This window comes from Burkholderia puraquae (assembly GCF_002099195.1).
GTDB lineage: Bacteria > Pseudomonadota > Gammaproteobacteria > Burkholderiales > Burkholderiaceae > Burkholderia > Burkholderia puraquae.
The window spans coordinates 512,399-555,023 of record NZ_NBYX01000002.1; the positions used below are offsets into that span (position 1 = coordinate 512,399).

Consider the following 42,625-nt stretch of genomic DNA (forward strand, 5'->3'; position numbering starts at 1 on the left):
GGTTGCGCTGGTGGCCGCGCGGCGCGCGCTGCTCGCGCGCAAGGGCTGGGACGTCGACGAGGACGGCCTGATCGGTGCGCCCGAAGTGAAGGTCGTGATCTCCGAGCTTGCGCACATCACGGTGAAGAAGGCGCTGCGCGTGCTCGGTTTCGGGATGAAGCGCCTCGTCGTCGCGCCGGTCGACGCGCATGGCCGCATCGATCCGGCCCAGCTGCCGCCGCTCGACGACATGACGATCCTCTGCGTGCAGGCCGGCGAAGTGAACACCGGCGAGTTCGATCCGTTCGCGGCGCTGATTCCGCCCGCGAAGGCGGCCGGCGCGTGGGTGCATGTCGACGGCGCGTTCGGCCTGTGGGCCCGCGCATCGTCGAAGCGCGCGCTGACGGACGGCATCGACGGCGCGGACAGCTGGACGACCGACGGCCACAAGTGGCTCAACACGCCGTACGACGGCGCGATGGTGATCTGCCGCGACGCGGCCGCGCTCGCGACCGCGATGAACAGCGACGCCGTCTACCTGAGCGGCGCGCAGGACGCGCAGAAGAACCTGAACCTCGAATTCTCGCGGCGCGCACGCGGCATTCCCGTATGGGCCGCGCTGCGCTCGCTCGGCCGCGCCGGCGTGGCCACGATGGTCGAGCGGCACTGCGTACAGGCGGCGCGGGTCGCGGACGGCCTGCGTGCCGCCGGTTACGATGTGCTGAACCGCGTCGTGCTGAACCAGGTGCTCGTGCGCGCCGGCACCGACGATGAAACGGCTGCGATCCGCGAGGCCGCGCAGGCGTCGGGCGAAGTGTGGTTCGGCGCGACGGTGTGGCAAGGGCGGCCGGCGTTCCGGATCAGCGTGTCGTCGTGGCGCACCGAAGACACGCACATCGATCGTCTCGTGGCATTGCTGACGGAGCTGCGCGGCGTGCACGTGCGCTGAGCGGAGGCAGCGCGGCGGCGCGCGGAGGTTCGCTCACTCACGTGCGCCGCGTGCCGCGTATGCGCCGCTAACGCTGCATCGTCAGCGCGCCGAGTCGGGAAATGCGTGCATCGAGAACTCGAACGCGGCTTCCGCCAGTGCCTCGATATCCGCCACGCCGCCTTCCAGATGACCGTCGATCCACAGCACGGCGAAGCCATGCACGAAGCTGCGCACGCCGACGCTGAACGCGCGGATCTGCTGCTCGTCGATGGTGGTTCCGACCATTCTCCGGATCGCCTGCGTCGTCACCTCGCTGTTTTCGCGCCGGGCCTGGACGAGTTCGGCATCGTCCCGGTGCTGGACCGCAAAGCCGCCGTACATGAGCCGGAACAACTCGGCGTGTGCGTGCGCAAACTTCACATGGGCCAGCCCGCCGGCCCGAAAGGCGTCGCGAGCCGACGCGCCGCGTGAAATTTCCGCAGCAAACGCGTCGACCTGCGCCTGTGTCAGGCGCCGGAAGCCTTCGACCACCAGCGCGACCAGCAGCGCCTCCTTGTTGACGAAGTGGCGATAGACGGCCGAGTCCGACACGCCCAGCTGCGTCGCCAGATGGCGCACGCTCAAGTCCCGCCCGTTCGCGTGCTCGAGCGCGGCAAAGGACAGATCCAGCACGGCCTGCCGCAGATTGCCGTGGTGGTAGCCCGCCTTCTGATTCCCGGGGTTTCTACTCATTTGACAGTGTTCAATGTCACGGTCGACAATGTTTGCAACTCAAACATTGTCGGTTCTGGCGATGCCCGCCCTTGATTCGTTGACGAAGGATATCTGGACTGCATCGGTCCCTCATTCTTTCATGGGGCTGCATGTCGGTGCGCGCATGACCGTCGTCCGGCTGTCGTCGGGCCGGCTGCTGCTGCATTCGCCGGTGCCGCTGGAAGGCGGGTTGCGCGCGGAAATCGATGCGCTCGGCGAGGTGGGCCACATCGTCTGCCCGAACCTGTTTCACCACCTCCATGCGGCCGGCGCCGTCGCGGCGTATCCGCGCGCATTGCTGCACGGCCCGGCCGCGCTGCAGCGCAAGCGCAAGGATCTGCACTTCGACGCGGTGCTGACGGCGGTGCCGCATCCGGAGTGGCGGGGCGACTTCGAACTGCTGACGATCGAGGGCTGCCTGCTGCGCGAGACGGTGTTCTATCACCCGGCCAGCCGCACGCTGATCGCCTGCGATCTCGTCGAGAACTTTCACGCGTCGCCGCACTGGCTGACGCGGCATTACCTGCGCCTGGGCGGCGTGCTCGGGCAGGTCGGCTGGCATCCGTTGCTGCGCGTGGTCTACCGGGACCGGCGCGTGGCCCGCGCATGCATCGACAGGCTGCTGGAATGGCCGTTCGAACGCGTGGCGCTCGCGCACGGCGACCCGCTGACCGAGCACGCGCACGACGCGGTGCGGCAGGGCATGGCGTGGCTTTGAGTCCATCGATAACGACGCATGATCAGGGAGAGACGTGATGGCAGGATCGAATGACATCGGGCATCCGGCGGTGAAGGCCTCCGCCCTCGCGGCGCGTGCCGGCGACGTGCCGGGCGGCCGCCTGCGGACGTGGGCGATCGTGGTGTTCGTGGCGTTTGCCATCGTCACCGTCCTCTACGGCCTGACGGCCATCGCGACCGGGCACGCGAATTTCGGCGCGGTATCGGGCGACGCGCTCCTGCATGCGCGCGAACAGCTCCGCGCGATGTCGATCGCCGGCGGCGATCCCGGCTGGGGGCAGGTGATCGGCACCGACGATCCGTTCATCTGGATCGCGGCCAGGCTGACGTCGGCGCGGCTCATGTTCGGCGAGAACGGCGTCTACGACACCCTGCTCTACTACGCGCGGATGCCGAAGGCGAACATCGTCATCCTGTCGCTGCACAACATCATGGGCGGCACGTGCATGCTGCTGGGCGCGCTGCAGTTCTGGCCGGCGCTGCGCCGCAACCATCCGCGCTGGCATCGCACGGCGGGCGTGGTCTACATGGTTTCGTCGCAGATCGCGATGATCGGCGCGATGACTTACATGGTGCGCACGCCCGTCGCGATGATGTACGACACGCTCACGTTCGCGACCGGCCTCTGGTTTCTCGCGCTGGGCGTCACGGCATCGCTGTGGATGTCGATCCACCACCTGATCCGCCGCGAGATCGCCCAGCATCAGGCCTACATGGCGATCAACTACGGCTTCCTGCTCACGGCGCCGTTTACGCGCATCGACTGGATCTGGGCCGCGATGGTCTATCCGGACGTCAACCAGAACACGTCCAATTTCTCGGCGGTCGCGGTGCTGATCGCGCAATGCATGCTGTTCGGCTACCTGCTGCTGTGCATGAATCGCTGGTTCCAGAAGTCGCGCCCGGCCACGGGCCGCGCCGGCCCGGTGTTTTCGGCCGCGTTCACGGAGGCCGTTGCCAAGGCGGGTGTCGCCGTGCTGTCGATGCTGAGCATCGTCGCGCTGGCCGCCGTCGTCGATCACGACCTGGTGACGCCCGGCCTCGACCGGTTCCAGGCCGGCAAGGACTGGATTCCGGCCGGACTCGCCGCGTTCCAGGGCAACGTGCTGCGGGCGGCGCCCGGTTCTCGCTGGCTCTATGCCGCCAGTGCGATGGGTGTGTGCGCGCTCGCGCCGTTCCTGCTGCGCGCCGCGTTCATCGGGAAGCCGCGGCCGGCACGGATGATGCGGCTCGCGGCCGCGACCGGCGTGCTGACCGCGGCAAACGGCGCCGTGTTGCTGTACTGGGGGCAACTGCTGGGCGGCCCGACCGCGATCACGTCGTCCGGCGGGACGCCGTTCCAGATGAACGGTGCATTCGAATTGTTCTTCGCGGTGCTGCTGCTCTGGGGCGTGATGCGTGAGCGCCATGCGCTCGTCAAGGAGTGGAGCCTGTTCGCCGTGCTCTGCGTGCTGGCGCTGCCGAGTCTCTATGCGTTCGTGCCGCTGGTCGGGTGGATCTATCTTCAGATCGGCGTGCCGGACCTGCCGCATTACGTCGAGATCACCAGTGTCTATCGCGTTGCGATCAGCATCGGCCTGATCCTCGCGATGCTGGTGGGCTTGCTTTACGCCGTGTACGGTAGCGCGACGCAGGAGAAATTCGCGCGCTAGCCGCGTTTGCGCGAAGCCGGCCGCAGCGGCGAGGAGTGTGTGCGCAAACGGCGCATATCGTTCGCGCCGTCGCGTCGCCGAGGTCCGTCACCGGCCGCCGGCGTTGCCCGCGAGCGCCGCGGCCGCCACCTTCGGGCACTCGATGAATTGCAGTGCGGCCGGCGTACGTCGCGCCTTCTGCAATGGTGTTCATGCCATGCAAGGCCGGCTTGAGCCATAACGAAGCCGAAGATGCCGATCCGGTGCACCTCGCGCAAGGTGTGTCGGTGCTGGCGAACCTGCTGGCCGATTGCACGCTAGCCGCGCGCAATGGCGGGGCTTGCAACACGTCCGCAAGCGTGAAAATGTCGGACAATGGCCGCTGCGCGCGCCACGCCGGCGCAGCGTTCAACCAAAGCATTCACGCTTGCGAGATCCCCATGTCGACTCCCTTTCCCCGGGAACTGCTGAAGGCCGCCGATATCGCGAAGATGGAACCGACGCGCGCGGTGCATTCGCTGAATCCCAATGCCGTTCGTCTCAAGCGACAACTCAGCGACCTGACCGGCCTGACGCAATTCGGTGTTCACCTGCTCACGCTGATGCCCGGTCACGAATCGGCCGAGTATCACCGTCACCTGTACGAAGAAGAGTTCGTGTACGTGCTGTCCGGTACGGGCGCGGTCACGATCGGCGAGCGCACCAGTGAAATCGGGGCTGGCGATTTTCTGGGCTTTCCGCGCGGCGGCGAAGCGCATACGGTGCAGAACACCGGCGATACGCCGCTCGAGCTGCTCGTCGGCGGGCAGCGGCTCGAACACGACGTCTGCGAATACCCGCGAATCGGCAAGCGGCTTTATATCGCGGGCGAGCTCGAAGACTATGTCGATCTGCCGAAGCAGCCTTGATGGTCAATCGTGCATCCAATCCCCTATTCCGCATAAAAACTGAATCAATAACCTCTTGTTTAGATAAACGAAATAAAAATTCGTAAAAACACGGGGTAGAGAAAACACGTTTATTTGGGCACGCTTGTGCGCATTGTTCGTTCCTGGGCGCCGGTATTGCTACATGCCGGCGTGTCTTTTTCCGGGTGCCGGAATACGGAAATAAATACACGCGCCCGGGATTTTCGACCGATCGGCCGGGCAAGTGGAATGCATCAAAAATCATCCTGATTTTAAGTTCAGTAGTTCGAATCAATATCCTGATTCAAGAACGATACGGAGACAGGCGATGTCGAGGAACTGGGGGGTGGGGGCGGCGCTGCTGGCGCTGTGCGTTGTCCTGGCTTCATGCGGCGGCGATGGAGATTCGCCGTCGGCGGTCGCTGCAAACATGTCGGCATCCGCGCAGTCGCCGGGCAACGAAAACGGCAACGGCGGCAACGACAACAGCAACGAAAGCGACAACAGCAACAGCAACGAAGCGGCTAGGAAAAACGCCGACATCCGCGTCGCGCAGTACGTCAATCCGCTGGTCGGCACCGACTACGCGACCGACCAGCCGGCCGACCCGGTCGGCTCGGGGCTGGGCGGCGGCACGTTCCCGGGGCCGACGGTGCCGTTCGGGATGATGCAATGGAGCCCGATGACGCCGACCGCCCAATACGACAGCAGCAAGGGCGACGGCTCCGGCTTCTCCGGCGGCTACTGGTACGGCGACACGTCGATCAACGCATTCAGCATCCTGCACCTGAGCGGCACCGGCTGCTGGGCGAACGGCGGCTACCTGAACGTGATGCCGCAGCTCGCGCCAGGCGATGCCGGCAAGCCGGCCAGCTTCAGCCACGCGAACGAAACTGCTCAGGCCGGCTACTACGGCGTCACGCTCGGCAACGGCATCAAGGCCGAGCTGACGACGACGGTGCGCACCGGCTTCGCGCGCTTCACGTATCCCGCACTCGCACAGGGCCAGCAGGCGACGATCGCGGTCGACCCGACCGTGCTGAACAATCGCGCGCAAGGCACGACGCGCGACACGATCAACCAGGTCGGCGATCGCGCGTTGTCGGGCACGATTGCGGGCGGCGGATTCTGCTGGGCCGGGCATGCAGTGCCCGTGTACTACTACGCGGAATTCAGCCAGCCGTTCGCGGCGAAGCCGGCGCTGTCGAACAACAGCCCGGTGACGTTGACGTTCAATGTCGACCGCAAGCACCCGGACGTGATGATGAAGCTCGGCATCTCGTTCGTCAGCGAAGCGAATGCGAAGGCGAACCTGCGCGCCGAGAATCCGGACACCGACGCGCAAGGCAACCGCAACTGGCGGTTCGACAAGGTGCGCAGCGCGGCGAGCGCCGCGTGGAACGCGCGCCTGAACGCGATCCAGGTCACGGGCGGCAGCGACGCCGACAAGACGAAGTTCTACACCGCGCTGTATCACGCGTCGCTGCACCCGAACGTGTTCAACGACGTGAACGGCCAGTATCCGGATTTCTATGCGTCGAACGGCGCACCGTCCGCGCCGACGCGTCAGGTCGAGAAAGGCCGCACGATGTACGCGAACTTCTCCGGCTGGGACATCGACCGCTCGTTCATCCAGTTGCAGGCGCTGCTCGACCCGGTGCGGACCAGCGACATCGTGCAGTCGCTCGTGCTCGATGCGAAGGCGTGCGGCGCGTTCCCGCGCTGGGCGTACTTCAATACCGAGACGGCCGTGATGCCCGGTGACGCGGGCTCGATCATCGTCGCGAACGCGCATGCGTTCGGCGCGACGAACTTCGACACGCAGGCCGCGCTGTCGATCATGAAGCGCAGCACGGCGCCGGGCGCCGCGTGCGCCGGCACGCCGGTGATGGGTAGCCGCGCGGACTACGACCGGCTCGGCTACGTGCCGTCGTCGGGCTCGGGCGACAACCAGACCGCCTCGAACACGCTCGAATACGCGGTGCGCGATTTCGCGGTATCGCGCTTCGCGGCGGCGCTTGGCGATACGACGACGGCCGGCGCGCTGCTGAAGTCGAGCGGCAACTGGCGAAACCTGTTCGACCAGGGCGCGATCCAGCCGAAGACGTCGGCGGGCGCGTGGGTCACCGACGGCACGGGTTTCATGGAAGGCAATTCCGAGCAGTACACGTGGTACGTGCCGCACGATCTCGCCGGCGTGGTCGCGCAGGCGGGCGGCGCCGCGCCGGTCGTCAAGCGGCTCGACACGTTCTTCACGCACCTGAACATCGGCACCGTGCAGCCGCATTTCTACGTCGGCAACGAAGTGACGATGGCCGTGCCGTGGGTCTATGCATGGGCCGGTGCGCCGTCGCATACGCAGCGCGTGCTGCATGCGTCGCTCGCGAACGAGTTCGGCACCGGCGCGGCCGGGCTGCCGGGCAACGACGATCTCGGCGCGATCTCGGGCTGGTACGTGTGGGCCGCGCTCGGTCTCTATCCGGTCGTGCCGGGCGTGAGCGGCGTCGCGCTGTCGAGCCCGCAGTTCGAGAAGATCACGGTGCGCGTCGGGCAGAAGGACGGCAGCTACCGTCTGCTGCACATCGTCGCGCCGGGTGCCGGCTCGGGCGACAGCGCGTCGTTCTACGTGAAGTCGTTGAAGCTGAACGGTGCGCCTTACCCGACCGCGTGGCTGCCGTTCGAGCAGATCGCACAGGGCGGGAAGCTGTCGTACGCGATGACGGCCGACGCGAGCGCCGCGACGTGGGGCACCGACGCATCCGCGATGCCGTCGTTCCCGCAGGCTGCCAGCGCGCCGTAACGGTCGGGGAGATCAACGAGCGGTTCTTGCCAACAGGATCGACGCAGAGAGAGGGAGGGACGAACGGATGAAACTACGTCATGTGGTGGGTATCGGGTGCCTTGCCGTGTTGTCGGGGTGCGGGGGCGATCAGGCTTCGACGGATGCGAGCGTGCTCGCGCAGATGTCGAACGCGCAGGGCAGCCAGAACGATCAAGGCAACCAGAACGATCAAGGCAACCAGAACGACCAGGGCGATCAGAACGATCAAGGCGAACACGGCGGCGCAGCCAAACGGTCGGTGCTGCACAGCGTCGATCCGATGATCGGCACCGCGAATCTCGACATCAACGCGGACTGGAGCAGCGGCGTGCGCGGTCACGGCCATGTGTACCCGGGCGCGACCGTGCCGTTCGGGATGGTGCAGCTCGGGCCGGACACCACCGGCGGCGCGCACACGCTGCCGTGGAACTGGGATCGCACGTCGGGCTACCAGTACGACGATCCGTTCATCACCGGCTTCACGCATACGCACCTGTCGGGCACCGGCATCGGCTCGGGCGGCGAAGTGCGGTTCCTGCCGACGCTCGCGCCGGTCGACACCGCGACGCTGGCGAAGGTCGCCGCCGATGCGTCGATCACCTACAACGCGTCGTTCAGCCACGATGACGAAACCGCGAGCCCCGGCTATTACCGCGTGAAGATGGCGCCGGTCGGCAGCGGCAACACGCCGTGGAACGTGCAGGGCGCGAAGATCCTCGCGGAGATGACGGCCACCGCGCATGCCGGTGTGCATCGCTACACGTATTTCCCGAGCGCGGCCGCGCAGAAGCGCAGCATGATCGTCAGCATCGACAACCCGATCGGCGGCTCGACCGCGAGCGGCAAGATCCAGGTCGTCGATGCACAGACGATCGCCGGCTGGCAGTTCACGAACAACTGGGCGAACAACAAGCCGACGTATTTCGTCGCGCGTTTCTCGAAGCCGTTCGATACGAAGCACGTCGCGTTCAGCGCGGACGGCTTCAAGGCGTACCTGACGTTCGCCGACGGCAATGACGGCGGCGCGGTCACGGTGAAGGTCGGCATCTCGCCGTCGAGCATCGCGGATGCGCAGGCCAATCTCGCATCGGAAGTCGGTGCGAAGTCTTTCGACCAGGTGCGTGGTGCGGCGGAGCGCGTGTGGAGCGCCGCGCTCGACCGGATCCGGATCAAGGGCGGCAGCGCCGACCAGCGGACGATGTTCTACACGTCGCTATACCGCACGATGCTCGCCCCGACCGTCTACAACAATGCGGACGGCAGCTACGTCGGCACCGATTCGGCCAACGACGGCACGACGTCGCCGCCGACGACGAGCAAGCATCCGAATCCGGGCTTCGACTATTCGTCGACGTTCTCGCTGTGGGACACCTTCCGTGCCGAGTCGCCGTTGATGACGCTGGTGCAACCCGAGCGCGTCGACGGCTGGGTGAAGTCGCTGCTCACGCAGTTCAAGCAGAACGGCAAGGGCGAGCTGCCGGTATGGCCGCTGGCGCAAACGGAAACCTTCACGATGGCCGGCCACCCGTCGATCCCGCTGATCGCCGATGCATACCTGAAGCACCTGACGAGCGCGGGCATCGACGACATCTGGACCGCGTTGACCACCACGCAGAGCGCGAGCGCGCACGGCTTCGATCAGTATCGCCAGAGCGGCTACGTGTACGCGGGCGACAACGCATCGGTGTCGACGACGCAGGACTACGCGTTCGACGACTGGGCGACGGCCGCGGTCGGCAAGGCGGCGGGCAAGAGCACGGCCGACTACCGGCCCTACCTGCAACGCAGCCAGAACTACCGGAACGTGTTCAACCCGGCGCTGAACAACGGCTGGAGGTTCTCGCAGCCGAAGGATTCGCAGGGCAACTGGGTGGCGGGCTTCGACCCGACGGCGGCGGAGAAGACGGACTTCTCCGAATCGAATTCATGGGTCGATACGTGGAACATCTTCCACGACTTCCCCGGCCTCGTTGCATTGCTCGGCGGGAAAAGCCAGTTCATCGCGCAGCTCGATCGCACGTTCGATCCGGCCAACCCGCTGACCTTCCTCCACAACCAGGGCTTTCCGGACCTGACCGGCCGCAGCGGCCAGTTCTTCGCGGGGAACGAGCCGGCGAACCACCTGCCGTACCTGTACGACGTCGCGGGCATGCCGTCGAAGACGCAGGACCGTGTGCGCGCGGTGATGGACGACATGTACGCGCTGACGCTGACGGCCGGCGATCGCGCACTCCTGAGCGGCGACAGCCTGAAGGCGGCGCTGGCCGACCCGCGCCGCGTGCGCGATTCGGCGATTCCCGGCAACGACGATTGCGGGCAGCTGTCCGCGTGGTACGTGTTGTCCGCGCTCGGCATCTATTCGCTGAATCCGGTGGGCGGGGTGTTCTACCTCGGCGCGCCGCTGTTCGAGGAAGCGACGATCGACATCCCGGTCACGTCGGGAGGCGGGGACGGCAAAGCACTGAAGTTTGGCGCGACGCGGCGCTTCAAGGTGACCGCGCATACGGCCGGCGGCGGCGCGCCGTCATCGGTCAATCGCTACGTCCAGTCGGTCAGCCTGAACGGCACGCCGCTGCATCGGCCGTACGTCACGTACGACGAGATGAAGGCCGGCGGCACGCTCGACTTCGTGATGGGGTCGACGCCGAACGACGCATGGGTCAGCACGTGGAACGGGCAGGATCCCAACAGTGCGCTCGCGCCGTCGCTGGCGATGGCCGGCAAGTAGCGGCAGGCCCCAGCAGGCAACGGCAAGCGGCCCGCATCGACGCGGGCCGCGTTGGTTCATCCGGCGGCGCCGGTCTCGACCGCGAGGCCGGCCGCTTTCCACTCCGGAAATCCGTCTTCCAGCCGCGCGGCCTTGAAGCCGTGCGCGCGCAATGCGGCGACCGCCTCGACCGCAAACACGCAGTACGGGCCGCGGCAGTAGGCGACGATCTCTGTTCCGGCCGGCAACTCGCTCATGCGTGCGTCGAGCTCGGGCAGCGGAATGCTCAACGCGCCCGGCAGGTGGCCTTGCGCGAATTCGTCGTGCGGACGCACGTCCAGCAGCGTGACGAGGCCGTCCGCGAGCCGTGCGGTCAGCTCGTCGCGCGACACGGGCTCCAGTGCATCGCGCGCATGGAAGTAGTCGCCCATCACCTTGTTGACCTCGGCGACGTTGCGCTCGCCCACGCGGCCGAGCGCCTTCATCAGCACGACGACCTCGCTGTCGCCGGCGAGGCGATACACGATGTGCTTGCCGCGCCGCTCGGTATCGACGAGGCGCGCGCGCCGCAGGATCTGCAGGTGCCGCGACGTGTTCGCGAACGTCATCCCCGACAGTGCCGTCAGTTCCTCGACCGACCGTTCGCGCTGCGCGAGATGCTCCAGCAGTTCGAGCCGGTTCGGATGGCCGATCGCCTGCGCGACTTCGGCGAGGCTCGCATAAATCGCTTGCTTGGGTCCCGTGCTTGACACGTGGCCTCTCCTCGATCAATCATTCATCAAATTGATTGAATGTTACCGCATCGGCGGGACAGGGGCAAATCCGATGATCCTCAGGCCATTCCGGCCTCCCGATACGGGAGGCATTTCATACCTGTTCGGCTGTGGCGGCAAGGCGACCGGCGCGGTGGTCGATCCGGTCGCCGATCGGGCGGCTTGTCGGCGCGTCGCGGGAGGCTGACGCGATGGCAAACGTAGCGATGGCGCCCGGCGGGCGCGCAGTGGCGCTCGGCCTGCGCGAGAACTGGCGGCAATTCGCGCTGCTCGTGCTGGTCAACGCGTTCGTCGGCGGGATGGTCGGCATCGAGCGCACGGTCGTGCCATTGATCGGTTCGGAGCAGTTCCATCTCGAATCGACCGTGCTGATCACGTCGTTCATCGTCAGCTTCGGGCTGGTCAAGGCGTTCGCGAACCTCGTGTCGGGCCAGCTCGCCGACACGTGGGGGCGCAAGCGCGTGCTCATCGCCGGCTGGCTGCTCGGCCTGCCCGTGCCGTTCATGATCATCGCGGCGCCGAACTGGGAATGGGTGATCGCCGCGAACGTGCTGCTCGGCCTCAGCCAGGGGTTCGCGTGGTCGATGACGGTGATCATGAAGGTCGATCTCGTCGGCCCGAAAAGCCGCGGGCTCGCGGTCGGCCTGAATGAATTCGCCGGCTATTTCGCGGTGGGCGCGACCGCGTTCCTGACCGGCTATCTCGCGAGCCGCTACGGGCTGCGGCCGGCGCCGATCTGTCTCGGCGTGTTCTACGCGATCGCGGGCCTGCTGCTGTCGATCCTCGTCGTGCGCGACACGCGCGAGCATGTGCGGCTGGAAAGCGGCCAGCCGGCCGGCGCGTCCGCGCTGTCGTTCCGCGAAGTCTTCATGCTCACGTCGTTCCGTGACCGCAACCTGTTCGCGGCGTCGCAGGCCGGGATGATCAACAACCTCAACGACGGGATGAGCTGGGGCATCTTCCCGCTGTTCTTCACGACGCTCGGGCTCGGCATCGAGCGGATCGGCATCCTGAAGGCCGTCTATCCGATCGTGTGGGGAGGCTGCCAGGTCGTCACCGGCCCGCTGAGCGATCGGTGGGGGCGCAAGGGGCTGATCGTTGCCGGGATGTGGGTGCAGGCGGCCGGGCTCGTGCTGACCGCGCTCACCGGGCAGTTCCGCTGGTGGCTCGTCGCGAGCGTGCTGCTCGGCCTCGGCACGGCGATGGTCTATCCGAGCCTGATCGCGGCTGTGTCCGATGCGTCCGAGCCCGGCTGGCGGGCGCGCTCGCTCAGCGTGTACCGGTTCTGGCGCGATCTCGGCTATGCGATCGGCGCGTTGTCGGCAGGCCTGATGGCCGACCGCTTCGGCTTCGCCGCTGCGATCCTCGTGGTGGCCGCCGTGACGTTCGCGTCAGGGGGCGTCGTCGCGATTATGATGCGGGAACGCCACTGACAGGGTTCCCCGATATGGACGCGCCGCTTCCGCCGATCTCTGCCCCGATTCCCGAAACGGAACCTGAAACCGAAGCCGTTGCCGAGCCGCGCGCGTCGCGGCTGCATCGGCCCGTCGCGCTCGTCACCGGATCGACGTCGGGGATCGGTGCGGCCGTCGCGCGCCGCCTGGCGGCGGACGGCTACGCGGTGATCCTGCATTCGCGCAGCTCGGCCGGCGTGGGGCGCGCGATGGCGCGCGAACTCGGCGCGGCCTACGTGCAGGCCGATCTCGCCGACGATGCCGAACGCGTGCGGTTGATCCGCGATGCACTGGCCGTGCATGGGCGGCTCGACGTGCTCGTCAACAATGCGGGTGTCAGCCGCGTGATTCCGCACGACGACCTTGCCGCGGCGACGCCCGACGTGTGGCGTGAGATGCACGAGATCAACGTGATCGCGCCGTTCCGGCTCGTCGCCGAGGCGGAGGCCGCGCTGCGCGAGGCGGCGTCGCACGGGCGGGCGGGTTGCGTCGTGAATGTCAGCTCGCATGCAGGCGTGCGGCCGAAGGGCGCGTCGATTCCCTATGCGGCGGCGAAGGCTGCGCTCAATCACACGACGCGGCTGCTCGCGCGTACGCTCGCGCCGGCGATTCGCGTCAATGCGGTCGCGCCGGGGCTCGTCGATACGCCGCTCACGGCCGACTGGACGGATGCGCAGCAGCTCTGGCGCGAGCGCGCGCCGATGCGCCGCGCGGCGACACCGGACGATATCGCGCAGACGGTCGCGATGCTCGTCGCGTCCGACTACGTGACGGGCGAGATCGTGATGCTCGACGGGGGATTGAACCTGACGTGAAGCGTTGAAACGCCGAAGCGCCGAAGCGCCGAAACGCCGAAGCGCCGAAACGCCGAAACGCCGAAACGCCGAAACGCCGAAACGCCGAAACGCCGAAACGCCGAAACGCCGAAACGCCGAAACGCCGAAACGGCCGCGCAACCGCGCGCAGGTGCCACGCGCGCGATCGCCGCGACCGCTTGCTTGCCGGCGTGCGCGATCAGCCGAGGCTCGACCGCAACCGCGCGAGCGCCTGATCGTGCGTGCGCTCGAACTTCAGCGGCGTGACGGCGACATACCCTTCGCCGAGCGCAACGGTTTCCGAATCGGCATCGTCGTCGCGCGGCGCGCGGGCGAGCTTCAGCCAGTGATACTCGATGTCGCGCGGGTCGCGCCCCGACACGATCTCGACGCCCTGCAGCGTGCCGGCGCCCTGGTTCGTCACCTTCAGCCCGCGCACATCCTGCGCGGGCCGCGGCGGGAAATTCACGTTCAGGCACGCGTCGCTGTCCCAGCCGGCGGCAACGAGCCGGCGAATGACGTCCGGCGCATGCGCGAGCGCCGTGTCCCACGGCACCGCGTTGCGATCGGTGAAGGCCTGGCTCAGCGCGATGGCCGGCACGCCGACCAGCATGCTCGTCATCGCGGCACCTACCGTGCCGGAAAACACCGTTTCGGTGCCGAGGTTCCCGCCGCGATTCACGCCGGACAGCACGATGTCGGGCCGTGCGTCCTTCATCAGGTGGCTGATCGCGATCGCGACGCAATCGCCGGGCGTGCCGCGCACCGCGAAGCGGCGCTCGCCCTTGCGATGCACGCGCAGCGGTTCGTGCAGGCTCAGCGAATGCGACGTGCCGCTCTGGTCTTCCGCCGGCGCGACGATCCACACTTCGCGCGCCAGCTGCGTGGCGACCTGTTCGAGCACGTCAAGGCCGGGGGCGTCGATTCCGTCATCGTTGGTGAGCAGGACACGATCGAACAGCGGGCGGGTTTCTTGCATCGGGACGATCCTCGCGGAGATGGGTAATGAGAGGGGAGTGCAGCGTGGCGCAAGCCACAAGGCTAGCATTGCTGCGTGAGGATCGTCGTGTCGCGCGGTTGGCGCGGATGTGAAAACGGGCGCATCGCGCGCCCGTTGGCCGGTGGCCGTGCCGCGGCGTGCGCGGCGGGTCGGAACCGCTCAGCCGAGCAGGTACCGCAGCAGGCCGGCCGACACGACGCCGACGATGACGGTCGGCAGGATCGACAGGCGTGTCGCCGCGATCAGCGTAACGGCCAGCGCGAGCAGGTCGGCTGGGCGCGTCGACACGAAGGCCGGCGCGATCACCGAGATCAGCACGCAGCCGGGCACGTTCTCCATCACCGAGGCCATCCGCGGGCTCAGCGTGCGGTTGCGCAGCAGCACGTAGCCGAGGATGCGCGACAGATACGTCGTCGACGCCATCAGCACGATCGTCGCGACCGTGCTGAAATCCGGGAAATCAGGCATCGCGCGGCTCCCACAGCAGCGCGGCGATCAGCCCCGCGCAGGCGCCGGCCGCGACGTACCACGCGCCGGGCACGGCCAGGTGCGTGGCCGCTGCGACGACGAGGCTCACGAACCACGGGCGGCTCGCGCGCATCCCTTTCCACATCCCGCGCAGCAGCACCAGAAACACGGCCGTGAACGCCATGTCGAAGCCGTATTGCTCGACGTTGCCGATCGTCGGGCCGACCGCCGCGCCGAGCGTGGTCATCGAGATCCACGTCAGGTAGAGCCCCATGCAGATGCCCGCGTAATAGGGCACGCTGATGTGCGTGGCCGAGCGCGCGCGGGCGTCGGCGAGCGACATCGCCCAGCTTTCGTCGCACATGAAAAACAGCGCAAGGAATGCGCGGCGGCGCGGCAGGCGGCGGATATACGGCTCGAATGCGGCGCCCATCAGGATGTGGCGCGAATTCACGAGGAACGACATCGCGACGATCAGCGCGATGTGCGGCGGCGACGTCCACAGATGGATCGCCGCGAATTCGGAGCCGCCGCCGAAGTTCATGCCGGTCATCATCGGCACTTCGAACAGGCTCAGCCCTTTCTGCGCGGCCTGCGCGCCCAGCACGAGCGCGAACGGCACGAAACCCAGCATGACGGGCAGCGCCGCGCGCAAACCGCGACCCATCTCGGCGACATAGGCGGGCTTGTCGCGAAGCCCTGACGACGTTGAAACGCTACTGCTCATTACTCCTCCTTCGGGGGAGGAATTGTCTGCTTTTTTGACTCGAATCGGGTTGCGTTGTGGCCAGATTTTTCTCAGAATTTGGCATTGAATGCGTGATACGCGATTTTTTTGGAATTGAATGCCAATGAAACTTGACGCCATCGACCGCCGGATCCTGAGCGCGCTCCAGCGCGACGGCCGCATGCAGAACGTGGAGCTCGCGCACGAGGTCGGGCTGTCGCCGTCGCCGTGCCTGCGGCGCGTGCGGCTCCTCGAGGAGGCCGGCGTGATCGAGAAATACGTGGCCGTGCTGAATCCCGCGAAAGTCGGCAAGGGGCTGACGATCTTCACGCGGGTGTGGCTGAAGGGGCAGGACGCGGAATCGGTGAACCGCTTCGCCGAGGCCGTCCAGCAGATGCCGGAAGTCGTCGAATGCCACCTGATGGCGGGCGACTGCGATTTCCTGCTGCGCGTCGTCGCGGCCGACATCGACGACTACCGGCGCTTCCAGATGGAATACCTCACGCGCATTCCGGGCGTGCTGAGCGTGAAGACCGACATTCCGATGCAGAAGGTCAAGCTCACGTCGGCGCTGCCGACCTAGCGCGAGCGGAGTGCGTGGCCATGCGACGACGGGTCGACGAACGGTCACGGCTCGGTGACAATCACCCGATAGACTGACGAATCACGCCGCTTCGAACCCGTCGCCCGAGTGGTTGCTTGTTGCGCGACGTTCGATGCGCAAGCAACTAACGGTCAATGCCGACGCAATCGGGCAAGCGGCGCTGCGCGCCGGGTCATGCGCCGGCGCGGATGCGTTTCTTCTTGTCGGGCCATTCATGCAGCCAATCAACAATCCGTGGAATTCGCTGGAAATCGTCAAGCTCGTGCTGGGCGTGCTGACGCCGTTGTCGGTCGCGTGTCTCGGCTGGCTCGTCGCGCGCCGGCTGAAGCGGCTCGAACTCGTGCAGTGGACCAACCAGCGATTGATCGAGAAGCGGCTCGCGCTGTACGACGCGGTCGCGCCGCAGCTCAATGCGCTGCTGTGCTTCTACACGTGGATCGGCTACTGGAAGGACATCTCGCCGGACGACGTGATCCGCGCGAAGCGCGAACTCGACCGCACGTTCCACATCTACCGTTACCTGTTCGACGACGACGTGTACGACGCGTATCACACGTACATCCACGCGCTGTTCGACATGCATACGGGCCCGGGCCGCGATGCGCGGATCCGCTCGCTGATCCAGGCGCCCGACGGCGACCGCAGCGTGCACGGCTCGTATGAATGGAAACCGGCGTGGTCCGACCGTTTCGCGACCGCGAATGTCGTGCCGAAAGGCGACGTGCTACGACACTACACGCAGTTGATGGAGCGGCTGCGCGTGGCGCTGGGCGCGACGCGCTGAAGGCAGCGCAGCGGCACGCGCACCGGTATCGAAATCCGCCACCCGGCGGCGCGAATACCCGCCCTCGCGCAAGAAGCGCGTGCGGCGCGTGGCTGCTGCTGACATGCTCGCGCCAGATCCACTCGCGCGAGGCCCGTATGGTTGTCGATACCCCCTGCCAGCCGCTCATGAACCGCTCGCCCGAAGCGGGCTGGCGGCGTCTCTTCTCCGCCGGTTCTCGCGATGCACATGGCATGCCGTTGCCGATCGAGCCGGAGATCGGCGACATCGTCTTCATCCGCGTGACCGTGCGGCCGTTTCTCGAAGTGGCGAGTGCGACGCGCTCGTGGACGAATCACGTCGGGATCGTCGTCGGTGAGCGCGGCGGTGAGCCGCTGATAGCGGAGAGTACGTTTCCGCTATCGCGAGTCACGACGATGTCGCGGTTTCTCGCACGCTCCGATCGTGGCGCATGCGTGATCGCGCGGCTGAAGCAGCCGCTCGATGCCGCGCAGCGGCGCCGGCTCGTGGCGGCTGCGATGCGCCGGATCGGCGTGGTCTACGACACGGGGTTCAATCTCGCGTCGCGCCGGCAGTTCTGCTCGCGGTTCGTGCGCGAGGTCGTGCGCGATGCGACGCGGATCGTGCTCGGCGACGTCGAGACCTTCGACATGCTGCTGCGCCGGAACCCTGATCATCCGCTCGGCTTCTGGAAGATCTGGTACTTCGGCCGGATTCCGTGGCACCGCCGCACGGTGACACCGGCGAGTTTGCTCGATAGCGGGGCGTTGCGGGTTGTGGCGGATACGCGCACTTGTGACCGTGGCCAGCCGCGACTGCGGATGAGGGCGGCTGGTCAGGCGCGCAGGAGGGTTGGAGACGCCGTTACTTAGGCTGGCGGGCTTCGGCGAGGATGTGCGAGCCCGACTGTTCTCAGGCAATCCGGAGTCGGCAAGGTGCGCAATTCGTTGCCGGCGCGCGCGACGCGCGATGGACGAGTGGTGGTGTTAGCTCCGCCCCGCCACCGCGAGCCGCGCCGCCAGCCCCACGAACACCGACCCGAGCAGATACTGCGGCAGCTTCGACGGGCGGCGGCGCGCGCCGATCCGCTGGCTCAGCCGGCTTGCGGACAGAATGACCGCGCCGTTCACGACGATGCCGATCAGGTTCAGCACCGTCGCGAGCACGAGAATCTGCACGGCGATCGAACCGTGCTCGGGCCGTACGAACTGCGGAAACAGCGCGAGCACGAACAGCGCCATCTTCGGGTTCAGCAGGTTCGTCGTCAGCCCCTGGCGGAAGATCGTCGCGGTCGAGTGGCGACGCTGCGACGCAACGGGCGACAGTGCGGTTGCATCCGAACGGAGCGTCTTCCACGCGAGATACAGCAGATAGGCGGCGCCCGCGAAGCGCACGGCGTCGTAGGCGAGCGGCACCGCGACGAAGAGCTGCGACAGCCCGAGCGCGGCCGCCAGCGCGTGGCAGTAGGTGCCGGCCTGGATGCCGGCGAGTGTCGCGAAGCCTGCGCGCCGGCCCTGGCTCACGCTGCGGGACGCGATCAGCAGCATGTCGGGGCCCGGCGTGGCGGTCAGTGCAAGACACGCGCCGGAGAACAGCGCGAGCGTGGAGAGATCGATCATGGGCGTCCCTTTTGCGGATGCAGCGTAAAGGGAGGTCAGTTTAGGAGGGCGCGCGAGGCCGGTCAATCGAGCGAATGGACGATGATCCGGTGCGCCACCGAGGCCGATCGTCAATGCACGTGCACTGCCTTTGGCGCGCCGATACTGCCCGGCGCCGCATCAACGGCACACGCCGGTGCCGCGCCTTGCGTGGGCGATCGCTGCACGGCTCAAGGCTTGCGGCAGGCCACCTGATAATCGATCACGGTGTTTGCCGACGGCTTGTCCGGTTCGCCGCCGACCGTCGTCACGCCGAGCACGCCGGCCGCATTCCGGTAGCGCAGCGCGCAATACCCCATCCCGGTGCCCGAACACGCTTCGGCTTCGATGATGCCGTGCTTCGCGAGCGTCGCCGCGCCGTCCATCGCGTCCGGTTTTTCGCGCGGGCGCAGCGGTTGCCAGCCATGCGCGATCAGGATCCTGCGTGCCGCGTCGAGCGGCTTGCCGTACACGTTCGGCACGACCGCGCGGCCGTTGCAGTGCGTGCTTTCGGCGGCGACGCGGGTCAGCCGCAGGCCGCTGTTGTCTTCGTGCAGTTCGCCGACCGGCGGCGCCGGGCCATCGCCGCCCCAGATCAGCAGCGCGCCGCTGTCCAGCCGGTCGGCCGAGCCGAGCTGCCAGCCGGCCTTGCGCGCGGTATAGCCGAGTGCGACGAGCGTCGTGCCGTCGAACACGCCGATGTTGCCGTTGCGCGCGAAGCAGATCGCGCTCGTGCCGGCGCTGAAGCCGCTCGAGAACGTGACGACCGTGTAGCGCCCGAGCGGCGCCTCGGACGTCACGATCCAGTCGCGCTTCGCGACTTCGCGGCCGGCTGCGGTGGTCGTCTTCGCGCGATATTGCGTGCAAAACGGATCGAGCGACCCGTTCTCCGGCGAATGCGGCAGCACGCCGAGCGGCACCAGCGATGCGCCGGCGATCTCGGAGGCCGTTCGCAGCGGACCGGCCGATGCCGTGCCGCCGAATGCGGTACAGGCAACGGCCGCGATCGCGGCGGCAGCAGCGAAACGGCGGACCAACGGCAGGGCAATGAAACGCGGCACGCGGGCAGTCTCCGGACGAGGAATACGAATGCGACGATCGCGGCTTTCCGCGCGCGTGCCGCCGGCGACTCAGCCTTTCGCGACGACGTCGATCCGCAGCGCTTCGCCGCCGGCGACGATCGCCAGCAGACGATCGACGTTCGGATGCGCGCCCGGACGGTTGCGCGCGTCGGCCGTATGCTCGGCGAATATCGCGAGGCCGTGCTCGGCGGCGTTCGCGTCGAGCGTGCCGAACGCCTGCTTCAGGTAGTTGTACACCGCGAGCGAGCCCTGCTTGCCCGGCTGGTTCTCGATGGTTGCGACCACGTCGCCATTCGCGCCGACGAGATCGATGCGCGCGACGCCGTCGATGGCCGGCAGTTGCGCGAGGTTGTCCTTGAATACTTGGGTCGGTTGAATCACTGAAAACACTCCGTCGGTTTGATCATGGGAAGGCGGCCGGCCGTATGTTATCCGATCGGCCAGGCTGCACTTTTCGACGTAACCGAGCGACTTGCACTGGGTCCGACCATCCGATCCGCTCGGGTTTCCTTGCTGCTAGCCCGGCCCATCGCTGGCGGCGGCGAGAAGCGGAACGACCAGATCGCTGATCGGCGTCGGAATGCCGTGAGATCGTCCGTATCGCTGCACGACGCCGTTCCGGCAGTCCCATTCGAGGGGTTGGTTGCCTTGCCGATCGGCAAGAATGGACGTACTCAAATCGGGCGGAAAGCCGTGGAATCCGTCGATGATCTCCTGCGGCACTTCATTGCCCAGCTTCGCGCCCTCCGCCCGCGCGACCTCGAGACATTCCCGCAGGTAGGCGAGCGACAGTTCGGTAATGTCGCTTCGCGAGTACATGCCGGCGCGGCGACCGGTCAGCACCATGAGTCCCGCCACCGCGTTCTGCAGAAGCTTTCGCCAGGCGAGCGAGATGAAATCCTCCGCAACCTCCGGTGCGCAGCGCGTGCCGTGCAAAGCCGAGACCACCACATTGCTCGCCGGCGTATCGGGCAGGGTGAGCCGAGGCTTGCCCCGCAGCCACACCGAAGCGCCCGATTCGCGCTGCGCCGGAAACCAGACGACCGATGGCACGACCGTGGCGCCGGCCGCATACGGCGCGAACGCGGCTTGTTGCTCGACGCCGTTTTGCAGCACGCAGACGACGGTATTCGCATCGCACAGCGCGGAGACCCAGGGTGCCGCGCTCGCCACCTGCGTCGACTTGACTGCAACGAATACGAGATCGACCTTTTCCTTGACTGCTTGCGGGTCGGTCAGTACGGGCCCGGGCACGACGATCTCGCCGCCATCGAAGCGCAACTTCAACTGCTCGTGCGCCGAGCGGCCGCAAATCACCGGCGTGCGGCCGGCTTCATGAAGGGCCGCGGCGACGGTCGTTCCGATTGCGCCCGGGCCGACAAGGCCGACGGTCGGGTAGTCAGACTTCGTCATGATGTTCATCCTGTCGAGTCATCCGCCAGATGCGGGCGCAGCGCGAGGGCGAGCGGAAAAATCGCGAGGGCGGTCAACGCGGTCGCATACGTGGCGCCATGCACACCGATCCTGTCGCCCAGGAAACCGTAGAGAACAGGCGATAGCGCGCCCGATGCGATCGTCCCCGTGTAGAAAATCGCGAATGCCCGCTCGGTGCGCTCGGGTGCGGACATCTCCGGAACGGTTCCGTACAGCACCGACGACGTGCCGTTGAGCATCATACCCAGAATCGGCAGCAGCGCCATGGTCAGTGCCAACGGGAGATACATCACGGCGACGATGCACGCGGCCGTACCGCCCTCGGTGAGCAGCACCGTACTGACCATACCCATGCGGGCGCCCAGCCAGCCACACATGAATTTGCCGGCCGCGCCGCCTATGAAAACGAGCGCAAGGGCCGTTCCCAGCAGTTGAGGCGAGACGCCTTTTGCCTTGAGCAGGAAAGGCAGAAAGGTAAGCAGTCCCATGCGTACCGCCGTATCGAGCACGCCGATGGAAAACAGCGTGGAGAATCCGCTTCCGCCGGCGCCACTGCGTCGGGCGGACGCGTGCTCCTTGGCCGCCGTCTTTGCGGCGCTACGCGGCACGGCGGGAAACCAGAGCGCGATGACGGCGGCCACGACGCAGCCCAATCCGGCGACGATCCATAGCGCGTGACGCCACGGCATCATGGTCACGAGCAGCGAAATGGCAGCCGGCAGCGCGGATTTCCCCAGGTCGCCGGAAAAGTTGTAGATGCTCAGCGGGCCTCTCGCGTCGCGTCCGTAGAGGCGGGAGACGGCGCCCGACGCGATCGGATGCTGCGTGCTGGATCCGCCGCCCGAAATCGCCAGCGCCACGCCCAGACCGAGCAGGCCGCCCGACATGCCCGCGATCGCATAGCCGAGCGCGGCGAGCAGCGTGCCGATTGCGAGGGTCGTGCGGCTGCCCAGGTGTTGCGCGAGACGCCCCGCGGACAACTGCAGCGTCGCCATCGTGCCGGCATAGATGCCGCGCAGGATCGCCAGGGCCGCAAAGTCGAGCCCGAATTCCGACTGCCACACCGGTAGCAATGCGTAGATCATGTCCGTATAGCCGTCGTGCATGGCGTGCGCAACGCAGGATAGCCATAGCACGCGCCGTCGGGGTGGCGCAGTCTCCTGCATCGCGGGAGGGGAAAAAACCGGCGGGTGCATCGTCGTTCGCTCCGTGCGAGCGGTCAGCGGAAGCCGCTGGTGGTATCGCTTTCGCGCTCGATAGGGCAATTTTATGGTCGAGGCGACAGCATTTTCAATTGAGCTAAAATCGCGTCAATGGAGAGAAAAAGTCACGTCATGAGTGGAAACCGGGACGCTGCGAAGCACTGGGGCGCGTTGCCCCCGCTCAACGCGCTGCGCGCTTTCGATGCGGTCGCGCGGCACGGCAGCTTCGCAAGGGCCGCGGTGGAACTGCATGTCACCCATTGGGCCGTAGGCAAGCAGATCAGGTTGCTGGAGGACTGGTTCGGCCTGCCATTGTTCGACCGTCGTCCGCGCGGTGTCGTGCTGACCGACGAAGGGGCCGCGTTGCTGAATGACGTCAGCCACGCGTTCGAGCGCCTCGGTACCGCGGTGGTGCGGTTGCGCCACGACACGTTCACGCACCGGATATCGGGCGTCGTGCGGGTGAATGTGCCGATGAGCTTTGCGCTTTGCTGGCTGCTGCCGCGGCTCGCCGATTTCCATTCGCGGTACCCCGAAATCGACGTCAGGGTGTCGACGACATCGCGCAAGTTGCGCTATGTCGCCGACGCCTTCGATATCGGTGTGCGTTCCGGTCCCGAGCAAGGTGCGGGCGTCGTGTCGCGCACGTTGATGCCCGACCTGCGCGTGCCGGCCTGCAATCCCGCATTGCTGCGCCAGCATCCGATACAGAGCGTGGCCGACCTGCGTCATCACGTCCTGCTGCATTCGGCCACGACGCGCTCTGCCTGGTCGCACTGGTTGCGGGAAGCCGGAGCATCCGATCTGCGGGCCGCGCGCCATGTCGAATTCGATCATGTGAATCTGCAGCTCGGCGCGGCCATCGAGGGGCTCGGCGTGGCCCTGGCATCCCTGCCGCTGATCGGGCGCGATCTCGCCGAGGGGCGCCTCGTGTGCCCGATCGCATCGCCTGTATGGCGCGCCGACGACTACATGCTGGTGACGAACGCCGATCGTGCCGACGATGCCGCGGTGTCCGCGTTCGAGGAATGGATGGAAGGCATGGCGAGCCGAGAGGCTGGATAGGCTCGCAGATCGGGCCACGCGGCACAACTTCCAGGCTCACCCGTGAGCGACAGCACCGCATGCGCGAGGCTGTACGCATCGATGACCCATGGCAGCGCACCGACACGCGCGCCGAACGCGGTGCCGATCGGTTCGGTCGAGCGATCGACGATCGCGGTGTCGATCCGCGCGATCGGCACGGCGATGCACAGGGCCGGCAGCACGAGGCGGTGCCGGGACGGCCCAGCTGCATCGACACCGCCGGCGGAGGCGCGACGAAGCGCCGGGTTCCCCGGCATCCCCCTCGGCGCTTCGTTACCGGCCGGTGCCGGTCAACACGCCCGCTTCACGCGCACGCTCGATGTCGGGGCTGCGATACGCGCGCTCCGGAATCTCGGCGAGCCGCGACGCATGCACCTGCCCCGGCGCCAGCCCGTAGAACTTCTGGAAGCTCATGATCAGCGGCGACCACTTGTCCGGATCGATGCGGTCCGCGTGGCCGTCCATCAGCAGGTCGGGATGCACGTGCACGCGCCGGATGCGCAATTCGAACACGCGGATGTTGCCGCGCACGTCGGGCGCCTCCTCGCCGATCCCGTGCGCGGCCGCGACGACCGCCTCCATGTGCACCGGGCATTCGAGCGCGCGCGGCGGCGCGACGGTTTGCGACGCGGCTTCGGTGAGCCCGGCCGTGCCGAACTTGTCGGGTTCGTACACGTAGCCCTTCGCGCGCTTGCCGTCTGGCACCGGGTAGGTGCCCGTCGTGCGCGCGATCCGGTCGACCGCATCCGCTTGCGCCGACGACGGCAGGTTCAGCACGCATTCGCCGGTGCGCAGCAGGTTGCGAGTGGTCTGCGAACTGGCGGCGATGCCGATCACGCCGCGCCAGCCGAGCCAGAACGCGGACGAGATCGGCGCGAGATTGGCCGTGCCATCCTCGTTCAGCGTGCTGACCAGCACGACGGGCGTGCCGAAATAGAGGATGTTCGGTTCGGTGACGCAATGCGGGGCATTCATGGTCGGCGCCTTCGGTGAGGGATCAGTCCGCATGCTGATCCTGTCGCGGCGGCGCGGCGCTCCGAATCTTGTCGTGTCATTCCGGAAGGGGCGCGGAGGCGGCGTGTGCGTCGGCCGAACCCGCCGGCACCGCGCGCGCTTTTCCGCTACAGTAAGAGATCGCAGGCCGCATCCGCTGCATCACACAGGCGCGTGCTGCCATGTTCCGCCAACGCACACGAGGGCCTGATGGATACCGAGCAACGCTACACCGCCAACGCGCCGACGCGCGCGGAAGTCGACGCACTGGGCGGCGCAACCGTCATCGAATTCGGCGCGAACTGGTGCGGGATCTGCGCGGGCGCGCAGCCGGCGATCGTGGCGTCGTTTTCCGCGCATCCTGCCGTGCGGCACCTGAAGATCGAGGATGGCCCGGGCCGCCCGCTCGGGCGCTCGTTCGGCGTGAAGCTGTGGCCCACGCTGGTGTTCATGCGCGACGGCGTCGAAGTCGCACGCGTCGTGCGCCCTGCCGATGCGAAGCAGATCGAAACGGACGGCTTCGCCGCGCTGGCCTGAGGTGACGACGATGCAACAGGCGATCACGCACATCGGCATCGACACGCGCGGCAGCGGCCTCGTCGAATTCACGATGCAGGTGCGCGCATTCGTCGACCAGCAAGCGATCCGCACCGGCCTGCTCACCGTGTTCTGCCGCCATACGTCGGCGTCGCTGCTGATCCAGGAGAATGCGGATTCTTCCGTGCAGCGCGATCTCGAACGCTACTTCGCGACGCTCGCACCCGAGGACGCCACGCGCTACGAGCACGACACCGAAGGGGCCGACGACATGCCGGCGCATCTGCGCACGGCGCTCACGCAGGTGCAATTGTCGATCCCGGTCGAGCACGGGCGCATGGTGCTCGGCACGTGGCAGGGAATCTACCTGTTCGAGCATCGCCGCGCGGCACACCGGCGCGATATCGTGCTGCATCTGATCGGCGAGTAAGCGGGCGCACGCGGCAGCAAGCGGCACATCGCCGGCGCGCCGGCTCAGGCGAGCAGCTTCTCGACGAGTGCGCCGAGTTCGCGCAGGTGGACGGGCTTCGGCAGGAATGCGTCGAATACCTGCTGGTTCTCGCGCAGCGCGGCCGATTCATACGCGCTGACACCGAGGATCGCCGGATGCCGGCCGTCGTCGTCGGGTACTGCAACCGCGCGAATGCTCCGCGCGACCTCGAAGCCGCTCAAGTCCGGCAACTCGAGATCGAGCACGACGATGTCGTAATGGCTTGCACCGAAGCGTGCGACGCCTTGCTGCCCGGTGCCGCACAGATCGGCGTCGATGCCGAGCGCCGACAGCATCGCGCCGAGCGTTTCGCGTGCGTTGTCGTCGTCGTCGACCACCAGCGCGCGCCGGTCGCGATGCGCGACCGCGTGCGGCAGCGCGGGCGCATCGGCGGCTGCGTTGCCGGCGGTGTCGATGCCGGGCACTTCGGCCGGCAGCGTCACGACGAACTCGCTGCCTTCGCCCACCGTGCTGCGCACGTCCACATGCCCACGCAGCGTCGTGACGATTTCGCGCACGACGGCGAGCCCCATGCCGATTCCGTCCACGTGCAGCCCGACCGCGTCGTTCGCGCGATAGAACGGCTCGAAGATCTTCGACAGGTGCGGCTTCGCGATACCGGCGCCCGTGTCGCGCACGGCGATCTTCAATTGCTGGCCGGCAGGCGCGTCGGCGAGCGTGATGGATACGTCGATCGATCCGCCGAGCGTGTACTTGACCGAGTTCTCGATCAGGTTCGACAGCACCTGGCGCAGCAGCTTGCGATCGGAACGGATCTCGAGGCCGTGTGGCTCGACCTGCTGTGCAACCGCGATCCGCTTGGCCGCGATCTTCTCGCGCAGCGGGTCGAGCACTTCGGCAAGCAGCGACGCCATGCCGACGGTTTCCCGTTCGGCGAGGCGCTTCGTCGAGCGCAGCTTGATGTAGTCGGTCAGGTCCTTGACGAGCGCTTCGAGCGACAACGCGGAATTCTGCAGCCGCCGGATCGTCTTCAGGTTCGCGTCGGACTGCGGGCGTGCGAGCAGGATTTCGACCGATCCGCAGATCGCCTGCAGCGGCGTGCGCAACTCGTGGCTGACCATCCCGAGGAACGCGTTTTTCGCCTCGATCATTTCGAACGCGCGGTCGGACGCCTTGCGTTCGGCGTCGAGCGCCGCGTCCTGCCGTTCGAGCAGGTCGTCACGCGTGCGCATCGTATAGAACAGCAGCAGGAACAGTGCGCACAGGATCACGCCGAGCACGATGCCGAGGATCAGGATCGCGCGCTGCTTTTCCTTCAGCTGATGGAACGTGAAGTCGCGCTGCGCCATCTCGATCGCGCGGAAATAGTTCGCGAGGCCGTTGACCTTCGGCCAGTACGCATTGACTTCGTCGATTACCTGCCGCGCGTTCCTCGGCGAGTCGCGCAGCAACGGCACTTCGCGCTTCAGGCGCGTCATGAATTCGCCGAGCGCGTCGATCTCGTTGCGCGCGCGCGGGATGCGCAGCCAGTATTCGGACACTTCCGATGGCCGCTGCAGAAAGCCGAACGACACCGACAGGCTGTCGAGCTGCATCTGTACGTGATTGAAATCGTCGTCCTCGCGCGTCGCGTAGAGGATCAGTTGCCGGTCGAACCGCGTATAGACGTTCCGGTATTGCGCGGCAGTCCAGAACACGCCTTCGCGCGGCCCTTCGAGCACGCCCTCGTTGACCGAGGTGGCGAGGAGGTCCCACAGCAGGAACGCCCATGCGGCGAACCCCATGATCCACAGCGAGCCGAGGACCAGGATGATTTTTCTATTTTTCCATCGCCGGCGCTTCATTTCACCGTCAGGCCGATGATCTGCCACGCGAACTTGGCTTCGCCGAGCGGCGTCTTCAGTTCGTCGGGATACTGGTCGCGGGGGTACATGATCCACAGCGGGCCGTAGTTGTCGTTGCCGAGCACCTTGCCGTTCATCGTTCGCGCGAGGATCACGCCGTAACGATCGGCGTCGGACACGGGAATCGTGAACGTGTACTCGTCGATGCAGCGGAACTCGATCTGCGTACCGTGCGCGCCGACGGTCTTCAGGATATCGGACAGGCGCGGGCCGGTGAAGGTCGCCTTCGGCGTCCAGCTCGTCGACGTGACGATCGTGTGCTGCGGCAGCGCCATCAGCGCCTGCTCGGAAAACACGTACGCCGTCTTGCCCTGCTGGTTGTGCTTGTCGATTTTGCCGTCGACGGTGAATGTAAACGACGAAGCGGCCCACGTCGCGGCGGCCATGCCGAGCAGGCAGGCCGTCAGCAGGCCCTTGGTCCAGATGGTCGAAATTCGCATGTCTTGCCCTCGGTCGTGTTGTGGTTGATCGTCGCTCTGGTCTCAGTTCGCGGCGGCCGCGGCCGGCAGCGTGATCTTCAGTTCGCGCGCCACTTCGGCGAACAGGATCGGCAGGCGCACCGGCTTTTCCTCGCAGCGCGCGTTGTAGTGCGACACGATGTGCGCGATTTCGTCCTCGCTGGCTTCGCCGGTCGAGATCTTGCCGGTCAGCAGGAAGATCGGCGCGCCACTGTTCTCGCTCGAGCGGATGCCGCGCACGAGTTCGGCGGCCGTCTGGTCGCCGAGCATCCAGTCGAGGATGTAGCCGTCGAAATCCTCGACCTCCAGGGCCTTGCGGAACGTCGCGCCGTCGAAGTACGGGATCGCGTTCACGCCTTTTTCGATGAAATATTCACATACCGTCTCGGCGACATCCTGCGAATCGTCGACCACGGCGATCCGCGCGGCATACACGTTCGGCTGCGTCGAGCGCAACTCGATGACGTCGACCGGATAGGTGCGGCCCTCGCGCGCGTGCTGGCGCTCGGTGATGAGCCATTCGCCTTGCCACTGCAGCGCGACGAAGTCCGTTTCGATCTGGCTGCTGGCCTTGGTCGAGATCGCGGCGCGGCAGCGGAAGCGCCGCGACTCGATCACGAGCGTCGCGTCGATCATCTCGGCGGCGGCCGGCTGCGTGCCCTTGTCGTCGAGCAGGATCGCGGGCGGCACGCCGAAGTGCGTCGCGATGTCCTGCAACTGCGACAGGTTCCACGGGATCAGGCCTTTCATCTTGCGCGTGACGACCGAGAAGCTCAGGCCGAGCACATTCGCGATCGTCGTGTTGTGACTTCGCGGCGGAATACCGTTCCGGTTCAGTAGGTCGCGCACCTTGTTGGCGGTGATGAGATCGACGTTGGCCTGCTCGCTGTTGGACATCTCGATGGGGTCTCCAGGGGTTTTGGCGACGGAAAGCATATCAAAACTGACGCGTCATGCAAACTTTGAAAAAGCGAATGACCTTGACATGCCTTTTTTCTTCATTATTATTGCTCACCACGTCACTATTGTTTGTCGCGTCATGTTTGGAGATCGATGCCGACCCCAGTCGGTACAGCGAAAAGCGACGACACAGAATTAGTGACAGAACGATTCGAAGAGAGAGCCTGAGAGAGCCTTGGAAAGCGTGTCGGCGTTGGCGGATTGTATCCGTTGCGCCGCACGCCGCCGGGTGCGAGCTCGCGGGGGTGGGATAGCTCGAAGAATTGCGGCGCCAATAAAACTTGAGGAAAGTACCAATGTTCCGCCGTTTACTCGCACCGGGGCTGCTGTTGCTTTTGGCCGCGTGCGCGCAGGATCCGTCCATCACCAGCAACACGGTGCGGATCTGCGACGACACAGGGTGTTCCGATCGCCCAAAAGATCAGGTGTCCTATCAAAAAAGGGACGATTCGGCCGACCAGGAGAGCCCGCGCATCGCTGCGCTGAAGCAGACCGCGAAGACCCAGCCGAAGGCCGCCTACGACCTCGGCCTGCGCTATTTCCGCGGCGACGGCGTGCGCCAGGACAGCTACCAGGCACTCAAGTGGATGCGCGAGGCCGCCGAGCGCGGCGACCTGCAGGCGCAGAAGGCGCTCGGCAGTTTCTACCTGTTCGGCCTCGAGGAAATGGGCTCCGATGCGCGCGAAGCGGAGAAGTGGCTGTCGATCGCGGCCGGCCGCGGCGACAAGGAGTCGAAGAAGCTGCTCGACCTTGCACGCAAGGCGAAGAAGGAAGACGAAGAAGACTGGAAGTGGCGCACGCAATGGCGTGACGTCTATTACGGCTACTGGTACTCGGGCTATCCGTACTACGGCGTCTGGCAGCAGACGTACTGGTACTACTGACCGGGCCTGAAGCAACGGGGGCAGCAGCGGGGAGACCACCATCGCGCGCCACGCCGGGGGGCTTATCGAAGTTCGCACGAACACATAAGCCGAACAACGACTCTAATCGATCGACAACGACATGAAGACCAACCTTTCCCATCGTCTCACTCAAGGTGCGCTGGTTGCAGCGCTTTGCGCGTCCGTCGCCGGTTGCGGCGGCATGGTGACGCCCGGCGGCCAGAACGCGGGCGTGACGGGTGCCGCCGCGGGCGGCGCGAGCGCCGGCGCCGATTCGGGGCTGCAGCGCTGCGCGTCGCCGCTCGGCACGATCGCCGTCGACGACGGCCGCAACGCCGACTGGTGGGGCCCGTTCGGCAGCGCGACCAAGATGACGACGATCGACCCGCTGCTGCGCCTGGCCGTCCAGCAGTCGAACTGCTTCGTGATCACGTCGATCGGCAACCAGAAGAGCGACGCGCGCCTGTCGCGCATCACGCAGCTGCAGCGCAACTCGGGCGAATACCGCGCGGGCTCGAAGCAGCAGAAGGGCCAGCGTGTCGCGGCGGACTACTACATGGAACCGCAGATCGTCATCAACGATTCGCCGATCGGCGGCATCGGCAGCATGATCGGCGGGCTGATCGGCAACGGCGCGGTCGCGGCGGTGGCCGGCCACCTGCAGACGAAGGCATCGGTCGTCACGCTGACGCTGTTCGACGTGCGCTCGGCCGTACAGATCGCGGCGTCGGAAGGCAGCTCGACGGCGACCAACTACGGTGCGGCGCTGGGCGGCTTCGGCGGCGGCGTGGGCGGCGCGTTGGCCGGCTTCTCGTCGACGCCGGAAGGCAAGGCGACGGTCGTCGCGTTCATCGACGCATACAACAAGATGGTCGTTGCACTGCGCAGCTACAAGGCGCAGGACGTGAAGGGCGGCCTCGGCCGCGGTGGCCAGCTCCAGGTCAACTGACGTTGCAGGGCCGGCGCGATGCCGCCGGCCGATTTCCGCTTCCTGATTCGTGATTGTCCGTGCGCGCGGCGTGATCCGCGCGTACCGGCTTCGTTCGTCCTTTTTGCATTGAGGTGATCCCGATGAAAGCCGTTGCACTGATCGCATTGACCTGCCTGGCGCTGACCGCTTGCGGCGGCGACGATTCCTCGCCCGCGGCGTCCGGCGGCGGATCCGGCACGACCAACAACGGCGGCACCGGGGGGACGGGTTCCGGCGGCACGGGTTCCGGCGGGACGGGGACGGGCGGCAACGGCGGTTCCGGCGGCTCGGGCGGCAGCACGCTGACGTGGCGCTACGAGGCACAGCCTGTTGCGGCGGACCGGGCGAGCTTCCTGACGCTGGTCAACAACGAAGGCGCGAAAGGCTATCGCTATCTGGGCGACTACTTCTACAACGCCTCCAGCGGCGGTACGCAATCGATCTTCGTGAACGACGGCACCGCGCAAACCTATACGTACCAGTTGCAGGCGGCGCCGGCGGACATGACGTCCTTCGTCAACGCGGCCAACGCGCAAGGGGCGAGCGGCTACCGCTACGAAGGGCCGCTCACGTACGGCGACCTCTACCGCAAGGATGGCGGCTCGTCGGCCACTTACACGTACACGACGACGGGCCTGCCGGCCGATACCAACGCGTTCCTCACGCAGGCGAACGGCCAGGGCCAGTCGGGCTACTGGTTCCTCGGCCCGATGGCCGTGGGGGCGGTGCAGGCGAACGTGTACATGAAGAACACGGCATCGAGCGCGACCTATACGTACGATGCATTGGCGCCGACGTCGACCGTCAGCGACTTCATCGCGCAGGCGAACAGCGAAGGCGCGAAGGGCTATCGCGCGAAGGGGGCGATGGCGTTCGGCACGGCGATTTCGTGGATCTACGTGAAGGACCAGACGCAGTCGCCGACCTTCACGTACCAGTCGGCCGCGATCCAGTCGACCGGCGCGAGCTTCGTCCAGCAGGCGAACACGTTCGGCGCGCAGGGCTCCGCCTATCTGAGCGATATCGCGCTGGGTACCACGCCGCCGATCGCGATGGCGTCGTTCTATTTCAAGCCGACGAACTGCACGGGCTTCCTGTGCACGACGCTCAATCCGCTCACGCAGAACTGAGCGCGCGGCTCCGGGTGCCTCCGGTGCGTCACCGCGTTCGTGATGCATCTCTGCCGCCGGCTTGGCTTGCCGGCGGCATTTCGTTTCAGGCGTGCCCGTGAACCGGCGAAGCGACTTGTTCGACCGGACAGGCGCACGATACGCGATTCCGCCATCAAGTTTCGTTCGAGTTCAAAACAATAATTCAAACAGATAAGACGTGTACTAAAAGTACGGTCCTTGCCTGATTTTCGCAGTGTCGTTTGGCATGATCGGGACATCACTATCCCGAATGTTTCCATCGTGACGGCCGGTCCGGCAGGAAATCTGCCGCATGTTCGTGCTCCGGGCGCCGTCACGCCGAGCCATGCCATACAGCACGCTTCAGTCCATTCGCCGCTACCAGAGCATCTCGATGTTCGGGGGCGGCATCGTCGTCACGATCCTGATCCTGATCGCCTGCGGGCTCGGGATCACGTCGATCGTCTACGGCTATCTGGACGGTGAGCGGCGCAATTTCCTGAACGGTGTCGAGGAAGCGGTCGACGAGGTGCAGGTGGCCGAGACATCGTTCAGGAATGGCGTCACGAATACGCAATTGATCTGGCGCGAGATCGACCCGGCACCGGCCGACGTCGTGAATACGTTCTTCGCCAACGGCCAGCAGCTCGCGATCACGCCGTATCCGTCGCTCGTGGTCGGTGTGCCGGGGCAAACCGCACGGCGCGACGAGGTCGCGCGCTATCTCGCGCTGTCGTTCATGCTGTCGCGCATCGGCGCGGCGAGTTCGATCAATCGCGGGCGTACGCTCGAGGGCTATCACTACAGCACGCGCACGGGGATGTTCGGCTTCGTGCCGCACCTGTCGCGCGACAATCCGGCGCTTGCGTCGGCCGACGCGCGCGCGCATGTGCTTGACGCGCTGCGCGTCGATTTCGACGGCCCGCCGCCGGCCGCGACCAACGGGCGGCCGAACGTCCGCTGGCTGCCGCCCTACGCGAATCCCGTCACCGGACAGGCGCGCATCCGCGTCGCCGCCGAGGCGCGCGCCGGCGGCCAGCCGTTCGCGGTGCTGGTCACCGAATACGCACCGGAGTACCTGCTGTCATGGCTGTCCGGGCGTGCGCGGGCCGGCACGTTCTTCGTCACGTCGGCGGACAACCGGCTGATCGCGATCGATCCCGACGTCGAGCGCACGAATGCGCTGACCGAGCGCTTGCTGAGTCTCGACATCGCGCACGATGACCACGCGTCCGGCGAGCCGCTCTTTCGCGATGGGGCGATCGTGTTCGGCAGCAAGCTCGCGGCAACCGGCTGGACGATCGCCTATGTGCTGTCGTGGGCCGACGTCATGGCCGGCATCGGCGCGCAGGCCGGCGCGCTCGCAGCGGCGACGCTCGTCGCGATCGTCGTGATGTGGCTGCTGCTCGTGCGCTTCCACCGGCGCGTGCTCGTGCCGGTCTATGCGCGCTCGGCCCGTGTGTTCGACAGCGAGGCGCTGTGCCGCAGCGTGATCGCGATGGCGCCGGTCGGCATCGGTCTCGTGTCGCTGTCCGACCGGCGCGTGATGCTCGCGAGCGACGCGCTGACGCAGATGCTCGTGCCGCACGGCGGCGATCACCATGCGCTGTCCGCACAGGTGCTCGAGAAGTACGACGCGTTCGTTGCGAACGGCGGTGTCGGCCGGACGATGACGACCGAGTTCGTGCTCGATGCACACCGCGATGCGCCGCTGCGTCTGGAGGTCATCGCGCGCAGCGCGCGTTACCAGGGCGAAGACGTGCTGATCGCGGCGTTCGCCGACACGAGCGCGCAGCGCCGGCTTGTGCATCAGCTCGAGGAGGCGGTGCGCGCGGCCGATTCGGCGAATGCGGCCAAGTCGTCGTTTCTCGCCGCGATGAGCCACGAGATCCGCACGCCGCTGAACGTGATCCTCGGCAATCTCGAGCTGCTCGAACGCACGGCGCTCGATGCGTCGCAGCAGAGCCGCGTGCAGACGCTGCGCGCATCGGCCGAAGGTCTGCTCGCGATCGTCAGCGACATTCTCGATTTCTCGAAGATCGAAGCCGGTGCGATGTCGGTCGAGTCGATCGAGTTCGACGTGATCGCCGTGATCGAGCGCGAGCTCGCGGCATTCGCGCCCGTCGCCAAGGCGAAAGGCCTCCCGCTATTCGCCGATATCGATGCAAGCGCCGGACAGCGGATGCGCGGCGATCCGACGCGGCTTGCGCAGGTGGTCGGCAACCTGTTGAGCAACGCAATCAAGTTCACGAGCGAAGGGCGCATCGTCGCGCGCGTGGCGGTCGGGCGCAATGCGCGCGGCGCACTCGAGCTCGCGATCGGCATCGAGGATACGGGCATCGGGATCGACGTCGCGCAGCAGGCCAGGCTGTTCAAGCCGTTCTCGCAGGTCGACGCTTCGATCACGCGGCGCTACGGCGGCACGGGGCTCGGGCTCGCGCTCTGCGACCGGCTGGTCGAGGCGATGGGCGGGACGATTTCGGTCGATAGTGCGCCGCGCGTCGGCAGCCTGTTCACCGTACGCTTGCCGCTGCGCATGGGGAGTGCGCCGAAATTGCCGGTCGGTGCGCGTGCGGGCGCCGGCAGGACGCTGATCGTCGTGTCGCCGGAGGACGCGTGGCGTGCGTTCGCATTTCCCCATCTGCGCGCATGGGGTTTCGACGTCGCGATGCATCCAAGCCCGATCGGGATTGCCGCCGGGTGCCTCGCGCGTGCGCACGCGATCGTGCTCTTCGGCGACTCCGATCAATGGCGGCGCGAGGAACTCGACAGCCTCGGCGGCGGTACGCCGGTCGTGCTGGCTACGCCGGATGGCCCGCTGCAGCCGGACGTCGCGGGCTGCACGATTCGCGTGTCGAGCTACTCGCTGAACGGGCTGCGCACGGCGATCGAGCAGGCGCGCGTCGCTGTCGTCGTGCCGCGGCGCCCGACGGCCGGTGAAGCCGATGACGTTCGACCCGGAGCGGTTTCCGGTACGCGTGTGCCGCGTGTGCTGGTCGCCGACGATGCCTCCGTCAACGGCTCGATTTTCCGCGAGCAGCTGGATGTGCTCGGCTGCGTGGTCCGATGCGTATCGTCGGGCAGCGCCGCGCTCGACACGCTCGTGACCGGCGAGTGGGACGGGCTGCTGCTCGGTGCCGACCTGCCCGATATGTCGGCCCTTGAACTGGCGGAAGCGGTCCATGCGCGCGCGTTGCCGTGCGACATGATCGTCGTGGCATCGCATCTCGCGCCCGACGACGCCCGGCGTTATGCGGCGTCGAACGTCGAATGCGTGCTGACCAAGCCAGTGACGCTGGCGGACCTGCGCCGGGGTGTCGCGCGCCTCGCGCGGCGGCGCGGAATCGCGTTTCCCGCGGGTGCGGCGGACGAGCGGCCGACGTCGAGGGCGATGGCGGCCGCGGCCGCGGCGGTGCACGGGCCGGGACGATAAAAGAAAAGCGACGGCACGACGACGTAGAGCGTCCGTGTCAGAACGGGGAAGGCAGACACGCCGCATCGCTCCGGTGCCGCGTGATTTCGACTGAAGAAGGAAGGGTAAGGCCGTGCGCTATATGGGAAAGGTGTTCGGGCTGCTGCTTGGATTCGCGACGTTGCCAGAGAAATCCAGACGGGATTTCCTGACGAAGCTGAACGAATTCATGATGATGTCGCCATCGCAGAAGCGGCGGGCCATCACCGAGTGGCAGCACGCCGCGGATGACGGGTCGGGCGAGCCGGAAAAATCCGTGGTCAAGCGTTAGGCAGCGGCTTTCGCCGCTCCGCGGGACCGGATGGATCGACGGCGTCGGGGGCGCTGCCGATCGGATGCGCGTGGGCGGCGAACCGCTGATGGTTCGTGCCGCAACGCCGTGTCGGGCGCAGGTCGCCACGCCTGGTTGCATCGCCGAGACGCAGAACCCGTCTATTATCTTAAAATTACGCTGCGCACCGCCCGGTTCGCTGAACGCTGCAACGCGATCGTGTTGCGTGATCGATTCGAATCCTGGCGCGGTTGCCAACATGGCACGTCGGGCCGCGTGTATCGGGAGAAGAATAGAGATGGATGAATTTTTTGTGCGGGTGATGGTGGCGGACGATCATCCTTCGTCCGCACTCGGGATGTCGCAGGCGCTCGCGGGCAGCAGCACGATCAAGTTGATCGGCACCGTCTCGAGTTCGACCGACCTCGTGGCGGTGCTCGACGAGCAGCAGAGCGATGTGCTCGTCGTCGACTATGTCATGCCCGGCGGCAAGTATGGCGACGGTCTTTCACTGCTGTCGTTTCTCCAGCGGCGCTATCCGGCGCTTCGTCTCGTGACGATCACGATGATCGACAATCCGAGCGTGCTGCTCGCGATCCAGAAGCAGGGTGTCGGGTGCATCCTGAGCAAGTCCGATGCGATTTCGCACCTGGTCGGCGCGGTTCATGCGGCGTTCGTTGGCGCGAATTATCTGTCTCCATTCGTCAAGAAGCTGCTGGAGGACTGCCGGCCGTCGGCAGGTACCCGTACGCTGACTGCCCGCGAGATCGAGGTCGTGCGGCTTTACGGAGCCGGCCTGACGGTCGGCGAGATCGCCGTCCAGCTTCATCGCAGCAAACAGACGATCAGTTCGCAGAAATCGAGCGCGATGAAGAAGCTCGGCATCGTGCGCGATGCAGATCTGATCCGCTACGCGAGCGAGGGCCAACTGCCCGAGTTGCCCGAGGCCTGAAATCGGTGAGTCGCACGACGCATGAGGTCGTGCCGGCGCCGGCGCGATTTCGACGATAGCTATGCCAACCAAACTGAAAACGCTGATCGCGCACGCCACTGCCGCGGGTCGCAAGCCGTTCGAGCCCGGCCGCGTTCGACGGCAGCAGCAATGGCTGCTGTACGGGAGCGGCGTGGCGATCACCGTGTTCGTGCTCGTCTGTGCGGCACTCGTCGCGCGCCTCGACGTAGAGGAATCGGTTGCGCAATACCGTTCGGAATTCCTGGTGCGCAAGGCCGATATGCTGGCGGAAATGGAGGTGATCAAAGCGCTCCAGAATCGTTATACCGAGAACCTGGAACTGATGGTGAAGCATCAGCCGGCCGTGCCCTCGGATGCACTGAAGCGCTTCGACGACGGTCATGGCAGGCTGGACATACTGGGTCGGACGGGGCGCGTGGCGGTCGCGGCTTTCGCGGTCGCTCCGTCCGAGCGGTCGGCGGGCGACTACCCGCCGTTTCTCGGCGGGTTTCTTCAGCAAGTCGAGGTGACGGGGAAGATGCCGCCGCGGCAACCCGGCGACCCCGGGATGGCCGGATATCTGCTCGATCCGCACGGGACATTCGTCATCGTGACCGGATATCCGTTGGTCAAGCAGTCGCGCGCGCTGCCCGCCGGTTTCGACGTGAAGGCGCTGATCCGGCAATTGCAGCCGCAGGCCGATCGGTATCCGGCATCCAAGACGTCCGATAATCGCGCGGTTTTGCTCGAGAAACGCTACGATCCGCTCGCCGGGCGGTCCGTGCTGCGCTCCGTGCAAGCGATCCGGGACGAACACGGCACGCTGGTCGCGTGGTTGATCGTCGTCAGCCGACCGGAGATCGACGCCATCCTCGCACCGACCTCGGCCGGCGTGGAGTACGCACTGGTCGACTTGCACGCGAATGTGCTGAGCGGCCGCCAGTCGGACGCCGCGATGATTGCCCGCGCGGTCGACTATGCGCAGGCTGCAGGCGACGCGCGCGCGGTCGCACATCGGGCCGGCACGAGCATCGTGATCGGCGACCGGATGCCGGGGTTCGACGAAGTGCTCACGGCGACGATCACGTGGCGCACCCTGCTTGACGACGTGGCGGTGCGGTTGGGCATCGCGGCCGGTCTCGCGTTGCTCGCCATCGGCACGGTGTGGTGCGCGATCGTCGTATTCGACCGGCGCGCGCTACGCCCCGCCAACCGCCGCGCCATCCGGCTGATCGAAAGCGAGGCGCTGAACCGCGCGCTGATTCGCACCGCGCCGGCCGGGCTCATGCTGCTGTCGCTGGCCAACGGCGAAACCATGGTGCGCAACGAGGCCGCCCAGGCCTATGGCGACACGTCGCTCGGCAAGCGCATCTGGCAGGCTTGCCACGGCAGTCTCGCGGGTGGGATGGCGCAGCGCGTCGTTACGCACGAGTTGCCGGTCGAGCGCGACGACGGCGGCACGACCTATCTCGCCGCGCATATCGTCCGCACCCGCTATCGCGGCGTCGACGTGCTGCTCTGTACGCTCACCGACATCACTGTGCGCAAGCAGATGGAGCACAAGCTGCGCGAGGCGCGCGAAGCCGCCGACGATGCGAACAAGGCGAAATCGACGTTCCTCGCGACGATGAGCCACGAGATCCGCACACCGCTGAACGCGATCGTCGGCAATCTCGAACTGATGGCGCGGGCGGCATTGCCATCGGCCGAACAGCGCCGGCTGCAGACGGTCATGTCGTCGTCGGATGCGCTGCTGCGCGTGATCAACGACGTTCTCGATCTGTCGAAGGTGGAATCCAACCAGATGGTGCTGGAGGCCGTGCCGTTCGACCTGCGTGCGGTGCTGCGCGACGTCGCGGCGATCTTCCGCCCGCTCGCCGACGCGAAGCAGCTCGTACTCGAATGCCGGATCGCCCCCGAACTCGCCGACGGTTACGTCGGCGACCCGACCCGCCTGCGCCAGATCGTGTCGAATCTCGTGAGCAACGCGATCAAGTTTACCGAGCACGGCAGCGTGACGATCGAAGCGCGGCAACCCGTTGCCGAAGATCATGTGCGTCGCGTCGAGATCGCGGTGCGCGATACCGGTATCGGCATCGCGCCGGAGAGTCTGCCGATGCTGTTCGACGTGTACGTCCAGACCGATGCGTCGATCTACCGGCGCTTTGGCGGCACGGGGCTCGGGCTGCCGCTGTGCCGGCGCCTCGCGCGATTGATGCACGGCGACCTGACGGTCGAGAGCCGGCCGGGCGTGGGCACGACGCTGGTGGCATCGCTGCCGATGCCCGATGCGCCGTCCGCGTGGCGGGCCGCGCTCGACGGGCCGGAGCCCGGGATCCCGGCCCCGCCGGCCTGCGATGCCGGCGGTACGCCGCTGCGCGTGCTCGTGGCCGAGGATCATCCGGCGAGCCGTGCGTTGCTGCGCGATCAGCTCGAGGCGCTGCATTGCAGCGCGACGCTCGTCGCGAACGGAATCGAAGCGATGCGCGCATTCTTTGCGCAACCGTTCGACGTCGTGCTGACCGATCTCGGCATGCCGGAACTCGATGGTTTCGCGCTCGCGAATTTCCTGCGCGAGCAGGGCGCGAAAGTGCCGGTGATCGCGATGACCGCACATGCGACCGACGAGGACCGGCGCCGCTGTGCGCAGGCGGGGACGGTGGAGATCGTGCTCAAGCCGTTGTCGATCGATGCGCTCGAGGCGGTACTGCGCCGGCATGGGGGGCGTGGCACCGTAGCGGGGGCGGCCATGCGGGAGAATGTGCCTGCCGTCACCGACGAAATCAGGCGGACCCTGCGCGAGGCAACGCTGAGCTCGCTCGACGCGCTCGATGCGGCGCTGTCGGGCGGCGACGCGGATGCGATGGTGGCTGAACTGCACTCGATGCGCGGCGGTTTCGCGATGGCCGACAATCCGCGGGCACGGGATGCCTGCGCAGCCATGGAGCATGTGTTGCACGAAGGCGGGGCCGAAGCGTTGAGGGCACGCTGGCCTGCTTTCCGGAACGCGATTGCCCGCGAACTGGAACACTGAACCCGCGTGTGCGTCGATGCGGCTGGCACGCGCGCCGCACGTGCCAGCCGTGGCCCTTCAGTTTCGGCCCCCGCTCTTGAAACGGGTGGGGGCCATCATGCCGGACCCTGCGGGTTCAACGCATCATTACCAGCTGGCGGGACCGTAGCGCCACTTTCCGTCGATCTTGCCGAAACTCATGCCGACCGTGGCGTACGGCTGGTCCGGGCCGCTGGCCGAGCTGGTTTCGATGTGGCCGCGGTCCGTATTCAGCCCGACGAGGCGACCCCAGAAAAACGGACCGTAGGTCGGTGTCACAAGGTTCAGGCGGCTGCTCGACGTCGAGGCCCGGATCGTACCGGCGTTTTCACCGACGAGGCCGCCCAGGTTCGAACGGTCGCCGGCAATCGTGCCGGTGGACGATGCATCGTCGATGAGGGCGCCTTTGTCGTTCAGGCCTGCCAGACCGCCGACGCTCGAGCCGTCCGCCGCCGCGCTGCCCGACGCCCGCGCGTGGCGAACGATCGCGTCGTTGCCGCGGTTCGTGCCGACCAGTCCGCCGACCCGGCTGCCGTTGCCGGCCGTCACGTCGACCGCGGCTTGCACGGTGTCCAGCACCCCCGAGTTCTGCCCGACGAGCCCGCCGACATCGCTCGCGTCGCGTGCGTTGACCCTGCCTGCGGCGCGCGCGTTCGACACGGTGCCGTCGTTCGTGCCGACGAGCCCGCCAGCATGGCTGTTGCGACCGGCCGTCACCGTGGCCGTTGCATGCGCGTTGCGGATCGTGCCGCGGTTCGTGCCGGCCAGGCCGCCTACATGGCCGCTCGCGAGGTCGGTCACGTCGCCGGTCGAGCGCACGTCGTCCAGCGTGCCGCGCGCGTTTTCACCGACCAGACCGCCGATTGCCACCGCACCGGCGGCCGTGACCGAGCCGGATGCGGACGCGTTGGCAATCGTGCCGCCGTCGCGGTTCTTCCCGACGAAGCCGCCGACATACCCGCCTTTGCCGGCCGTGACCGTGGCGGAGGTCGACGCGTCGCGAATCGTGCCGTAGTTGATTCCGACGAGGCCACCGGTGCTCGTGTCGTCGCGGCCGGACACGCGCCCGCCGCTCGACGCTCGAACGATCAGGCCGCCGTTGGTCCCGACGAGTCCGCCGACGCTCTGCACCTCGCGGTTGAACTGCGGGTCGAACGGACTGCCGGGGCGGCCGGACAGCGTGACGTCGGCGAAGGCTTCGCTGTCGGCGATCGTGCCGGCGTTGGCGCCGACCAGGCCACCTACGGAGACGGTGTTGTTGCTGCCCGATACGCGCCCGGCGAAGCTCGCGCGGTCGATCGTGCCGAGGTTACGGCCGACGAGGCCGCCCATCTGGACCGCGTCCCTGCCGTTGTACGAGACGCTCATGTTCTTCGCGGTGACGTTGGTGATGCGTCCGCCCAGGTTGTCGCCGACGAGCCCGCCGACGAATGCGGCGCGGCCGGCCGAGGTACCGTCGACGACGAGCGAATCGAGCGTCAGGTTCGCCAAGTGGCCGCTGCTCTGCCCGAACAGGCCGATGTTCGGGCCGGTGTTGGTGATCGACAGCCTGCTGATCGTGTTGCCGAGGCCGTCGAACACGCCGTGGAACGCACGATCGCCGCCGATGCTGCGCAAGCGCGCGTTTGCGCCGTCGATCGTGTTGCCGATCACGTAGCGGCCGCCGAGGTTCGTATCGACGTTGCGCAGGTCGGCGAGCGTGTGCAGCACGGTGTAGTCTTCGCCGTTCGAGCGGAACGATGCGTGGTCGCCGGACAGCGTCACGACGGCCTTGTTGTTCAGCGTGTGGCCGTTCTTCGAGTTGAGTTCGAGATGTGCGTTGCGGCCGGTGAGCTTGACCGCAGCGTCGATACGGATCTTGTCGGCAGCGTTGACGTTCAGGCCGGCGTTCGTGCCGGTGGACGACAACGTTTGCTTCAGGTCGACGTTGCCGTTTTGCGAAGTCAGCGTGAGCGTGCGATCGCTGTTCCAGGCGACGGGGCCGGCGACGGAAAGATCGCCGCGGATGTTGGTGAGCGCGACGTTGGTGGTGCCGAGGTTGTGCGACAGCGTGTCGGCATCGATCGACGCGTCGACCGGATAGAGGCTGTCGGCGGTGTTGTTTGCGACGCCGGCGTTGGCGGCCTCGATGGTCCAGGTGCCGGCGGTGTCGCCCGCACGTGTGTCGACCGTGGTGCCGCGTGCGACACGAACCTGCTCGCCGCGCGTGACGATCGAGCCGGCCGGTGCGCCGGCTTCGGCCGCGCTCGTGTCGAGCGTGCCGGCGACCTTGACGGTGCCGCCGTCGAGCGTGATCTTGCCGGCGCGGCTGGCGAGGCCCTTTGCCTCGATGGTGCCGGTGTTGTTGACGACGGCGTTCAGCAGGTTGCCCGCTGCGCGCGCGGTCATCAGCACTTCGCCGCCGTCGGCCTTGAGCAGGCCGCCGTTGGAGGCCTGCGCATCGACCGCGCCGCCTTCGACCTGCAGGCTGAGGAGATCGTTGCCGTCGAAGTTGACCTTGAACGTGTTGCCGGCGCCGAGCGCGATGCGGCCCATCTTCGCCTGGATCACGCCGTTGTTGGATACGCGTGCGCCGAGCAGCGCGACGCTGCCGCCGTCGGCGGCAGCGATGTGGCCGTCGTTGACGATCGACGCGGTGGAGTTGCCGGAGAAGCGATAGTTGCCGGCGAGGAAGTCGGCGTCGGCGATGTTCTGGGTGGACGCAACGAGGCCGCCGACGTTGATCTGCGCGCCGGAGCCGAACAGCACGCCGTTCGGGTTGACGAGGAAGACCTTGCCGTTGGCGTCGAGCTGGCCGTGAATCTGGCTGCCGTTGTTGCCGACCACGCGGTTCAGCGCGATCGACTGCTTGCCGGGCTGGAGGAACGACACGCGCTCGTTGCCGGCGATGCTGAAGTCGTTCCAGTTGGTGATGAGCTTGTCGGTGTGCTGGTTGATGGACATCGACCTGCCGTCGTTCTCGCGAACGATGTCGGCCTTGCCGGCGGTGATGTTCTCGCCGGTGGGCAGCGCGAAGGCGGGCAGCGAGGTGAAGCCGAGCAGCGAGAGGGCGGCGGC

The 42,625-nt window shown here is 66.8% G+C and carries 36 protein-coding genes and 1 pseudogene (1 of these 37 only partly in view); 22 read left to right on the top strand and 15 right to left on the bottom strand.

Annotation, left to right across the window (positions count from 1 at the left end):
- On the top strand, nt 1-928 hold the 3' portion of the coding sequence (locus B7G54_RS06680) for a pyridoxal phosphate-dependent decarboxylase family protein (protein ID WP_085038419.1). It extends 425 nt beyond the left edge of the window; the window shows 928 of its 1,353 coding nt (coding positions 426-1,353); its start codon lies beyond the left edge, outside the window; the stop codon is at nt 926-928.
- Nucleotides 929-1,009: 81 nt separating this feature from the next.
- Here the strand turns inward: B7G54_RS06680 and B7G54_RS06685 are convergent, their stop codons facing one another.
- Entirely contained in the window at nt 1,010-1,582 is a 573-nt protein-coding gene (locus B7G54_RS06685) for a TetR/AcrR family transcriptional regulator (RefSeq protein WP_165765549.1), read from the bottom strand.
- A gap of 121 nt (nt 1,583-1,703) precedes the next feature.
- Here B7G54_RS06685 and B7G54_RS06690 point away from each other — a divergent pair, with 121 nt between their 5' ends.
- The 6 genes and pseudogenes from B7G54_RS06690 to B7G54_RS06710 all read left to right on the top strand — a co-directional run bounded on the left by B7G54_RS06690 (nt 1,704) and on the right by B7G54_RS06710 (nt 10,489).
- Nucleotides 1,704-2,381 (top strand): DUF4336 domain-containing protein, encoded by a 678-nt coding sequence (locus tag B7G54_RS06690; protein ID WP_085038361.1) that lies wholly within the window; start codon nt 1,704-1,706, stop codon nt 2,379-2,381.
- Nucleotides 2,382-2,418: 37 nt separating this feature from the next.
- On the top strand, nt 2,419-4,053 hold the full coding sequence (locus tag B7G54_RS06695; protein ID WP_085038362.1) for a DUF2306 domain-containing protein: 1,635 nt from the start codon (nt 2,419-2,421) through the stop codon (nt 4,051-4,053).
- 149 nt (nt 4,054-4,202) lie between these two features.
- Nucleotides 4,203-4,346 (top strand): annotated as a pseudogene (locus B7G54_RS40095) (Zn-dependent hydrolase); the annotation flags it as partial.
- 126 nt (nt 4,347-4,472) lie between these two features.
- A complete protein-coding gene (locus tag B7G54_RS06700) occupies nt 4,473-4,940 on the top strand; it encodes a cupin domain-containing protein (protein ID WP_085038420.1) in 468 nt (155 codons plus the stop codon).
- Nucleotides 4,941-5,268: 328 nt separating this feature from the next.
- Complete coding sequence (locus tag B7G54_RS06705; RefSeq protein ID WP_085038363.1) at nt 5,269-7,740, top strand: GH92 family glycosyl hydrolase; 2,472 nt, start codon at nt 5,269-5,271, stop codon at nt 7,738-7,740.
- Nucleotides 7,741-7,807: 67 nt separating this feature from the next.
- Nucleotides 7,808-10,489 (top strand): GH92 family glycosyl hydrolase, encoded by a 2,682-nt coding sequence (locus B7G54_RS06710; RefSeq protein ID WP_085038364.1) that lies wholly within the window; start codon nt 7,808-7,810, stop codon nt 10,487-10,489.
- Nucleotides 10,490-10,545: 56 nt separating this feature from the next.
- Here the strand turns inward: B7G54_RS06710 and B7G54_RS06715 are convergent, their stop codons facing one another.
- Nucleotides 10,546-11,220 (bottom strand): ArsR/SmtB family transcription factor, encoded by a 675-nt coding sequence (locus B7G54_RS06715; protein ID WP_085038365.1) that lies wholly within the window; start codon nt 11,218-11,220, stop codon nt 10,546-10,548.
- A 227-nt stretch (nt 11,221-11,447) separates the two neighbouring features.
- Here B7G54_RS06715 and B7G54_RS06720 point away from each other — a divergent pair, with 227 nt between their 5' ends.
- Together B7G54_RS06720 and B7G54_RS06725 are read left to right on the top strand one after the other, a co-directional pair.
- Nucleotides 11,448-12,674 carry an MFS transporter gene (locus B7G54_RS06720; RefSeq protein ID WP_106408945.1) on the top strand — a complete coding sequence of 409 codons (1,227 nt, stop codon included), beginning with the start codon at nt 11,448-11,450 and terminating at the stop codon, nt 12,672-12,674.
- Nucleotides 12,675-12,688: 14 nt separating this feature from the next.
- On the top strand, nt 12,689-13,510 hold the full coding sequence (locus tag B7G54_RS06725) for an SDR family NAD(P)-dependent oxidoreductase (RefSeq protein WP_085038367.1): 822 nt from the start codon (nt 12,689-12,691) through the stop codon (nt 13,508-13,510).
- Nucleotides 13,511-13,709: 199 nt separating this feature from the next.
- Here B7G54_RS06725 and surE read toward each other — a convergent pair whose 3' ends face one another.
- From surE to B7G54_RS06745, 3 genes are all read right to left on the bottom strand, one after another.
- The gene (gene surE, locus B7G54_RS06735; protein ID WP_085038368.1) at nt 13,710-14,489 is read right to left on the bottom strand and encodes a 5'/3'-nucleotidase SurE; all 780 of its coding nucleotides are present in this window, start codon (nt 14,487-14,489) and stop codon (nt 13,710-13,712) included.
- Nucleotides 14,490-14,669: 180 nt separating this feature from the next.
- Nucleotides 14,670-14,978, bottom strand: coding sequence for an AzlD family protein (locus B7G54_RS06740; protein WP_085038369.1), 309 nt, complete (start codon nt 14,976-14,978; stop codon nt 14,670-14,672).
- Nucleotides 14,971-15,705: an AzlC family ABC transporter permease gene (locus B7G54_RS06745; protein ID WP_085038370.1), complete on the bottom strand. Its 735-nt coding sequence runs from the start codon at nt 15,703-15,705 to the stop codon at nt 14,971-14,973. Before B7G54_RS06745 ends, B7G54_RS06740 begins: the two co-directional genes overlap by 8 nt.
- A 124-nt stretch (nt 15,706-15,829) precedes the next feature.
- Between B7G54_RS06745 and B7G54_RS06750 the strand changes: the two genes are divergently transcribed.
- The 3 genes from B7G54_RS06750 to B7G54_RS06760 all read left to right on the top strand — a co-directional run bounded on the left by B7G54_RS06750 (nt 15,830) and on the right by B7G54_RS06760 (nt 17,965).
- A complete protein-coding gene (locus tag B7G54_RS06750) occupies nt 15,830-16,288 on the top strand; it encodes an Lrp/AsnC family transcriptional regulator (RefSeq protein ID WP_006486309.1) in 459 nt (152 codons plus the stop codon).
- A gap of 235 nt (nt 16,289-16,523) precedes the next feature.
- Complete coding sequence (locus B7G54_RS06755; protein WP_085038421.1) at nt 16,524-17,093, top strand: hypothetical protein; 570 nt, start codon at nt 16,524-16,526, stop codon at nt 17,091-17,093.
- Between the two features lie 137 nt (nt 17,094-17,230).
- Nucleotides 17,231-17,965, top strand: coding sequence for a YebB family permuted papain-like enzyme (locus tag B7G54_RS06760; protein ID WP_085038371.1), 735 nt, complete (start codon nt 17,231-17,233; stop codon nt 17,963-17,965).
- 114 nt (nt 17,966-18,079) lie between these two features.
- Here the strand turns inward: B7G54_RS06760 and B7G54_RS06765 are convergent, their stop codons facing one another.
- The 5 genes from B7G54_RS06765 to B7G54_RS06785 form a co-directional block, all read right to left on the bottom strand.
- The gene (locus B7G54_RS06765; protein WP_085038372.1) at nt 18,080-18,712 is read right to left on the bottom strand and encodes a LysE family translocator; all 633 of its coding nucleotides are present in this window, start codon (nt 18,710-18,712) and stop codon (nt 18,080-18,082) included.
- Between the two features lie 209 nt (nt 18,713-18,921).
- The gene (locus B7G54_RS06770; RefSeq protein ID WP_085038373.1) at nt 18,922-19,791 is read right to left on the bottom strand and encodes a hypothetical protein; all 870 of its coding nucleotides are present in this window, start codon (nt 19,789-19,791) and stop codon (nt 18,922-18,924) included.
- Nucleotides 19,792-19,860: 69 nt separating this feature from the next.
- Entirely contained in the window at nt 19,861-20,193 is a 333-nt protein-coding gene (locus B7G54_RS06775; protein WP_085038374.1) for a DUF2322 family protein, read from the bottom strand.
- A gap of 135 nt (nt 20,194-20,328) precedes the next feature.
- Nucleotides 20,329-21,225 (bottom strand): oxidoreductase, encoded by an 897-nt coding sequence (locus tag B7G54_RS06780; protein WP_085038422.1) that lies wholly within the window; start codon nt 21,223-21,225, stop codon nt 20,329-20,331.
- Nucleotides 21,226-21,230: 5 nt separating this feature from the next.
- Nucleotides 21,231-22,442 carry an MFS transporter gene (locus B7G54_RS06785; protein WP_085038375.1) on the bottom strand — a complete coding sequence of 404 codons (1,212 nt, stop codon included), beginning with the start codon at nt 22,440-22,442 and terminating at the stop codon, nt 21,231-21,233.
- Between the two features lie 138 nt (nt 22,443-22,580).
- Here B7G54_RS06785 and gcvA point away from each other — a divergent pair, with 138 nt between their 5' ends.
- A complete protein-coding gene (gene gcvA / locus B7G54_RS06790) occupies nt 22,581-23,513 on the top strand; it encodes a transcriptional regulator GcvA (RefSeq protein WP_175130449.1) in 933 nt (310 codons plus the stop codon).
- A gap of 294 nt (nt 23,514-23,807) precedes the next feature.
- Here the strand turns inward: gcvA and B7G54_RS06795 are convergent, their stop codons facing one another.
- Nucleotides 23,808-24,509 (bottom strand): flavin reductase family protein, encoded by a 702-nt coding sequence (locus tag B7G54_RS06795; protein WP_085038377.1) that lies wholly within the window; start codon nt 24,507-24,509, stop codon nt 23,808-23,810.
- A 228-nt stretch (nt 24,510-24,737) separates the two neighbouring features.
- Here B7G54_RS06795 and B7G54_RS06800 point away from each other — a divergent pair, with 228 nt between their 5' ends.
- Nucleotides 24,738-25,064 (top strand): thioredoxin family protein, encoded by a 327-nt coding sequence (locus tag B7G54_RS06800; RefSeq protein WP_085038378.1) that lies wholly within the window; start codon nt 24,738-24,740, stop codon nt 25,062-25,064.
- A gap of 10 nt (nt 25,065-25,074) precedes the next feature.
- A complete protein-coding gene (locus tag B7G54_RS06805; RefSeq protein ID WP_046549521.1) occupies nt 25,075-25,494 on the top strand; it encodes a secondary thiamine-phosphate synthase enzyme YjbQ in 420 nt (139 codons plus the stop codon).
- A 44-nt stretch (nt 25,495-25,538) separates the two neighbouring features.
- Here the strand turns inward: B7G54_RS06805 and atsR are convergent, their stop codons facing one another.
- The 3 genes from atsR to B7G54_RS06820 are packed head-to-tail and all read right to left on the bottom strand — an operon-like array spanning nt 25,539 to nt 28,774.
- A complete protein-coding gene (gene atsR / locus B7G54_RS06810; protein WP_085038379.1) occupies nt 25,539-27,359 on the bottom strand; it encodes a hybrid sensor histidine kinase/response regulator AtsR in 1,821 nt (606 codons plus the stop codon).
- Nucleotides 27,356-27,859: a putative pterin-binding protein gene (locus B7G54_RS06815; protein ID WP_085038380.1), complete on the bottom strand. Its 504-nt coding sequence runs from the start codon at nt 27,857-27,859 to the stop codon at nt 27,356-27,358. Before B7G54_RS06815 ends, atsR begins: the two co-directional genes overlap by 4 nt.
- A 42-nt stretch (nt 27,860-27,901) precedes the next feature.
- Nucleotides 27,902-28,774, bottom strand: a complete 873-nt coding sequence (locus B7G54_RS06820; RefSeq protein ID WP_085038381.1) for a response regulator — start codon at nt 28,772-28,774, stop codon at nt 27,902-27,904.
- Between the two features lie 359 nt (nt 28,775-29,133).
- On the opposite strand from B7G54_RS06820, the gene B7G54_RS06825 reads away from it, so the two are divergent.
- From B7G54_RS06825 to B7G54_RS06855, 7 genes are all read left to right on the top strand, one after another.
- Entirely contained in the window at nt 29,134-29,721 is a 588-nt protein-coding gene (locus B7G54_RS06825) for a tetratricopeptide repeat protein (RefSeq protein ID WP_085038382.1), read from the top strand.
- A gap of 121 nt (nt 29,722-29,842) precedes the next feature.
- Nucleotides 29,843-30,670, top strand: a complete 828-nt coding sequence (locus B7G54_RS06830; protein WP_085038383.1) for a hypothetical protein — start codon at nt 29,843-29,845, stop codon at nt 30,668-30,670.
- A gap of 122 nt (nt 30,671-30,792) precedes the next feature.
- The gene (locus tag B7G54_RS06835; RefSeq protein ID WP_085038384.1) at nt 30,793-31,821 is read left to right on the top strand and encodes a hypothetical protein; all 1,029 of its coding nucleotides are present in this window, start codon (nt 30,793-30,795) and stop codon (nt 31,819-31,821) included.
- A 346-nt stretch (nt 31,822-32,167) separates the two neighbouring features.
- The gene (locus B7G54_RS06840) at nt 32,168-35,254 is read left to right on the top strand and encodes an ATP-binding protein (protein WP_085038385.1); all 3,087 of its coding nucleotides are present in this window, start codon (nt 32,168-32,170) and stop codon (nt 35,252-35,254) included.
- Nucleotides 35,255-35,375: 121 nt separating this feature from the next.
- Nucleotides 35,376-35,564: a hypothetical protein gene (locus B7G54_RS06845; protein ID WP_085038386.1), complete on the top strand. Its 189-nt coding sequence runs from the start codon at nt 35,376-35,378 to the stop codon at nt 35,562-35,564.
- Nucleotides 35,565-35,862: 298 nt separating this feature from the next.
- Nucleotides 35,863-36,516 carry a response regulator gene (locus B7G54_RS06850; RefSeq protein WP_085038387.1) on the top strand — a complete coding sequence of 218 codons (654 nt, stop codon included), beginning with the start codon at nt 35,863-35,865 and terminating at the stop codon, nt 36,514-36,516.
- 61 nt (nt 36,517-36,577) lie between these two features.
- Nucleotides 36,578-39,550 (top strand): hybrid sensor histidine kinase/response regulator, encoded by a 2,973-nt coding sequence (locus B7G54_RS06855; RefSeq protein ID WP_085038388.1) that lies wholly within the window; start codon nt 36,578-36,580, stop codon nt 39,548-39,550.
- 126 nt (nt 39,551-39,676) lie between these two features.
- Here B7G54_RS06855 and B7G54_RS06860 read toward each other — a convergent pair.
- Nucleotides 39,677-42,625: two-partner secretion domain-containing protein (locus B7G54_RS06860; protein WP_085038389.1), on the bottom strand; the 2,949-nt coding region annotated here is incomplete at its 5' end.

Bases quoted from the DNA above. Each gene is read 5' to 3' on its own strand.
- atsR (WP_085038379.1), bottom strand. From the start codon at position 27,359: ATGAAGCGCCGGCGATGGAAAAATAGAAAAATCATCCTGGTCCTCGGC.
- B7G54_RS06720 (WP_106408945.1), top strand. From the start codon at position 11,448: ATGGCGCCCGGCGGGCGCGCAGTGGCGCTCGGCCTGCGCGAGAACTGG.
- surE (WP_085038368.1), bottom strand. From the start codon at position 14,489: ATGCAAGAAACCCGCCCGCTGTTCGATCGTGTCCTGCTCACCAACGAT.
- B7G54_RS06765 (WP_085038372.1), bottom strand. From the start codon at position 18,712: ATGATCGATCTCTCCACGCTCGCGCTGTTCTCCGGCGCGTGTCTTGCA.
- B7G54_RS06805 (WP_046549521.1), top strand. From the start codon at position 25,075: ATGCAACAGGCGATCACGCACATCGGCATCGACACGCGCGGCAGCGGC.
- B7G54_RS06785 (WP_085038375.1), bottom strand. From the start codon at position 22,442: ATGCACCCGCCGGTTTTTTCCCCTCCCGCGATGCAGGAGACTGCGCCA.
- B7G54_RS06705 (WP_085038363.1), top strand. From the start codon at position 5,269: ATGTCGAGGAACTGGGGGGTGGGGGCGGCGCTGCTGGCGCTGTGCGTT.
- B7G54_RS06725 (WP_085038367.1), top strand. From the start codon at position 12,689: ATGGACGCGCCGCTTCCGCCGATCTCTGCCCCGATTCCCGAAACGGAA.
- B7G54_RS06820 (WP_085038381.1), bottom strand. From the start codon at position 28,774: ATGTCCAACAGCGAGCAGGCCAACGTCGATCTCATCACCGCCAACAAG.
- B7G54_RS06700 (WP_085038420.1), top strand. From the start codon at position 4,473: ATGTCGACTCCCTTTCCCCGGGAACTGCTGAAGGCCGCCGATATCGCG.
- B7G54_RS06780 (WP_085038422.1), bottom strand. From the start codon at position 21,225: ATGACGAAGTCTGACTACCCGACCGTCGGCCTTGTCGGCCCGGGCGCA.
- B7G54_RS06855 (WP_085038388.1), top strand. From the start codon at position 36,578: ATGCCAACCAAACTGAAAACGCTGATCGCGCACGCCACTGCCGCGGGT.
- B7G54_RS06835 (WP_085038384.1), top strand. From the start codon at position 30,793: ATGAAAGCCGTTGCACTGATCGCATTGACCTGCCTGGCGCTGACCGCT.
- B7G54_RS06830 (WP_085038383.1), top strand. From the start codon at position 29,843: ATGAAGACCAACCTTTCCCATCGTCTCACTCAAGGTGCGCTGGTTGCA.
- B7G54_RS06850 (WP_085038387.1), top strand. From the start codon at position 35,863: ATGGATGAATTTTTTGTGCGGGTGATGGTGGCGGACGATCATCCTTCG.
- B7G54_RS06740 (WP_085038369.1), bottom strand. From the start codon at position 14,978: ATGCCTGATTTCCCGGATTTCAGCACGGTCGCGACGATCGTGCTGATG.
- B7G54_RS06825 (WP_085038382.1), top strand. From the start codon at position 29,134: ATGTTCCGCCGTTTACTCGCACCGGGGCTGCTGTTGCTTTTGGCCGCG.
- B7G54_RS06745 (WP_085038370.1), bottom strand. From the start codon at position 15,705: ATGAGCAGTAGCGTTTCAACGTCGTCAGGGCTTCGCGACAAGCCCGCC.
- B7G54_RS06695 (WP_085038362.1), top strand. From the start codon at position 2,419: ATGGCAGGATCGAATGACATCGGGCATCCGGCGGTGAAGGCCTCCGCC.
- gcvA (WP_175130449.1), top strand. From the start codon at position 22,581: ATGAGTGGAAACCGGGACGCTGCGAAGCACTGGGGCGCGTTGCCCCCG.
- B7G54_RS06845 (WP_085038386.1), top strand. From the start codon at position 35,376: ATGGGAAAGGTGTTCGGGCTGCTGCTTGGATTCGCGACGTTGCCAGAG.
- B7G54_RS06755 (WP_085038421.1), top strand. From the start codon at position 16,524: ATGCAGCCAATCAACAATCCGTGGAATTCGCTGGAAATCGTCAAGCTC.
- B7G54_RS06800 (WP_085038378.1), top strand. From the start codon at position 24,738: ATGGATACCGAGCAACGCTACACCGCCAACGCGCCGACGCGCGCGGAA.
- B7G54_RS06840 (WP_085038385.1), top strand. From the start codon at position 32,168: ATGCCATACAGCACGCTTCAGTCCATTCGCCGCTACCAGAGCATCTCG.
- B7G54_RS06750 (WP_006486309.1), top strand. From the start codon at position 15,830: ATGAAACTTGACGCCATCGACCGCCGGATCCTGAGCGCGCTCCAGCGC.
- B7G54_RS06690 (WP_085038361.1), top strand. From the start codon at position 1,704: ATGCCCGCCCTTGATTCGTTGACGAAGGATATCTGGACTGCATCGGTC.
- B7G54_RS06710 (WP_085038364.1), top strand. From the start codon at position 7,808: ATGAAACTACGTCATGTGGTGGGTATCGGGTGCCTTGCCGTGTTGTCG.
- B7G54_RS06760 (WP_085038371.1), top strand. From the start codon at position 17,231: ATGGTTGTCGATACCCCCTGCCAGCCGCTCATGAACCGCTCGCCCGAA.
- B7G54_RS06795 (WP_085038377.1), bottom strand. From the start codon at position 24,509: ATGAATGCCCCGCATTGCGTCACCGAACCGAACATCCTCTATTTCGGC.
- B7G54_RS06815 (WP_085038380.1), bottom strand. From the start codon at position 27,859: ATGCGAATTTCGACCATCTGGACCAAGGGCCTGCTGACGGCCTGCCTG.